This is a genomic window from Streptomyces sp. MA5143a (genome assembly GCF_900290235.1).
Taxonomy (GTDB): domain Bacteria; phylum Actinomycetota; class Actinomycetes; order Streptomycetales; family Streptomycetaceae; genus Streptomyces.
Genome location: NZ_OLMK01000017.1, coordinates 57,672 through 112,244, shown reverse-complemented (window position 1 = coordinate 112,244; position 54,573 = coordinate 57,672). Strand labels below are relative to the sequence as shown.

Sequence of the window (54,573 nt, the reverse complement as noted above, 5' to 3'; positions counted from 1 at the left end):
GAGTCTTCTAGGCGCCCCAACGCCACAGCCCGCCGACTGGGGGAAGATCGGCGGGCTGCTCCGTACCGCAGTGGCTGTAGGGCCACCAGGCCGACGGCCTAGTGGACCGAGTGCTCCTCCAGCGGGAACGTCCCGCCGACCACGTCCTCCGCGAACGCCTTCGCCGCGTCGGTCATGACGCCCCGCAGGTCCGCGTACTGCTTCACGAACTTCGGCATCCGCCCGCCGGTCAGCCCGAGCATGTCGGTCCACACCAGCACCTGCGCGTCGGTCTCCGCCCCCGCACCGATCCCCACGGTCGGGATGTGCAGTACGCGCGTGACCTCAGCGGCGAGCTCCGCCGGGACCAGCTCCAGGACCACCGCGAACGCGCCGGCGTCCTGCACGGCCTTCGCGTCGCGCAGCAGCTGCGCCGCCGCCTCCTCGCCCCGGCCCTGCACCCGGTAGCCCATCGCGTTGACGGACTGCGGGGTGAGACCGATGTGGGCCATGACGGGGATGCCGGACTCCACCAGCAGCCGGATCTGTTCGTGCGACCGCTCGCCGCCCTCCAGCTTCACCGCGCCCACCCCGGCCTCCTTCACCAGCCGGGTCGCCGAGCGCAGCGCCTGCACCGGGCCCTCCTGGTAGGAGCCGAAGGGCAGGTCGCCGACGATCAGGGCACGGCTGGTGCCCCGGACGACGGCCGCCGACAGCATGGTCATCTCGTCGAGGGTGACGGGCACGGTCGTGTCGTACCCCAGGTGACAGTTGCCCGCCGAGTCTCCGACGAGCATGACCGGGATCCCGGCCTCGTCGAAGACGGACGCGGTCATCGCGTCGTACGCGGTGAGCATCGGCCACTTCTCGCCGCGTTCCTTGGCGAGGGCGATGTCGCGGACGGTGATGCGGCGTGTGCCCTTGCCCCCGTACAGCGCCTTGCTGCCGTCGGAGGGCTTCGTCTGGGCAGCCGAAAGCTGCGTCATTGCCACGGCTCCTTCATGTCATCTCGAGGCGCCCTGACGGCGTCCCCGGACCGACTCCATGGTGGCACCTCGACCCGGCGAGGGCCAGAGCGGGTGCGTGTGACCGTTCAGGCACCCGCACGTAAGACCTCGGTAAAAGAATTTCGATACGAGACGGTCCCGTATCGAAAATGGCCTACTCTCGAAGGCATGACTTCCGCAGCCCCTGAATCCCGGATACCGGAAGCGGTGCACCGGCGCCGCTGGGCGATCCTCGGCGTGCTGATGCTGAGCCTGCTGATCGTGGTGCTCGACAACTCGATCCTCAATGTCGCCATCAAGACGATCTCCACCCCAGAGCCGACCGGTCTCGGCGCCACGCAGAGCGAGCTGGAGTGGGCGATCAACGCCTACACGCTCGTCTTCGCGGGACTGCTGTTCACCGCGGGCCTGCTCGGCGACCGGCTCGGCCGCAAGAAGGTGCTGCTCGGCGGTCTGGTCGTCTTCGGCGTCGGCTCGGCGCTGGCGGCCGGCTCCGGCTCGCCGGTGGAGCTCATCGCGTTCCGCGCGGTCATGGGTCTCGGCGCCGCCTTCGTGATGCCCGCGACCCTCGCCGTCCTGATGAACGTCTTCGAGCGCGAGGAGCAGCCGAAGGCCATCGGCATCTGGGCGGGCGGCGTCGGCCTCGCCATCGCCATCGGCCCCATCACCGGCGGTGTCCTGCTGGACCACTTCTGGTGGGGCTCGGTCTTCCTGATCAACGTGCCGATCGTCGTCCTCGCGCTCGGCCTGATGCTCTGGCTGGTCCCCGACTCCCGCGACCCGAACCCGGGCCGGATCGACCCCGTCGGTGTGCTGCTCTCCGTCGTCGGTCTGGTGCTGCTCGTCTACGGCATCATCCGGGGCGGCCAGCTCGCCGACTTCTCCGACGCCACGGTTCTCGGCGCCATCGCCGCCGGTCTCGCGGTCCTCGCCGCGTTCGTCGTGTTCGAGAAGCGCAGCGACCATCCGTCCATCGACATCTCGTTCTTCCGGAACAAGGTCTTCTCCGCGGCCATCGGTGTGATCGGCCTGGTCTTCTTCGCCCTGATGGGCGTGACCTTCTTCTCGGTCTTCTACACCCAGACCGTCCGCGGCTACTCGCCCCTTCAGACCGGTCTGCTGATGCTGCCGCTGGCCGTCGCCCAGCTGGTGTTCGCGCCGCGCGCCCGACTCGTCGTCGACCGCTTCGGCAACAGCGCCGTGTGCACGGCGGGCATGCTGCTGATCGCCGGGATGCTGGCCGCGTTCGCCGTCCTGGATGGGGACACACCGATCTGGCTCCTGGAAGTGATCTTCTTCCTCATGGGTGTCGGCATGGCCCACGTCATGACCCCGCTGAGCGTCGTCATCATGCAGGCCCTGCCCCGGGAGAAGGCGGGCTCCGCGTCCGCGCTCAGCAACACCTTCCGCCAGGTCGGTGGCGCCCTCGGCATCGCCGTCCTCGGCTCCGTGCTGTCCACCGCGTACCGCTCCGGGATCGAGGACAAGCTCCCGGCCGGCGCCCCGCACGCCGCCGCCGAGTCCATCGAGGCCACCCTCGGTCTCGCCGCCCGTCTCGGCGACCGGGGCGCGTCCCTGGTCGGCCCGGCCCACGACGCCTTCCTGCACGCCATGCACGTGACGGCGCTGTGCGGGACCGCCGTGGCCGTCCTCGGCGCGGTCGCCATGGCCGTCTTCCTTCCGGGCCGGCCGACGGGCGGCCAACCGGACGAGAAGGAGGCCGAGTTGGTGGCCCAGGAACACTGAGGTTCGGCCAACGGGGCGCAGGGGGGCGGCATTCGGGGGCGCGGCCGGGGGAGAATCAGCCCGGTGCGACGACAGAGACGGAGTGGACCGTGAGCCTCGCCGGAAGCTGGGCCCAGGACGGACGGGCCCGGGAAGTGAGCCCCGTGCGGGGGCGGCCCCGCAGTGAGGCCGTGGAGCGCTCCATCATCGAGGGCGTGATGAAGCTCCTGGAGGACGGTGTGCCCCTCTCGGAGCTGTCCATAGAACGGGTGGCCCGCACCGCCGGTGTCGGCAAGGCCACCATCTACCGCCGCTGGCGCGGCAAGGAGGAGCTGTTCGTCGACGTCCTGCGCGCCGCCGAACCGCCCGATCCGGTGCTGCCCGGCACCTCCATGCGGGACGACCTGGTCGTCCTGCTGGAGGCCGTCCGCCGACGCGGACTCGTCAACCGCTCCTCGGCGATCCTGCACAACGTCTTCGCCCAGATGAAGTCCAGCCCCAAGATCTGGGACGCCTACGACGCGAACGTCGTCACCCCGCGCCGCCGGATCCTCGCCGACGTCCTGCGGCGCGGACAGGGCAACGGTGAACTCCGCGCCGACGTCGACATAGACCTCATCGGCGACCTCGTCTTCGGCCCGATGCTCGTGCGCACCGTCATGCGTCCCGACTCGCCGCTCCCCGACGACCTCGCGGAGGTCATGGTCGACACGGTGCTCGAAGGGCTGCGTCCGCCTGCGAGCTGAGTCACAGCGAATGTTCGCATTCCGTTACAGAGCTCACCCGTTCACCGCTGTTCGGAACTCCGAACAGCGGGTTGTTCGTCCTCGTGCCCGTACGGCCGCCACGCGGCGGCAGGATCGACGGCGATCATCCCCTAGGGTCTAGGGGGTGCCGCGAAGTCCCGCACCACACCCCGGTGTCGTGGACTTGCCGGCACTCCCCGGGCGCGGGGGACGATGTGCACGGCAGGTTGTGAGGCGACGGTATGGCGCAGGCGTACATGACGGAGACGGGCGGCGGCGGCACGGGCGAGGGCCGCGAAGGAACCCGGCTCCGGCGCCTGCTCGGCCGGTGGTTCGGCGGCTGGAGAGGCGACCGCGGGATCTGGCGGCGCGGTGTCGTCGTCGCGGTCCTCGCCCTGCTCGTCGCGCTCGGGATGGTGCTGCACGCCCAGGTCCCCAACAGCGTGGGCAACCTGGGCAGTCTGACCGAGACGTTCCTGCCCTGGCTGGGCATCGCGATCCCGCTGCTGCTGGTCCTGGCGATCGTCCGTAAATCGGTGGTCGCGCTGATCGCGGTGCTGGTCCCCACGATCGTCTGGCTGAACCTCTTCGGCGGACTCGTCACCAGCAAGACCGGCGGCGGTGGCGACCTCATGGTCGTCACCCACAACGTCAACGCGGACAACGCCGACCCCTCCGGCACCGCCGGGGACGTCGCCGCCTCCGGAGCGGACGTCGTGGCCCTGGAGGAGCTGACGGAGAACGCGGTGCCGGTGTACGAGAAGGCGCTCGCGGCGACGTACCCGTACCACGAGGTCGTCGGCACCGTCGGGCTGTGGAGCAAGTACCCGATGAGCGCCACCGAGCCCGTCGACATCAAGCTCGGCTGGGAGCGCGCCATGCGCTCCACCGTGACCACCCCCGAGGGCCCGGTGGCCGTGTACGTCGCCCATCTGCCCTCGGTGCGGGTGAAGCTGGAGGCCGGGTTCACCGCCCGCCAGCGCGACAAGAGCGCCAACGCGCTGGGCGAGGCCATCGCCGACGAACCCATCCAGAACGTGGTCCTCCTCGGTGACCTCAACGGCACCATGAACGACCGCGCCCTGAACGCCGTCACCGCCCAGATGCGCTCCACCCAGGGCGCGGCCGGCGACGGCTTCGGCTTCAGCTGGCCGGCGTCGTTCCCGATGGCCCGCATCGACCAGATCATGGTCCGGGGCCTGGAGCCGATGGCGTCCTGGACCCTCCCGGCGACGGGCAGCGACCACCTGCCGGTGGCGGCACGGGTGACGATCACCACGTCAGGTCGCTGATCTCGCAGGTCAGCGGGGTGGGAATGGAGAGCCCGGAGAGTTTGTTCCGTCAGTGAACATATAGTGGGGGAGGAATCCCGAGGGATCCGTCCTTCCCCTGCTCTCCTCCTCCCGAAAGGTCTCCCCATGCCCTTGGCCCTGCTCGCCCTCGCCGTAGGAGCCTTCGGTATCGGGACGACCGAGTTCGTCATGATGGGCCTGCTGCCCGACGTCGCGGCCGACCTCGGTGTCTCGATCCCCGCCGCCGGCCACCTCGTCTCCGCGTACGCGCTCGGCGTCGTCGTCGGGGCCCCGCTGCTCGCGGCGGCCACGGCCCGGATGCCCCGCCGCACGGTCCTCATCGGCCTGATGGCCCTGTTCGTGGCCGGCAACGCGCTCTCCGCGCTCGCCCCCGACGAGCACTGGCTGCTCGCCGCCCGCTTCCTCAGCGGCCTGCCGCACGGCGCCTTCTTCGGTGTCGGCGCGGTCGTCGCCACGGGCCTCGTCGCACCGGAGCGCAAGGCCCGCTCGGTCTCGCTGATGTTCCTCGGGCTGACGGTCGCGAACATCGCCGGTGTCCCCGTGGCGACGCTGATGGGCCAGGAGTTCGGCTGGCGGGTCACGTTCCTCGGTGTGAGCGTGATCGGTCTCGCCGCGATCGGCTCGCTGGCCGCGCTGCTCCCGCACGACCACGCCACGGCGCCGGCGACCGGCCTGCGCGGCGAACTGGGCGCCCTGCGCTCCCTGCCCGTCTGGCTCGCCCTCGGTACGACCGTCGCCGGTTTCGCCGCGCTGTTCTCCGCCTACAGCTACATCACCCCGATGCTCACCGGCCCCGCCGGGTACACCGACAGCGACGTCACCCTGCTGCTGGCCCTGTTCGGCGTGGGAGCGACCATCGGCAACCTGGCCGGCGGCCGTCTCGCGGACCACTCGATGCGGGGCACCCTCTTCGGCGGCCTGACCTCCCTGGTCGCGGTCCTCACGTTGTTCCCGGTGCTCATGTCCGCCCAGTGGAGCGCGGCCCTGGCGGTGGTCCTCCTCGGCGTCGCCGCGTTCGTCACCGGCTCGCCGCTTCAACTGATGGTCATGGAGAAGGCCGCCTCCGCCCCGTCCCTCGCGTCCTCCGCCAACCAGGCCGCCTTCAACCTCGCGAACGCCGGCGGCGCCTGGATCGGCGGCCTCGCCCTCTCCCTGGGCCTCGGCACCACGTCCCCCGCGGTCGTCGGAGCGGGCCTCGCCGTCCTCGGCCTCGGGGTCGCCGCGGTCGCCCACGTGGTGGACGCCCGCCGCGCGACCGCGACACGCTCCGCACAGCCGGCCGTGGGCCGCCTGGTGGCCTCGCACGTCCCTGGGCGTGAGTCGGAGCCGGTACGGGGCTGAGGGCGCCCGCCCCGCCCCGCCGGGGGTGAGTCGCGCACCCCGGGATCGTCCCCGTATCGCCCCGATCCGGTGGCGCCCGGCGTGGATTTCCGCTTCGGTGAGGGAAAACCGTTCAGTCGGACGCGCCGGCAGTTCGCGTGAGGTGCGCGCCGGAGGCGTACGCCCCGGCGTGCGGCGCTTCCGCGCTCCTGTCGACGGCGACCTGGAGGACCAGATGGACATCTCGCTCGAAGTGCTCCCGCTGCCCGTGACCGACATCGACCGGGCCCGGGACTTCTACCGGGACAAGGTCGGCTTCCACGTCGACATCGACCAGGAGGTCATGCCCGGTATGCGCATCGTCCAGCTGACGCCGCCGGGATCCGGCTGCTCGATCGCGCTGGGCGACATGATCTGGGAGATGGCCCCCGGCCCCAAGCCGGCCCCCGGCTCCTACCAGGGCCTCCAGCTCTGCGTCGCCGACATCAAGGCCGCCCGCGCCGAACTCGTCGAACGGGGGCTCGACGTCTCCGAGCCCGTCCAGTACGCCCCCGACGACGGCGCCACGTTCATGTACTTCACCGACCCCGACGGGAACGGCTGGGCCATCCAGGAGTACCGCCGCCGCGCCACCGAGCCGCTGCACCGCGTGCTCGCGGACCTGGCCGCGCGGGAGCGCTGAGGCCGGCCCTCGCGCGCGGGGGCCAACGACACGGCGAGACCGCGGCGCCTGCGCACCGCGGTCTCGCCTCCTGATCACTTCTCGAAGCGGGTGAGGGCACCCCGGCGCGCTTCGCTCACCTCATCGGACGTACGACTCCACGTAGCCCCGCGCGGGCGATCCCACGCCCGTCACGTCGTCGTAGCCGCGTACCGCCGTCAGGGAGCTGTCCCGGCCGAGCGTGCGCACGGATGTGACCAGCCCCTCGGAGGCGTCGTAGGTGTTGGCGTAGTCGACGCGGGCCACGGCCAGCCCCGTGCCGCTGACGGGGGTGTCGGTCACGTCGTGGTACGCCTTCGTGCCGTAGCGGGCGTAGATGGCCGGGTTGGCGAAGCCGAGCGGCCGGCCGCCGCGGGCCTGCTGGGCGAGGGACTGGACGGCCGCGACGACCGGCGCGGCGAGGGAGGTGCCGCCGATCCGGTACTCGCTGTACCGCTGCGACCCGTCCGGGAAGGACTGCGTCTGCCCGACCAGGAAACCGGTGTTGGGGTCGGCGATCGCCGCGATGTCCGGGACGACGCGGTTGCCGGCCGCGCTGTTGGCCGTGGCGAGGGCGTGCGGGACGACACCCCGCTGGTAGAACGGCTCGGCGACCGTCCTGCTGGTGCCGCCGCCCGCGCCGGAGGTGAAGGCGCCGGGGAAGTCCGTCCAGCTCCCGCCGTCGTCGGCGAGCGTCGACTTGAGCGTGCCCCAGCCGGTCTCCCACAGATACGTGTCGTTCCTGCCGACGGCCAGGGACGTACCGCCGACCGCCGTCACCCACGCCGAGTTCGCCGGGGTGTCGACCTGCTTCGTCCCGGTGTTGGCGACCTCGTCCCCGTCGTCGCCGGAGGAGAAGTAGAAGCCGACGCCCTCGACCGCGCCCAGCTGGAACACCTGGTCGTAGGCGGCCGCGAGGGCCGGCGTCTGATGGGCCTCGATGTCGCCCCAGGAGTTGGAGACGATGTCGGCCAGATGGCCGTCGACGATGCGGCCGAGCGCGTCGAGCAGGTCGTCGTCCTGGCAGGACGAGGCGCCCACATAGGTGATCCTCGCGTCCGGAGCGACCGCGTGCACGGCCTCGACGTCGAGGGTCTCCTCGCCGTACCAGCCGGATGCCTGGCAGTCCTCGGTGTGGGTGTAGTTCTTCGGCAGGACCTGCCGCAACTGGCCCGCGCCGTACGGCGCGTCGCCGTGCCCGCCCGCGTAGGCGGCCGCGTCCGCGGCGATCGTCGGGGAGGCGTACGCGTCGGTGATGGCGACGCGCACCCCCTTGCCGGTGTACCGGCCCGCGCCGTACGCGGCCCGCAGCTGCCGGCCGGTGTAGCCCTTCACCGCGTACGGGATCTTCTTGCCGTACGCGTCCGGCAGGGTGCTCGCGATGTTCGAGCCGTAGTACGAGGAGAACGGCCCGGCGTTGCGGAACACGGCGCCCGGCGGCGGCAGTTGGTCGTCGTGGGTGGCCCGGTGGGGTGCCGTGTCCAGGCCGGTGACGGTGAGGACGGCGCCGTTCAGGGCGGCCGGTGCGGAGGCCGTCGCGGTGGGCGCGCGATAGGTGTGGCCGTCCTTGCGGTAGTTGTGCAGCTGGGTGCCGAAGGCCCGCTCCGCGGCGGCCACGTCACCGGTGACCGTGACATAGCGCCGGGTCGTGCCGGTGATCCGCAGTCCGGCCCCCGTGAGCCAGGACTTCACGGCCGACACCTGCGCGGGGGTCGCGCCGAAGCGTGCCCGCGCCCGCGCGGCGCTCAGATACCTGCCGTACGACGCCGACGACGGGTCGGAGACGGCCCTGGCGTAGGCGGCCAGCCCGTCGGCGTCCCGGCCGGCCAGATAGACGCGGAGGGAGAGGGAGGAGCTGTCGGCGGCGGCTCCCCGGTCGGCCTGGGCGGTGGCCCACGCGGGCCTCGTCCCCCGCAGGGTGTCCCGTCCGGGGTGGGGCGCGGCCTGCGCCGTGGGCGCGCCCAGCGTCAGCGCGCCGACGAGCAGGGGCAGTGCGGTGGCCAGGCTCGCGCCGGCGCGCAGCGCGGCACGCCGTGACCTCGTGGATCTCATGGATGAACCCCCTGGGATGCGGTTCGTCGCGAGTGGGTGGGGTGGGCTGAGCGGATCCGGTGGATGCGTGTGGATCACTCGGCCTCGGCCACTCTCGCGATGAACCGTTCATGCCAGGGAATGGCTCGGGGCACGGCTGGGCCAAGAAGCCCCCAAGCGAACGTATCGACACCCCAAGGAACCGTATGTGCAAGGGATTTGCGGCATACGTCCCCGGGGCGTCATGGCCCCCGATGCATCGAGGGCCCGCCGTGTCACAGCCGTCGGCCCGCTCGACGAGGTGTCGGGCGGGCCGGTGGGGGCGCGGGCGGGTGTCGTCCTACGGGCGGGGGGCGGCCCCGCGGGCCTTCAGCAGGTCCGTCATCAGCGCGATCTCGGACTCCTGGGCGTTGACCATGCCCTGGGCCAGCTTCTTCTCCACGCCGACCGTGCACTTGGCGACGCAGCCCTCCGCCATGTGGATGCCGCCCTTGTGGTGGTCGGTCATCAGCTGGAGGAAGAAGATCTCGGCCTGCTTGCCGTTGAGCTTGCCGAGTTTCGCCATCTCCGCGTCGGTCGCCATGCCGGGCATCAGGGAGCCGTCCTCGCCGGAGGACATGTCACCCATGCCCATCCAGGCCATCGGCTTCTGCGACGACACCTTCGGCAGCCCCCACAGGTCGAGCCAGCCGATCATCATGCCGCGCTGGTTGGCCTGGGTCTGCGCGATGTCGTACGCGAGCCGCCGGATCTCCTCGTCGTCCGTGCGGTCACGGACGATGTACGACATCTCGACGGCCTGCTGGTGGTGGACCGCCATGTCCCGGGCGAACCCCGCGTCCGCGGAGTCCGTGGCGGGGGCCTTCAGCCCGGAGTCGTCGCCGTCGGCGACCGCGTACGTGATCGCCCCGGCCGCGACGAGTACCGCCGCGGCGCCGGAGGCGATCCAACCGATGTGCTTCATCTGTCCCACTGTTCCAGATCGCGTTCGCCGGTCGTCAGGAAATGCCGTTGGTGCAGGCGGCACCCGGCTCGGGCGTCTGTTCCCCCTGGACGAACTTCTGGAAGAACTTGTCCACGTTCGGGTCGGTGGCGCTGGTCACCGTGCGCTGGTGCCCCCAGGCGCTGAGCATGATCGGGTCCTTCTGGTCCTCGACCGGGCTCATCAGCGTGTACGGGGTCTTCTTGACCTTCGCCGCGAGCGCCTTGACGTCCGCCTCGGAGGCCTTGTCGTTGTACGTCACCCAGACCGCGCCGTGCTCCAGGGAGTGCACGGCGTTCTCGTTCTTGACGGCCTTGTCGTAGACGTCGCCGTTGCAGTTCTGCCAGACAGGGTTGTGGTCGCCGCCGACCGGGGGCGTCATCGGGTAGGTCACCGACTTGGTGACGTGGTTCTGGGTGAGCTTGGTGCTCCACGTCTTGACGCCGTCCGCGTCCGTCGTGAACTTGCCCTTGCCCTTGGCGTCGCTCGCCGTGCTGCTGCTGTCGCTGTTGTTGTCCGCCTGCGAGCGGATCAGGACCGTGCCGCCGACGACGAGGCCGGCGACTATCACCACGCTGGCGCCGATCACGAGGATCCGGTTCCGGCGCTCACGGGAGCGCTCGGCACGGCGCATCTCCTCGATGCGCGCCTTGCGCGCCGCGCTGCTGGTGTTCTTGGCGGCCATGGGTTGAGTCCTTAGTGGGGGATGAGGCGGATGGGACAGTAGGACCAGCTGATCGTAATTTGATGGGCTCCCTCTCGTAAACGAGGGATCCCGCCTCCCCCATGGTCGCGCGCGGGGCGGGAGAGGCGCGCGGTGATGACCAGGGCGTTACGGACGGGTACGGCCGCGGCCGTATACCGGACGCCGTGGGCGTTACGCGGGGGCGCGCGAGCAGGCAAGATGGGCAGCGGAGCGGTTGAGCGGTGCCGCGCGCGGTACATCTGCCGTACGCCTGCCGTTCAGCCCGTGGTCGGTCCGCCGATCAAGGTGCGCAACACGCGTGAAATGGTGTTGTGGTGGGATGCTCAGACGCCCGACCGCATCCCGTCGCTCGGGAGCAGGACGGCCTGACCAGCAAGGAATGGGTGGAAGCGGAAGATGGACAAGCAGCAGGAGTTCGTGCTCCGTACCTTGGAGGAGCGCGACATCCGTTTCGTACGCCTGTGGTTCACGGACGTGCTGGGCTTCCTGAAGTCCGTGGCCGTGGCCCCTGCCGAGCTGGAACAGGCGTTTGACGAGGGCATCGGCTTCGACGGCTCCGCCATCGAGGGCTTCGCCCGGGTGTACGAGTCCGACATGATCGCCAAGCCGGACCCGTCGACGTTCCAGGTCCTGCCGTGGCGCGCGGAGGCCCCGGGTACGGCCCGGATGTTCTGCGACATCCTGATGCCGGACGGCTCCCCGTCCTTCGCCGACCCGCGCTACGTCCTCAAGCGCGCCCTGGCCAAGGCCTCCGACCTGGGGTTCACCTTCTACACGCACCCCGAGATCGAGTTCTTCCTGCTGAAGGACAAGCCGCTCGACGGCTCCCGCCCCACCCCGGCCGACAACTCGGGCTACTTCGACCACACCCCCCAGAACGTCGGCATGGACTTCCGCCGCCAGGCGATCACCATGCTGGAGTCGATGGGCATCTCGGTCGAGTTCTCCCACCACGAGGGCGCCCCCGGCCAGCAGGAGATCGACCTGCGCTACGCCGACGCGCTGTCGACGGCCGACAACATCATGACGTTCCGCCTGGTCATGAAGCAGGTGGCACTGGAGCAGGGCGTCCAGGCGACCTTCATGCCGAAGCCGTTCTCGGAGCACCCCGGCTCGGGCATGCACACGCACCTCTCCCTCTTCGAGGGCGACCGGAACGCGTTCTACGAGTCCGGCGCGGAGTACCAGCTGTCGAAGGTGGGCCGCTCCTTCATCGCGGGCCTGCTCAAGCACGCGGCCGAGATCTCCGCGGTGACGAACCAGTGGGTGAACTCCTACAAGCGCATCTGGGGCGGCACCGAGCGCACCGCGGGCGCCGGTGGCGAGGCCCCCTCGTACATCTGCTGGGGCCACAACAACCGCTCGGCCCTGGTCCGGGTCCCCATGTACAAGCCCGGCAAGACGGGCTCGGCACGCGTCGAGGTCCGCTCCCTGGACTCGGGCGCGAACCCGTATCTTGCGTACGCGCTCCTGCTGGCCGCCGGCCTCAAGGGCATCGAGGAGGGCTACGAGCTCCCGCCGGGCGCCGAGGACGACGTCTGGGCCCTCTCCGACGCGGAGCGCCGCGCGATGGGCATCGAGCCGCTCCCGCAGAACCTCGGCGAGGCCCTGGCCCTCATGGAGCGCAGCGACCTCGTCGCGGAAACCCTCGGCGAGCATGTCTTCGACTTCTTCCTGCGCAACAAGAAGCAGGAGTGGGAGGAGTACCGCTCCGAGGTCACCGCGTTCGAGCTGCGGAAGAACCTGCCGGTGCTGTAGGCGCAGGTCAGAGCGGTTTTCCGCCGTAGCGACGAGTGGGGCCGACGGTCGTGGACCGTCGGCCCCATGGCGTGCGTCACGTGCCATGTGCCGCGAGGTTGCGTCATGATGTGCTCATGACCGCGTACCTCGATGTGCCCACCGCCCACCGAAAGGCCGATGCCGCGTAACCGGCCCGGCGCACTGCGCGCGGCACGGCGCGTACGACACCGTCCGTTCAGGTGGGACACGCCTTCACCCGACCGCATCCACGGGCTCTCGGCCCGCACCAGCCTCGCCGTCCACCGGTTCGAGGCCCTGTCGAACCATTGCGACGTCTTCCCCGGCGTCACCGACCGCGCGCTCCGGCGCTACCGGGCGTTCCTCGCGCCTCCCGGCCGCCGGCCCCGCTATCCCTCCCTGGAGGAGTGCGGGTGCCGCGGCTGCTCGCTCAGGGACGTGCGGCACGCCCGTGACGTCCTCGGCGCCGTTCTGCGCGGCCTGCCGCTGCGGCCCCGCACCGAGCTGGGGCGCCTGGTCGCCGCCCTCGACGCGGGCTACCTGGACCGCACCCTCCCCGACCCCTTCGCCGACGTACGCCGGCAGTGGCGCCCCGACGTGTGGTGGTACCGCCGCCTCGAAGGCTGCCGGTACGCCGCGACGGGGGCCGTCTGATGCACGCGGCCGCGACCGTCCTACCGGGCAGGCCCGGCGTCAGCCCTCCGGTACTCCGGTTAGGCTCGGGCCGTACGACCTTGATCCTTGATCGGGCTCGATCGATACGGGAGGCCGGGGATGACGGCGCCGGGGCGCAGGAGCAGCACGTTCTCGCGACTGCTGCGGCACGGTTTCACGGATCCCTCGGCGGCCGAGCGGCTGCTGGAGGGTACGGAGCTGGCGGCCGTACGCAGTGATCCGGTGCTGCTGGACGCGCTGGGGGCGACCGCCGATCCGGACCTCGCGCTCGCGGGGCTCGTCCGGCTGCTGGAGGGGCAGCCGGACCACACGGACCGGCGCAAGGTGCTGGACACGCTGACCGCGGCGAAGCCCCTGCGGGACCGGCTGCTGGGTGTGCTCGGCGCGTCCGCCGCGCTGGGCGAGCACCTCGCACGGCACCCGCACGACTGGCAGGCGCTCGTCACCTACGAACCGCAGGACCTGCATCCGGGGGTCGAGGAGTTCGAACGCGGCCTCGCCGAGGCCACCGACCCCGTCTCCCTCCGGGTCGCCTACCGCCGCTGTCTGCTGTCGATCGCCGCCCGTGACGTGTGCGGCACCACCGATGTCGCCCAGGCCGCCGCCGAACTCGCCGACCTCGCCACCGCCACCCTCCGCGCGGCCCTCGCCATGGCGAGCGCGGCCGCGCCCGAGGACGCGGCGCTGTGCCGGCTCGCGGTGATCGCGATGGGCAAGTGCGGCGGCCACGAGCTGAACTACGTCTCCGACGTCGACGTCATCTTCGTCGGGGAGACCGCGGACGGCGCCGACGAGCAGGCAGCCGTCCGCGCGGCCACCCGGCTCGCCTCGCACATGATGCGGATCTGCTCCGAGACGACCGTCGAGGGCAGCATCTGGCCCGTCGACGCCAATCTGCGGCCGGAGGGCCGCAACGGCCCGCTCGTACGGACGCTCAGCAGCCACCTCGCCTACTACCAGCGGTGGGCGAAGACCTGGGAGTTCCAGGCCCTGCTGAAGGCCCGCCCGGTGGCGGGGGACCTCGACCTGGGGGAGCAGTACGTCGCCGCGCTCGAACCCCTCGTGTGGAAGGCCGCCGAGCGGGAGAACTTCGTCGCCGACGTACAGCGCATGCGTCGCCGGGTCGTCGAGAACATCCCGGCCGCCGAGATCGACCGCCAGCTGAAGCTGGGACCGGGCGGCCTGCGGGACGTCGAGTTCGCCGTGCAGCTGCTCCAGCTGGTCCACGGGCGCGCCGACACCTCGCTGCGCAGCGGCACCACCCTCGACGCGCTGGGCGCCCTCGCCGCCGGCGGATACGTGGGCCGCGTCGACGCCGCCCAGCTCGACGCCGCCTACCGCTTCCTGCGCTCCATGGAGCACCGCATCCAGCTCTACCGGCTGCGCCGCACCCATCTCGTCCCCGAGGGCGAGAACGACCTGCGGCGCATCGGGCGCTCGCTGGGCCTGCGCACCGAGCCGGTCGCCGACCTGAACCGCGAGTGGCGGCGCCACGCGGCCGTCGTACGGCGACTGCACGAGAAGCTGTTCTACCGCCCGCTCCTCGACGCCGTCGCCCAACTCGCGCCCGGCGAGGCCCGGCTGAGCGCCGACGCGGCCCGCGAACGGCTCGTCGCCCTCGGCTACGCCGACCCGGCCTCCGCCCTGCGCCACCTGGAGGCCCTGGCCTCCGGCGTCACCCGCAAGGCCGCCATCCAACGCACCCTCCTGCCCGTCCTGCTGGGCTGGTTCGCCGACTCCGCCGACCCGGACGCCGGACTCCTCAACTTCCGCAAGGTCTCCGACGCCCTCGGCAAGACCCCCTGGTATCTGCGGTTGTTGCGCGACGAGGGCGCCGCCGCCGAGAACCTCGCCCGGGTCCTGTCCGCCGGGCGCCTCGCCCCCGACCTCCTCATGCGCGCCCCCGAGGCCGTCGCCCTCCTCGGCGACGGGGACGGCGGCGCCGGCGGCCTCGAACCCCGCGGCCGCGCCCACCTCGAACAGGAGATCCTCGCCGCCGTCCGCCGCGCCGACGGCGCCGCCCAGGGCGTCACGGCCGCACGCGGCGTACGGCGCCGCGAACTCTTCCGTACGGCCGCCGCGGACATCGTCGGCTCCTACGGCACCGAGGCGTCCCCGGCCACCGCCGACCAGGGCGCGCTGGTCGACCTGGTCGGCGGCGCGATCTCCGACCTCACCGCGGCGACCCTCGCGGGCACCCTGCGCGCCGTCGTTCGCGAGGGCTGGGGCGACACCCTGCCCACCCGGTTCGCCGTCATCGGCATGGGCCGCTTCGGCGGCCACGAACTGGGCTACGGCTCCGACGCCGACGTCCTGTTCGTCCACGAGCCGAGGGAGGGCGCCGACGAGCAGGAGGCGGCCCGCGCCGCGAACACGGTCGTCGCCGAGATGCGCCGCCTGCTCCAGCTCCCCAGCGCCGACCCGCCGCTCCTCATCGACGCCGACCTGCGCCCCGAGGGCAAGTCGGGGCCCCTCGTACGGACCCTGAAGTCCTACGAGGCGTACTACCGCCGGTGGTCCCTGGTCTGGGAGTCCCACGCCCTGCTGCGGGCCGAGCCGGTCGCCGGGGACGAGGACCTCGGCCGCCGCTTCGGCGACCTGGTCGACCCGCTCCGCTACCCGGCGGACGGACTCGCGGAGGACGCGGTCCGCGAGATCCGCCGGCTCAAGGCCCGGATGGAGTCGGAGCGGCTGCCGCGCGGCGCCGACCCGACCCTCCACACCAAGCTCGGCCGCGGCGGTCTCTCCGACGTCGAGTGGACCGTCCAGCTCCTCCAGCTCCGCCACGGGCGGCGCGAGGCGGGCCTGCGCACGACCCGTACGCGGGCCGCGCTGGGCGCGGCGCGGGAGGCCGGCCTCGTCACGGACGAGGAGGCGGCGACCCTCGACGAGGCGTGGGTCCTCGCGACGCGGGTCCGCAACGCGGTCATGCTGGTGCGGGGGAGGGCCGGCGACACGTTCCCCTCCGACAGCCGTGAGGTGGCCGCGGTGGGGCGTTACCTGGGCTATGGGCCGGGTCATGTGGGGGACATGCTCGACGACTACCGGAGGACCACGCGGCGGGCTCGGGCAGTCGTGGAGGACTTGTTCTACGGGACGTGACCGGCCGGGAGTAACAAGTATCACCGGTGGCCGCAACCGGGACTGAGAAGGGCTTCGGAACGCCTCGCGGGGGCGCGAGCGTCGCGCGCTACGCCTTCACCGGCGCCATCATGCGGCCCCCGTCGCCCGCGGTCACCTGGCGCGGCAGCGCGTACGGCATCGATCCGTACCAGAGCCGTGCCACCGCGTAGCCGAAGGCCAGGCAGAGCATCCCGCCGACCGCGTCCAGCCAGAAGTGGTTGGCGGTCGCGACGATGACCACGAGCGTCAGCGTGGGGTACAGCAGGCCCAGCACCCGAACCCACGGCACCGAGGCCAGCGCGAAGATCGTCAGGCCGCACCACAGGGACCAGCCGATGTGCATGGAGGGCATGGCCGCGTACTGGTTGGACATGTTCTTCAGGTCGCCGGACGCCATGGAGCCCCAGGTCTGGTGCACCACGACCGTGTCGATGAAGTTCTCGCCGGTCATCAGGCGCGGCGGGGCCAGCGGGTAGAAGTAGTAGCCGACCAGGGCCACCGCCGTCGTCGCGAACAGCACCAGACGCGTCGCCGCGTACCGACCGGGATGACTACGGTAGAGCCACACCAGGACACCGAGCGTGACCACGAAGTGCAGCGTCGCGTAGTAGTAGTTCATGCCGACGATCAGCCATGTGACCGAGTTCACCGCATGGTTGATCGTCTGCTCGACGGCGATCCCCAGGTGATGCTCGACCGACCAGATCCAGTCGGCGTTGGTGAGGGCCTGGGCCTTCTGCTCCGGGACCGCGTTGCGGATCAGCGAGTACGTCCAGTAGCTCACCGCGATCAGCAGGATCTCGAACCAGACACGCGGGCGGCGCGGAGCCCTCAGTCGGTGCAGACGCCCTTGCTCCGGCGCGTCCGTGACGGACCGCGGAGCGGCCTGCTCCCGGCCTTCCTCCAGTGTCGTCACGGTCGTTTCACCCATGGGCACAGAGTCTGCCAGATAAGCCATCCCCCACCGATCATCCTCTGGTCGGGTTCTCTCCGCACGTTCTCCGGGGTACCACCAGGGGTCGCCTCATACGCACGTATTGTCCCCACCCCCGTTCTCTCCGCCTTAAGTACGACTGCGATCCCCGGGCGCCGAAGCGGTCGACCCCCGCACCACCAGCTCCGGCATGAACACGAACTCACTGTGGGGCGCCGGAGTCCCGCCGATCTCCTCCAGCAACGTGCGCACCGCCGCCTGCCCCATCGCGGGGACCGGCTTGCGGATCGTCGTCAGCGGCGGGTCGGTGAAGGCGATCAGCGGGGAGTCGTCGAAGCCGACCACCGAGACGTCCCGGGGGACCTCCAGGCCCCGCTGCCGGGCCGCCCGGATCGCGCCCAGCGCCATCATGTCGCTCGCGCACACCACCGCCGTGCAGTCCCGGTCGATCAGCGCCGTCGCCGCCGCCTGACCGCCCTCCAGCGTGTAGAGGGAGTGCTGGACCAGCTCGGTCTCGATGGCCGCGGCGTCCAGGCCCAACTGCTCCTGCATCGTGCGGACGAACCCCTCGATCTTGCGCTGCACGGGCACGAACCGCTTGGGGCCCAGGGCCAGCCCGATACGGGTGTGGCCCAGCGACGCCAGATGCGTCACCGCGAGACTCATCGCCGCACGGTCGTCCGGTGAGATGAAAGGCGCCTGCACCTTGGGGGAGAACCCGTCGACGAGCACGAACGGCACACCCTGCGCCCGCAGTTGCTCATAGCGCTGCATGTCCGCGGAGGTGTCCGCGTGCAGCCCGGAGACGAAGATGATGCCGGCGACACCGCGGTCGACGAGCATCTCCGTCAGCTCGTCCTCCGTGGATCCGCCGGGAGTCTGGGTGGCGAGGACCGGGGTGTAACCCTGCCGGGTCAGTGCCTGCCCGATGACCTGGGCCAGCGCCGGGAATATCGGATTCTCCAGCTCCGGGGTTATGAGGCCCACCAGACCCGCGCTGCGCTGCCGCAGCCGTACCGGCCGCTCGTAGCCCAGGACGTCGAGGGCGGCCAGGACGGACTGGCGAGTGGTCGCGGCGACGCCCGGCTTCCCGTTCAGGACGCGGCTGACAGTCGCCTCGCTGACCCCCGCCTGGGTTGCGATGTCGGCAAGCCGTGTGGTCACAGGACCGGACTGTACCGGCCGGGCATCCGCTTGCCCACCGGCCCGGCGTCGGGTGCGGGCGGGGGTGCGGCCCACTGCGGGCTGCTGCGTCATCGCGGTCCCTCGTGATTCTGGTCGGTGTCCGTGGGGGCGCCCCTGCGCGTAGAGATGGATTTCGCAAGAGCTGACGGGCTGATGATTCCCGTCCCTGCCCCGGTGTGGCAAGAGCTTGCAGAGTCTTTCACGACCACCCACACCCTCCTTGATCGGCCCCGATGCCGGGTAGCGGGGCAGTTGAGCGCAGGTCACGACGGAGTAACCATCACCGCTTCTTGCATCTTTTTGCAGCAAGGTCTTTCGTCCGGCTTACATCGCTGTTACGTTCGGCCACGCCCGGCGGCGGCAACGGCGTGCCGGCACTCGGAGGAAGCGGCGGACGGGGCCCTTCTCCCAGCACACGGGCTTAACCCTCAAGGAGATCTCATGCGGCGTGGCATAGCGGCCACCGCGCTGGTGGCGTCCCTCGCCCTCGCGGCGACGGCCTGCGGCGGAAGTGACAGCGGCGACTCGGCCGGCGGTCCGGTCACCATCACCTGGTGGGACACGTCCAACGCCACCAATGAGGCACCGACGTACAAGGCCTTGGTCAAGGAGTTCGAGGCCGCCAACAAGGACATCAAGGTCAAGTACGTCAACGTGCCCTTCGACCAGGCGCAGAACAAGTTCGACACCGCCGCCGGTTCCAAGGGCGCCCCGGACATCCTGCGCTCCGAGGTCGGCTGGACGCCCGCCTTCGCCAAGAAGGGCTTCTTCCTGCCCCTGGACGGCACCGAGGCCCTCGCGGACCAGGACAAGTTCCAGCCCAACCTGATCAAGCAGGCCCAGTACGACGGCAAGACCTACGGCGTCCCGTTCGTCACCGACACCCTCGCGCTGGTCTACAACAAGGAGCTCTACGAGAAGGCCGGCATCAAGGAGGCCCCCAAGAGCTGGGCCGACCTGAAGAAGGCCGCCGCCACCATCAAGAGCAAGACCGGCGTCGACGGCTACTGGGGCTCCACCCAGGCGTACTACGCCCAGTCCTTCCTCTACGGCGAGGGCGCCGACACCGTCGACGTCGCCGCCAAGAAGATCACGGTCAAGTCCCCCGCGGCCGTGAAGGGCTACGAGACCTGGCTGAGCCTGTTCGACGGCAAGGGCCTGCACAAGGCGGACACCACCGCCGACGCCTACGCCCACATCCAGGACGCCTTCGTCAACGGCAAGGTCGCCTCGATCATCCAGGGCCCGTGGGAGATCACGAACTTCTACAAGGGCGCCGCGTTCAAGGACAAGGCCAACCTGGGCATCGCCACCGTCCCGGCCGGCTCCAGCGGCAAGGCCGGCGCCCCGACCGGCGGCCACAACCTCTCGGTCTACGCCGGTTCCGACAAGGCGCACCAGGAGGCCTCGCTGAAGTTCGTGAAGTTCATGACCTCGGCGAAGTCCCAGGAGACCATCGCCCTGAAGAACTCCACGCTGCCCACGCGTGACGACGCCTACACCACCGAGGTCAAGGCCGACCCGGGCATCGCCGGCTACCAGACGGTCCTCGCCGCCGCCCAGCCGCGTCCCGAGCTGCCCGAGTACAGCTCGCTGTGGGGCCCGCTCGACACCGAGCTGCTCGCCATCGCCGGGGGCAAGAAGTCCCTGGACAAGGGTCTGAGCAGCGCGGAGACCTCGATCGCCAAGCTGGTCCCGGACTACAGCAAGTGACCCCGTGTGGCCGCCGCGTCCGACCGACCTGTCGGGGGACGGACGCGGCGGCCACCCGGCCCGCGTACCAGCCGGAACCGGCCCGTGTACCGGCCGGCCCGATCTTCCAGTGATCTTCCAGAAGGTGTCGAACGATGACAGTCGCCATCGACCGAGCGACCGGCAAGCGCCGCGGTGAGCAGGGCGGGCGCCCGGGTCCGCTGTCGCGTCTGAAGCACGCCTACCAGCGCCACTGGTACGCCTACGCGATGATCGCCCCGGTGGTCGTCGTGCTCGGTGTCCTCGTGGTGTATCCGCTGGTCCGCGGCTTCTACCTCACGCTCACCAACGCCAACAGCCTCAATTCGGCGCGCACGATCGGCGTCAACCACATCGAGGCGACCTACGAGTTCATCGGCTTCGACAACTACGCCGACATCCTGTGGGGCCCGACCGCGTACGACCGCTTCTGGTCGCACTTCATCTGGACGATCGTCTGGACGGCGCTCTGCGTCACCCTGCACTACGTCATCGGCCTCGGTCTCGCGCTGCTGCTCAACCAGAAGCTGCGCGGCCGCACCTTCTACCGGCTGATCCTGGTCCTGCCCTGGGCGGTGCCCACCTTCGTCACCGTGTTCGGCTGGCGGTTCATGCTCGCCGACGGCGGCATCATCAACGCCGCCCTCGAAGCCCTGCACCTGCCGGCCCCGCTGTGGCTGGAGGACACCTTCTGGCAGCGGTTCGCCGCGATCATGGTGAACACCTGGTGCGGTGTGCCGTTCATGATGGTCTCGCTGCTCGGCGGCCTCCAGTCCATCGACGCCTCCCTGTACGAGGCCGCCGAGATGGACGGCGCGAGCGCCTGGCAGCGCTTCCGGTACGTCACCCTGCCGGGTCTGCGCTCGGTCAGCTCCACCGTCGTCCTGCTCGGGGTGATCTGGACCTTCAACCAGTTCGCCGTCATCTTCCTGCTGTTCGGCGACACCGCGCCCGAGGCGCAGATCCTCGTGACCTGGGCGTACTACCTCGGCTTCGGACAGCAGCCGCGTGACTTCGCGCAGTCGGCGGCCTACGGCATCCTGCTGCTGGCCATCCTGATCGTCTTCACCTCCGTCTACCGCCGCTGGCTGAACCGCGATGAGCAGCAGCTCGCGATCTGAGGCAGGAGCCCCCATGAGCACCACGACCGTCAAGACCACGGCTGCGGCGGACCCCTCGCCCGCGCCGACCGCCACCCCGCGCCCCCCGCGCGGGCGTGGTGAGCGCGGCCTCGCCGGCTCCCTCACCTCGCACGCCGTCCTCATCGTGGCGAGCCTGGTCGCGCTCTTCCCGATCGCCTGGCTGGTCTTCCTCTCCCTCGGCCCGGACAAGGACGACTATCTGCACCCCGGTCGCATCCCGGGCAAGATGACGTTCGACAACTACACGTTCGTGCTCCAGAAGACGGGGTTCTTCGACTGGCTGGTCAGCACCCTCGTCGTGTCGCTCGGCACGACCGTCATCGGTGTGCTGATCTCCGCGACCACCGGCTACGCGGTCTCCCGCATGCGGTTCCCGGGTTACCGCAAGTTCATGTGGGTGCTCCTGGTGACCCAGATGTTCCCGGTTGCCGTACTGATGGTGCCGATGTACGAGATCCTGTCGGAACTCCAGCTCATCGACAGCTACCTTGGTCTCATCCTCGTCTACTGCTCGACGGCCGTGCCGTACTGCGCCTGGCTGCTGAAGGGGTACTTCGACACGATCCCGTTCGAGATCGACGAGGCCGGACGCGTCGACGGGCTGACCCCCTTCGGCACGTTCGCGCGGCTCATCCTGCCGCTCGCCAAGCCCGGGCTGGCGGTGGCCGCGTTCTACAGCTTCATCACCGCGTTCGGGGAGGTCGCCTTTGCCTCGACGTTCATGCTGTCGGACACGAAGTACACCTTCGCGGTCGGCCTGCAGAGCTTCGTCAGTGAGCACGACGCCCAGCAGAACCTCATGTTCGCCACGGCGGTCCTCGTCGCGCTCCCCGTCTCCGCGTTCTTCTACCTCGTGCAGAAGAACCTGGTCACGGGTCTGACCGCCGGTGGCACCAAGGGCTGAGCCCGCCACCTCGAAGACTCCCGTACGCCTTGCCGTACGGGTGGCGGCCGCGGTGCCCTCCCCCAAGCTCTCCGAGCAGGGGGGACCCCCAGACCCCGCTGTCACCGCGGCCGCCTCGTCGACCGATCCGAGACTCCGATGCCCCGCACTCCCTTACGTACCAAGGACGTCATGAGCCAGCACTCCGCCATCGACCCGGCCGACAACTCCGCGCTCGCCACGGTCGCCTCCCGCCGCGACTGGTGGCGGGACGCGGTGATCTACCAGGTCTACCCGCGCAGCTTCGCCGACAGCAACGGCGACGGCATGGGCGACCTGGAGGGCGTGCGCTCCCGCCTGCCCTACCTGCGTGACCTCGGTGTGGACGCCGTCTGGCTGTCCCCCTTCTACGCCTCCCCGCAGGCCGACGCCGGGTACGACGTCGCCGACTACCGCGCCGTCGACCCCATGTTCGGCAATCTGCTGGACGCCGACGCGCTCATCCGCGGCGCCCACGACCTGGGCCTGCGGGTCATCGTCGACCTCGTCCCCAACCACTCCTCCGACCAGCACGAATGGTTCAAGCGTGCGGTGGCGGAGGGCCCCGGCTCGCCGCTGCGCGACCGCTACCACTTCCGCCCCGGCAAGGGCGAGAACGGCGAGCTCCCGCCGAACGACTGGGAGTCGATCTTCGGCGGTCCGGCCTGGACGCGGGTGACGGAGCCCGACGGCACGCCGGGGGAGTGGTACCTGCACCTGTTCGCGCCCGAGCAGCCCGACTTCAACTGGGAGCACCCGGCCGTCGGCGACGAGTTCCGCTCCATCCTGCGCTTCTGGCTCGACATGGGCGTCGACGGCTTCCGCATCGACGTGGCGCACGGCCTGGTGAAGGCCGAGGGCCTGCCCGACCTCGGCTCCCACGAGCAGCTGAAACTGCTGGGCAACGATGTCATGCCGTTCTTCGACCAGGACGGTGTGCACGCCGTCTACCGCGAGTGGCGTCTGGTGCTCGACGAGTACGCCGGGGAGCGAATCTTCGTCGCCGAAGCCTGGACGCCTACCGTCGAGCGCACGGCGAACTACGTCCGCCCGGACGAGCTGCACCAGGCGTTCAACTTCCAGTACCTGTCGACGGAATGGGACGCGGCCGAGCTGAAGGTCGTCATCGACCGCACCCTGGACGCGATGCGCCCGGTGGGCGCGCCCGCCACCTGGGTGCTGTCCAACCACGACGTGACCCGCCACGCCACCCGCTTCGCCAACGCGCCGGGCCTCGGCACGCAGATCCGCCTCGCCGGCGACCGCGAGCTGGGCCTCAGGCGCGCCCGGGCGGCGACGCTGCTGATGCTGGCGCTGCCCGGCTCGGCCTACGTCTACCAGGGCGAGGAGCTGGGCCTGCCGGACGTCGTCGACCTGCCCGACGAGGTGCGCCAGGACCCCGCCTACTTCCGTGGCGCCGGCCAGGACGGCTTCCGTGACGGCTGCCGGGTGCCGATCCCGTGGACCCGCACCGGGTCCTCGTACGGCTTCGGCGCGGGCGGCTCGTGGCTGCCGCAGCCCGCCGAGTGGGGCGACCTGAGCGTCGAGGCGCAGACGGGCGTCGAGGGTTCCACCCTGGAGCTGTACCGCACCGCGCTCGCCGTCCGCCGTGAGCAGCCCCACCTCGGCGCGGGCGACTCCGTCGAGTGGCTGAAGGCCCCCGAGGGCGTCCTCGCCTTCCGCCGGGGCGACTTCGTGTGCGTCGCCAACACCACGGGCGAGTCGGTCACGATCCCCGCGTACGGTCGGGTCCTGGTCGCCAGTGGCGAGCCGACCGTCGCCGGGGACGAGGCGAAGCTGCCGGCGGACACCACCGTGTGGTGGACGACGGCCTGACCGGTACGACCACCGCGGTCCACACGCGCGACGGCTGAGGCCCGCCGCCCCGGAAGGGGGCGGCGGGCCTCAGCCGTCGTCCGCGGGCGCCGCCGTCACGCCATGACCCGGCCGCCGCCCCCCTTCGCGGCGGCGATCAGCGCCGAGGCGGTGGCCGTCGCGGCGAGGCTTCCCAGCATGACCATGCCCACGCCGATGACGAAGAGGCCGCTCGCGTCGTCCGACCAGTCGTAGAACGCGGCGACGGTCAGCCCCGCCGTGGTCCCGGCCACCGCGCCCACGAAGTACCGGTGCGACGCCGCCCAGTACACCGCCGCGAACAGGGTCAGCACCAGCCCGATCACCTGCCACGCCGCATAGGGTCCGGTCGTCGAACCGTCGGGGTGCACATCGGGCTGCTGGTCCCAGCCCAGCCAGGCGGCCCACATCGCCGATGACGCCACCGCCAGCACGAGAACCATCAACGGCTGGGCGGCGAAGTTGCTCTGTCGTCGAGTCATGCCGTCAGCGTCCCGGCCGCGCGGCACCGCCCGACAGAGCGCACCTACTCAGTTCGCCCCGAGTACCTGTGCTGAGCGCCCCCGCCCTTCCTCAACCCCGGTGCCTGTGAAGACATTTCGCGGCGGTGAAGAACGTGTGTCGGGAGGGTTGACCGTTCCGTGAACTGGCTCGTACCTTCTGGGCGGTTGAAAGTTTTCAGCCATCTTGCAGCAAGAATCGGCAACGGATCTTGCGCGCACCGGCTCCCTGACTCCCCTTCGGAGCCCCCAGGACCCCTTCAACGGAGAAGGACCCCACATGGCCAGCAGAACCCTCTCCGGCGTACTCGCCCTCGTGGCGGGCGCGTCCCTCGCGCTGACCGTCCCCACGGGCGGCGCGTACGCCTCCCCTCCCGGCGCGAAGGACGTCACCGCCGTCCTCTTCGAGTGGACATTCGCCTCGGTGGCCAAGGAGTGCACCACCACTCTCGGCCCCAACGGCTATGGATACGTCCAGGTCTCGCCGCCCGCCGAGCACATACAGGGCTCGCAGTGGTGGACGTCGTACCAGCCCGTGAGCTACCGCATCGCGGGCCGCCTCGGTGACGCCACCGCCTTCAGGAACATGGTCGACACGTGTCATGCGGCCGGTGTGAAGGTCGTCGTCGACACGGTCGTCAACCACATGGCGGCGGGCAGCGGCACCGGCACCGGCGGCTCGTCGTACACGAAGTACACCTACCCCGGTCTGTACTCCTCGTTCGACTTCGACAACTGCACCGCGCAGATCACGAACTACCAGGACCGCGCCAACGTCCAGAACTGCGAACTCGTCGGCCTCGCCGACCTGGACACCGGCGAGGACTACGTCCGCTCGGCCATCGCCGGCTACATGAACACCCTGCTCGGCTACGGCGTCGACGGCTTCCGCGTCGACGCGGCCAAGCACATCCCGGCCGCCGACCTGGCCGCCATCAAGTCACGGCTGACCAACCCGTCGGTCTACTGGAAGCAGGAGGCCATCTACGGCGCCGGCGAGGCCGTCCAGCCGACCGAGTACACCGGCAACGGCGACGTCCAGGAGTTCCGCTACGCGTTCGACCTCAAGCGGGTCTTCAACAACGAGAACCTCGCCTACCTCAAGAACTACGGCGAGGGCTGGGGCTATATGAACAGCTCCGTCGCCGGTGTCTTCGTCGACAACCACGACACCGAGCGCAACGGCTCCACGCTCAGCTACAAGGACAACGCCACCTACACCCTGGCCAACGTCTTCATGCTGGCGTACCCGTACGGGGCCCCGGACATCCACTCCGGCTACGAGTTCTCCTCCACGGACGCCGGACCGCCCAACGGAGGCACCGTCAACGCCTGCTGGCAGGACGGCTGGAAGTGCCAGCACGCCTGGCCGGAGATCATGCGCATGGTGCCCTTCCGGAACGCCACGCGCGGCGAGTCCGTCACCGACTGGTGGGACAACGGGGGCGACGCGATCGCCTTCGGGCGCGGCAGCAAGGGCTTCGTGGCCATCAACCACGAGTCGGGCAGCCTGACCCGGACGTACCAGACCTCGCTCCCGGCCGGCACGTACTGCAACGTCCAGAACAACACGACGGTGTCCGTGAACGGCTCCGGTCAGTTCACCGCCACCCTCGGCTCGAACACCGCACTGGCGATCCATGCCGGTAAGTCCGGCTGTTGACCCTCTCGTGCCGAACTGAAAGCACTTACCGGTGCTTTCAAGCCTCTTGCTGAAAACCTTTCGGCGGCGATACGGTCGCGCGGGGTCGGACCCACCAGAGGGTGTTGTGCGGGACTTTCACAACGCCCCCAGAGCCGTCATCGCTAGGAGTCCCTCTGTGATACCCAGATGGCCGACGCCGTCGAGGCGCCGTACCGCCCGTGCCGAACGGGCCGCCGTGGTCGGCGCGGTCACCGTGACCGCGCTGACCGCAGCGCTCGTCCAGCCGCTCGCGGCGGGGGCCGCGGCACCGCCCCCGCCGCCGTCCGACGCGAAGCTGGCCGCCGAGCCCGCCCGCCACGACCTGACCCGCGAACAGTTCTACTTCGTCCTGCCGGATCGTTTCGCCAATGGGGACAAGTCGAACGACAAGGGCGGGCTGACCGGCTCCCGCCTCGCCACCGGGTACGACCCCACCGACAAGGGCTTCTACCAGGGCGGCGACCTCAAGGGCCTCACCCGGCGGCTCGACTACATCAAGGGCCTCGGCACCACCGCCATCTGGCTGGCCCCGATCTTCAAGAACCAGCCCGTGCAGGGCACGGGCGCCAACGCCTCGGCCGGCTACCACGGCTACTGGATCACCGACTTCACCAAGGTCGACCCGCACTTCGGCACCAACAAGGACCTGGAGACCCTCATCTCCAAGGCCCACGCCAAGGGCATGAAGGTCTTCTTCGACGTCATCACCAACCACACGGCGGACGTCGTCGACTACGAGCAGAAGTCCTACGACTACCTCTCCAAGGGCGCCTTCCCCTACCTCACCAAGGACGGGAGGCCCTTCGACGACGCCGACTACGCGGACGGCGCCAAGGCGTTCCCGAAGGTCGACCGGAAGTCCTTCCCCCGGACGCCCGTCGTGCCGCCGTCGAAGAAGGACCTCAAGGTCCCGGCCTGGCTCAACGACCCGACGATGTACCACAACCGGGGCGACTCCACCTGGGCCGGCGAGTCCGCCACCTACGGCGACTTCGTCGGGCTCGACGACCTGTGGACCGAGCGTCCCGAGGTCGTCGAGGGCATGGAGAAGATCTACGAGAAGTGGGTCAGGGACTTCCGCATCGACGGCTTCCGCATCGACACCGTCAAGCACGTCAACACCGAGTTCTGGACCCGGTGGGCGACCGCGCTCGACGCGTACGCGGCGAAGAAGGGCCGGGACGACTTCTTCATGTTCGGCGAGGTCTACTCCGCCGACACCTCCGTGACCTCCCCGTACGTCACCCAGGGCCGCCTCGACTCCACCCTCGACTTCCCCTTCCAGGACGCGGCCCGCTCGTACGCCTCCCAAGGCGGCAGCGCCCGCAAGCTGGCCGCCGTGTTCGGTGACGACTACAAGTACACGACCGACAAGGCCAACGCGTACGAGCAGGTCACCTTCCTCGGCAACCACGACATGGGCCGCATCGGGACCTTCCTCAAGCAGGACGACCCGAAGGCCGGCGACGCCGAGCTGCTCGCCAAGGACCGGCTCGCCAACGAGCTGATGTTCCTCAGCCGCGGCAACCCGGTCGTCTACTACGGCGACGAACAGGGCTTCACCGGCGCCGGCGGCGACAAGGACGCCCGCCAGACCCTCTTCGCCTCCAAGGTCGCCGACTACCTGGACGACGACCAGCTGGGCACCGACCGCACCCACGCCACGGACGCCTACGACACGAAGGCGCCGCTCTACCGGCGGATCAGCGCGCTCGCGGGGCTCCGCAAGGCTCACCCGGCCCTCGCCGACGGCGTCCAGACCGAGCGTTACGCGGCCGACGGCGCCGGCGTCTACGCCTTCTCCCGTACCGACGCCCGCACCGGCGTCGAGTACGTCGTTGCCTTCAACAACGCGGACGACGCCAAGTCGGCGACCTTCGCGACCGGTTCGGCGGGCATGACCTTCAAGGGCATCTACGGGACGAAGGAGCAGGTCAAGAGCGACTCCGACCGCAAGGTCACCGTCACCGTCCCGGCCGGCTCCTCCGTCGTCCTCAAGGCCGCAGGCCCGCTCGCCAAGCCCGCCGCCAAGCCGTCCCTCACGCTCAAGGCCCCGGCCGCCGGCGCCACCGGCACCGTCGAGATCGGCGCGGATGTCGACGGTGGTCAGCTCAACCGTGTCGTCTTCGCCGCCCAGACCGGCAACGGCAAGTGGAGGACGCTGGGCTCCGCCGACCACGCCCCCTACAAGGTCACCCACACCGTGGGCAAGGACGTCCCCGCCGGAACCGCCCTGCGCTACAAGGCCGTCGTGATCGACTCGGCCGGCCGCACCGCGAGCGCCACGGCGACCTCCACCACCGGCACCCCGCCCGCTCCCGAGATCCCGACCGCCTCCTCCCGCGACTACGCGATCGTCCACTACAAGCGCGCCGACGGCGACTACACCGACTGGCGGCTGTACGCCTGGGGCGACATCGCCGACGGTGAGGGCACCACCTGGCCGGAGGGGCACGACTTCGTCGGACGGGACGCCTACGGCGCCTTCGCCTACGTCAGGCTGAAGCCCGGCGCCTCGAACGTCGGCTACCTCGTCATCGACAAGGACGGCACCAAGGACGTCTCCGCCGACCGCTCCATCGACGTCACCAGGACCGGGGAGATCTGGGTCGAGCAGGGCAAGGAGGCCGTCCGCACGGAGAAGCCGGCCGGCGAGTACCCGGAGCAGGACACGTCCAAGGCCGTCCTGCACTACCACCGTGCCGACGGCACGTACGACGGCTGGGGCCTGCACGTCTGGGCCGGGGCCGCCAACCCCACCGACTGGTCCAAGCCGCTGGAGCCGGTGCGGACCGACGCGTACGGCGCCGTATTCGAGGTGCCCCTCGCCGAGGGCGCCACCAGCCTCAGCTACATCCTCCACAAGGGCGACGAGAAGGACCTCCCCTCCGACCAGTCCCTCGATCTCAAGGCGAACGGTCACGAGGTGTGGCTCCTCAGCGGCCAGGAGAAGTACCTGCTCCCGCAGCCCGCCGGGTCCGCCGCCGCCCTCGACCTGACGACCTCCAAGGCGATCTGGATCGACCGGAACACCCTCGCCTGGAACGGCGACGAGGCCGCCGCCTCCACCCAGCTGCTGTACTCCCGCACCGGCTCGATCAAGGTGAAGGACGGCGCGCTCACCAGCACCGACGAGCGCTGGCTCCGCCTCACCAAGTCGTCCCTCACCGACGCCCAGAAGGCGAAGTACCCGCACCTGAAGGCGTACACCGCCTGGACCGTCGACCCTCGTGACCGCGACCGGGTCCGCGAGGCCCTGCGCGGCCAGCTCGTCGCCTCCCAGCGGGCCGCGAACGGCGCCGTGCTCGCGGCGACGGGCGTGCAGATCGCCGGTGTGCTCGACGACCTCTACGACGGATCCGACGCCGACCTCGGCCCGACCTTCCGCGACGGCCGCCCCACCCTCGCCGTCTGGGCGCCCACCGCCCAGCAGGTCTCCCTCGACCTCGACGGCACGAAGGTGGCCATGAAGCGGAACGGCGCCACCGGCGTCTGGTCCGTCACCGGCCCGAAGTCCTGGAAGGGCAAGCCCTACCGGTACACCGTCAAGGTGTGGGCGCCCAGCGTCGGCAAGGTCGTCACCAACAAGGTCACCGACCCGTACTCCGTCGCCCTCACCACCGACTCGGAGCGCAGCCTCGTCGTCGACCTCGCCGACCGCTCCCTCGCCCCGCGCGGCTGGACGTCGTACGACAAGCCGAAGGCGGTACCGCTGAAGGACGCGCAGATCCAGGAGCTGCACATCCGCGACTTCTCGATCGCCGACAGGACGGTCCCCGCCAAGGACCAGGGCACCTACCTCGCCTTCACCGACCAGGACAGCGCCGGCTCCAGGCACCTGCGGCGGCTGGCGAAGGCCGGCACGTCGTACGTGCACCTGCTGCCCGCCTTCGACATCGCCACCATCCCCGAGAGGAAGGCCGACCAGGCGACCCCCGACTGCGACCTCGGCTCCTACGCCGCCGACTCCGAGCAGCAGCAGGAGTGCGTGACGAAGGCCGCCGCGAAGGACGCCTTCAACTGGGGCTACGACCCGTACCACTACACGGTCCCCGAGGGCTCGTACGCGACCGACCCGAACGGCACCCGGCGCACGGTCGAGTTCCGCACGATGGTGAAGTCGCTCAACGACGACGGGCTGCGGGTCGTGATGGACGTGGTCTACAACCACACCACCGCGAGCGGCCAGGCCAAGACCAGCGTCCTCGACAAGGTCGTCCCCGGCTACTACCAGCGGCTCCTCGCCGACGGCTCCGTCGCGACCAGCACCTGCTGCGCCAACACCGCGCCCGAGAACACGATGATGGGCAAGCTCGTCGTCGACTCGATCGTCACCTGGGCCAAGGAGTACAAGGTCGACGGCTTCCGCTTCGACCTCATGGGCCACCACCCCAAGGCCAACATCCTCGCCGTCCGCAAGGCCCTCGACGCGCTGACCCCCGCCAAGGACGGCGTCGACGGCAAGAAGATCATCCTGTACGGGGAGGGCTGGAACTTCGGCGAGGTCGCCGACGACGCCCGCTTCACCCAGGCCACGCAGAAGAACATGGCCGGCACCGGCATCGCCACCTTCTCCGACCGCGCCCGTGACGCCGTCCGCGGCGGCGGCCCCTTCGACGAGGACCCCGGCGTCCAGGGCTTCGCCTCCGGCCTCTACACCGAGCCCAACTCCTCCGCGGGCAACGGCACCCCGGCCGAGCAGAAGTCCCGGCTGCTGCACTACCAGGACCTCGTCAAGGTCGGCCTGAGCGGCAACCTCGCCGACTACCGGTTCACCGACACCAGCGGCAAGGAGGTCAAGGGCTCCGAGGTCGACTACAACGGCAGCGCCGCCGGCTACGCGAAGGCCCCCGGCGACGCCCTCGCCTACGTCGACGCCCACGACAACGAGTCACTGTTCGACGCGCTGGCCTTCAAACTGCCGAAGTCGACGAGCGCCGCCGACCGGTCGCGCATGCAGGTCCTCGCCATGGCCACGGCCGCCCTCTCCCAGGGCCCCTCCCTCTCCCAGGCGGGCACCGACCTGCTGCGCTCCAAGTCCCTCGACCGCAACTCCTACGACAGCGGCGACTGGTTCAACGCGATCCACTGGGACTGCCGCGACGGCAACGGCTTCGGCCGCGGCCTGCCCCCGGCCACCGACAACAAGGCCAAGTGGTCGTACGCCAAGCCCCTGCTGACCACGGTCTCCGTCGGCTGTGACCAGATCGAGGGCGCCTCGGCGGCCTACCGGGACCTGCTGCGGATCCGCTCGACGGAGGGCGACTTCTCCCTCGACACCACCGGACAGGTCCAGTCGAAGCTCTCCTTCCCGCTGTCGGGCAAGGACGAGACCCCCGGCGTGATCACCATGGAGCTCGGCGACCTCGTCGTCGTCTTCAACGCCACCCCCGAGAAGGCGAAGCAGACGGTGACGGACCTCGCCGGAACGGCCTACGCCCTGCACCCGGTGCAGGCGGAGGGCGCGGACTCTACCGTCAAGTCCGCGTCGTACGAGGCGGAATCCGGCACGTTCGCCGTTCCGGGGCGGACCGTGGCGGTATTCGCCCGCTCGGACCGGTAGGACGCTAGCTTGGGTGGTGCAGGCGGAGAGGGCCTGCACCACCCGAGCCTCAGGGACGAGCAACCGTATGAGTCTCCTGGCCGACGAAGGACGCACCACCGTTCTGGTGGTGGACGACGCGGCCGCCGGCCGTTACGCCATGGGCGCCGTGCTGCGCAGAGCCGGACACAGTGTCGTCCCCGTCGCCAGCGCCGGCGAGGCCCTCGCCGAACTCGACGAACGCCTCCGCTCGGGCGCCCTGCCCGACCTGGCCCTCGTCGACGTCGGCCTCCCCGACATGAGCGGCTTCGAACTCTGCCGCCGGCTCAAGGCACAGCCCCCGACGGCGGCCCTCCCCGTCGTCCACTTCTCCGCCGCCGCCATCGCCCCCGGCGACCGCTGCCGGGGCCTCGACGCCGGCGGCGAGGCCTATCTGACGGTGCCCGCCGAACCCGAGGAGATCCAGGCCGTCGTCCGCGCCGCCGTACGCGGCGCCCGTATGCGCAACGGCGCCGAGGCCCTCGTCCGCCGGCTCACCCTGCTCTCCGAGACCATCGTCGACGTCCAGGCCGCCCGCACCCTCGGGGAACTCGCGGCGGCCGCCGCCGAGGGCGCCGCCCGGCTCACCCGGTCGCCCGCCGCCGTGTTCGTGCTCGGCGAGGACGGCGAGCTCTACAGCGGCACCTCCCACGCCCGCGCCCGCACCACGCTCCCCGACGCCGGCGCCCACGAGGCCGTCGGCCGCCTCATCCGGCGCCTCACCGCCGCCGACCCGCGGGCGCACGACACCGTCGTCCCCGCCCCGCTGTGGCCCGCCGGTTTCTTCCGGCCCGGCGTCTGCGAGGACGCCCGTCTGGTGCTGGCCCGCACCGAGGGCGGAACCCCCGTCTGCGTCGCCCTGCCCCTGAGCGGCACCCACGCCACGCCCACCGACACCACCGGCCTCGTCTCCCGGCTCGCCCAGGCGACCGCGCTCGCCGCGCAGCCACTGCTCATGTACCAGGTCGAACGGCATGTCGCCCTCACCCTCCAGCACAGCTTCCTGCCCAAACAGGTGCCCGAGTTCCCCGGCCTGGAAGTCGTCGTCCGCTATGTGCCGGCGTCCCGCCAGACCGAGATCGGCGGCGACTTCTACGCCGCCGTCTCCACCCGCGGCGGCGTCCTCACCGCCGTCGGCGACGTCGTCGGGCACTCCCTGGAGGCGGCCACCGTGATGGTCGAGATCCGCCATGCCCTGCGGGCCTTCGCGGTGGAGGAGGCCGACCCCGGAGTGCTGGCCGCCCGGCTCGACCAGATGCTCCAGCACTACCACCCCGACGTCACCGCGACCGTCTGCCTCGCCCTCGTCGAGCCCCGCAGCGGACGCCTCCGTGTCGCCAACGCCGGCCACATCCCGCCGCTGGTCGTCCACGAGGCGGGCAGCGCCGAGTACGTGAAGGCGTCCGGGCCGCTCCTCGGGCTCGGCCTCGACCGGCCCGAGCCCACGGAGACGACGCTCTGGCCCACGGACCGGCTCCTCATGGTCACCGACGGACTCATCGAGACCCGCGGCATCGACCTGTCGGTGTCCATGGAGCATCTGCGGACCGCCGCGGCGGACGCCCCGCTCGGCACGGTCGCCCTGTGCGACACCCTGCTGCACTGCTTCGGGCGGGACCGGGACGACGACATCGCGATGCTGGCGCTCCGCCTCCGGCTAGGGTGAGCTGATTTTCCACACCCGCTGGACCACCTTGCCGAGGAGCGCATCGATGCCGCAGATCACCGTGGACTACTCCGCCGTACTCTCCGATGGTTTCGACCGGCCCGCGTTCGCGAAGGCCCTGCACGAGGAGGTCGTACGGACCGCCGTGGCCAAGCCGGAGGCCTGCAAGACCCAGTTCCGGCGGACCGAGGACACCACGGTCGGACCCGACACCGAGGGGCATGGCGTCGTGCACGTCACGCTGGGCCTGCTCGCCGGCCGCACCGACGAGACGAAGGCGACACTGACGGAGAACGTGCTGGGCCTGCTCCGCGAGCACGTGAAGGTGGCGGAGGGCCTGGCCTTCCACGCCTCGGCGGAGGTGCGCGACCTCGACCCCTCCTACGCCAAGTACGAGGTCTAGAGGAGCCAGGCCCGCGCGCCCGTCACGGCTGCGCCAGGAGCACCAGGCGCCCCATCAGATCGCCGAACGGGCCGTCCTCCGGCTCGTCGGCGATCACCTGGCGCAAAATCGCCGCCATGTCCTCGTCCGACGCCGCGCTCACCGCCATGAGCGCGGCGAAGTCGTGCACGAGCTGGATCTCCAGTTCCCGCCGCGGGATCTCGCGGCCGTCCAGCCAGATGAGAGCGGTGGACTCGGCCAGGGAGATCCAGGAACGGACGAGCAGTTCGAGGCGCGCGGGCGGGTCCTTGATGTCGAGGTGCGACAGGATCTGGACATAGGCCGCCTGGCGCACCCCGTCGATGAGGGCGTTCGTCCGGGAGGAGCCGAAGGACGGGCCGCCGCGCATCAGCGCGGAGAAACCGGGGCCGTGCTCGTCGACGAAGTCGAAGAAACGGCGCATCACCCGCAGCAGGCGAGCCCCGAGCGGGCCCTCGCGGGGCTCCACGAAACGGTCCGCGAGATCCTCCGAAGCCCGCTTCAACGCGGCCTCGTACAGGCTGAGTTTGCCGGGGAAGTAGTGGTAGACGAGCGGCCGGGAGATACCGGCCGCCGTCGCTATCTCGTCGATGGAGACCTCTTCGGGCGAGCGTCGGCTGAAGAGGTCGAGAGCGACGCCGATCAACTGCTGCCGCCGCTCCTCCACACCCATCCTGCGGCGCACACCGGTTCTCATACGAACACTTTACCGATCGATTCCGGCCTTTGAGCGGCTGGATCAGGGAGATCGGTGAGGCGGTTGGGCGGTGGTGCGGTGGGGCGGTGGGAGAGGGGCGCGCTGGGGGCGTTGCCCGCGCGGCTCGACGCACCTCCGCCGCTCAGCCCCTCCGCGTGGGCCCCTTCACCGGGCGGCCGGCTGAAGCCCGTTGATCGTCCGCCCGTTGGCCAGCGTGCCCTTCAGTTGCGTCCGGGCGCCGGCCTTCGCCGGTACGGCGAGGACGTTTCCCGGTGCCGAGCCCGTCACCCCGCCGCTGACCTCGACGGAGACGGTGTCCTTCGCGCCGGCGGCGAGGAGGTACGACTCGCCCGCCGCGGACTTCCAGGGGGCGGCGGCCAGGACATGCGGGTCGGCGGGGCCGCAGGCGGGGACCTCGTCGACGGCCGCGGTGACGAAGGCACCGCCGGGGGTGCCGAACTGGGCCAGCACCCGGGCGCCCGCGCCCCGCCAGGTCTCGGCGCGGGTGCACACCCAGTCGGCGGTGCCGCTGCCGTCGGGCAACGGCTGCCGGGCGAACGGCCAGGCGTTCACGGCCCGTACGCCCTGCGACCGTACGGCGGCCAGCGAGCAGGCGAAGGGCGCCCACGCCTCCGGCGCCCGCGTGGCCTCCCGGGCCGGGGCCGACGAGGGGCGTCCCACGGTGAGGTGGGCGGGGACCACCTCGGCCAGGTCGGTCAGCAGCCGGGTCCGCCCCGACGCCTCGGTCAGTTGCAGCACGTCCCAGGACGCGCACCGGCCGGTCCGCACCGCCGGGCTGGCGAACGGCCCCGTCCCCCCGTCCTTCGACAGCGTGAGCGGCGCCACCTCCTCCGAGGGCCGCGCCAGATCCCGTACGGCCGCCTTCCGCACCCAAGGGGCCGTCAGATAGCGGACGTTGCCGTCGGCCCGGCCCAGGAGCAGCGCGCCGGCCCCGCCGCCGGTCGCCCCGTCGACCCGGGAGAGGTCGAGGGCGGCGACGCCCGGGTCGTCGAGCGGCTCGGCGTAGCGGGCGACGCGCAGGCCGTCGTACAGGAGCACCACCCGCAGGGTGTCGACCTCGCCCGCGTACAGCAGTTGCGGCGGACCGGGCGGCGGTCCCGCCTGGGTGCCGGGGGTCACCGAGGTCTGCACGGACTCGCCGGGGCGGGCCCACACGGCGAGGGCGCGCCGCAGCAGGTCCTTGTCGCCGGTGAGGTCACCGCGCGCCGGCCAGGTGGAGAAGTCCCTGCGGCCCGTCGCCTCCCAGACGGTGGCTGCCGCCCTCGTCAACCGGCCCGGATCGAGGGCGGCCTGGGCGGCGGGGTTCCGGGCGTACGGGGGAGCCGCCGCGCCGTCCGGCCCCCACGCGTCGCCCGGCAGGCCGAGCAGCGCCCCGCACACCAGCACCGCGCCGGTCGCGGCCAGCGCGGCCCGCACATGGTGCCGGCGCCGCATGAGATCGGTCGGCCGGGCGTGCAGCGAGCAGGGGTCGAACTCGGGAGAGGCCAGCAGGTCGTACCGCTCGGCAGGTACGGAGGCGGCCTCCGCCAGCGCGGCCGCCGGGTCCTCGACGCCCGCCTGCTCCAAGAGGGTCCGGACGGCGGGGTCGGGGAGCCGCTCCAGCCCGCGCAGCACGTACGCGGCACGGGCCGCGGCCGACAGGGCCGACAGCCGCTGGTCCAGGGCGAGCTCGTCGGCGCCGCCCGGCCGGGGGAACAGGCGCAGCCCCCACACCCGGGGCAGCAACGGCGGCAGCTGCGACCGCTTGGGCCAGGAGGCGCCGCGGAACGGGGACAGCCCCGCCTCCAGCGCGGAGCGCACGACCTGGAGGCGGACGTAGGTGTACCCCGGATCACGGTCCCGCCCCGTCGCCCGCGCCGGGATCGACGAGGTCGAGCGGCGGCCCCTCGGCAGGGCCCGCTGCGTCAACGAGTGTGCCGTCAGCACCCGCCGGTTCCGGCCCAGCGCCGGGGGCAGCGTGAGGTAGGCGAGCCGTACCAGACGCGGGTAGTGCTCGACGAGGGCGGCCTCCGCCTGGCCGACATCCACCACCGCCTCTCGGTCGCGGGAACGTGCGGGGCGCGGGGCGACATCCTGTGACTGCACGTTCAGCAGAACGAGCGAATGATGAGATGGTCACCTTGCCGCTCCGCTTGGGTGGGGCCGGGCGCCAGGGGGTTGGGAGTGCGCTGTCCGTCGGCGGGTGCGGGTGGGTGGGGGTTCCTCGCGCAGTTCCCCGCGCCCCTGAAGGGTCGGGCCTGCGGCCCGCCCTTCATCGGAAAAGCACAGGGGCCGCAGCACCCCGCTTTTCCAGGGGCGCGCCGATTGAGCGCCGAGCGCGCGGGAGCCGTATCGAAGACGGGGCCCCCACCGGGGCTCTCCGCGGCGTGGGCCGGGGCCGACCGTTCCAGGAAGGCTCCGAGGCCGATGGCACCGGCCGAGCCCAGCACCGCGCGTCGCGACGGACTGTTCATGTCTGTGTGCCCCTGTGTCGACAGTGGCGGCACGCTGCACCCGGAGGTACGTACGAATGAGTGTGACGAGGAAGAGGCTCGCGGGGAGCGCGATCGGCGCGGCCCTGGCCCTGCTGGCGCTGACCGGCTGCGGCTCGGACGACGAGAAGGCCGCGGCGGTTCCCAAGACGGCCACCGGGACCTTGGAGCACATCGCCGGCGAGGTGGGCTGCAAGCCGGACATGCAGACGGACGCCGACACGATCCGCCAGGCCCTGTGCACCAACAAGGACGGCGACTTCGACGGCAAGTTCGTCCTCGCGACCTTCGCCACCGACCGCGGCCAGGCGGAATGGCTCGCCGGCGCCAAGGACTACGGCGGCTACTACCTCGTCGGCCGCAAGTGGGTCGCCGTCGGCGAGAAGAAGACGGTCGCCGGGCTCCAGGGCTCCCTCGGCGGGGATGTCCAGGAGGGCTCGGAGCACATGAACCCCGGCGGCAGCCACAACGACAGCGGCAGCCACAGCGGCGGCGGCCACAGCGGATAGCCGGGCGCCGCGCCCGCCGTCCTCGACCGCGCGGGCCCGGCACACGGCACACACGAAAGCCGGCGGTGGGAATTCCCACCGCCGGCTTCGGTCGTTCAGGACCGCTTCGGTACTACGTGCAGTTCTGACCGTTGTTGATGCAGTTGACCATCTTGTTCATCGTGTTCTGGTTGAAGAAGTTGATGAAGTCGTTGTGGTCGGTGATCGGCTTGTGCAGGTTCTCCGGGAAGGAGTCGACCGCGTACGCGTTCTTCACCTGCCCGTTCTGGATCTGCGGGGCCGGAACGTTGTAGACCAGGCGGACCTGGAGCTGGGGGATCGCCTTGAAGCCGTTGGCGCAGCTGCCGTCACCCTTGACGAAGCTCACGTGGGTGCGGTGGTTGGCGCTGTCGATGTTCTTGCCGTCCCAGCAGCTCTGGAAGAAGGACGTCCGCACCACGGAGCTGCCCTGCGGGCAGACCGGGTACTTGTCCGTCACCACACGGTTCTCGAAGCCCGTGCAGCTCCAGTTGGTGTTGGCGTTGCCCAGGCCGTTCACGAAGGCCTTGGCGTCACCGGTGATGATGCGCAGGGCCTGCGGCATCGCGACGACGGGGCCGCGCTTGTTGCCGACGAACTTCAGCTGGACCTGGTTCGGCTCGACGATCTTGCCGACGTTCTTGTCGACGCCACCACCGGGCTTGCCCTGGTCGATGTCCTGCGTGCCGTCCTGGATGCGGATGACCGGCCAGAAGTAGGACGACTTGTCGCCCTGGTTCTGGCAGGACGTCTGCGCGTTGGCCAGCTGCTGGTCGCTCGCGAAGGCGTTGTTGCTCTGGTTGCCGACGTAGTCGTGCTGGTGCTGGGCACCGTTGCTGACGCCGGGGGCCACGATCACGTTGTCCGAGTTGCGGATCTCGTTCTTGTTGTTTCCGCAGTTCGTGGTGAAGGAGCCGCGCGAACCACCGTTGCCGTTCGCGGCGAGACCGTTGCCGTTCACGCCCTTGGGGCCGCCGTTGGGCTGGACCTGGTTGATGTTGATGAAGTCCCCGGCCACCGGGCCGTTGCCGCCCTGGCCCTGACCCTGGCCGTTGTTGCCCTGCTGGCCGCCTTGCTGGCCGCCCTGCTGGCCACCCTGGTTCTGGCCGCCCTGCTGACCACCCTGGTTCTGGCCGCCACCGGCGTTGGTCTGCGCCTGGTCGGTCTTGCTCTGGCAGGTGGCGAGCTGCGCCATGCCCTGCGGAACCTGGCCGCCCACACGCCGGATGTTGATGCCGATCCGGTCGATGGTGGCCGACCGCTTGGACTTCAGCGGGCCGAGAATGGCGTTGTTGACGAAGTTGGCGTCACGGGACTGGGCCTGACGGGTCTCCGCCAGACGCTTGTAGGCCTCGGTGATCTGCCGGTCCAGCAGTGCCAGCTCCTTGGCGACTCCCGCGCGCGCCTGGCGGGGAACGTTCGTCAGCTTCTGGCCGACGTCCGGGCAGGCGATGGTGGCCACCTGGGCAGCGGCGAACGTGGTATTCGGCTTGGACTTCGACTCGCCTGCTGAGGCGTAGAAATTCGCCCAGACCAGACCGCCGCCCGCTACCGCGAGCGCCGCGGATGCGGCAATGGCCCGAACGGCCAGCGGCGAACGTCGTTTCCGTGTGTTGCGTCCCATGGAACTCCTCTGACTTCCTTGCGGGGCATCGAGGCGCCCGACAGGAGTGAAGCGGCTCCCTCAGATACGCGGTGAGTCCCAGGAGTGTTCAGCCGACTCACAAATTGATGAGAGATTCGTGTGGAGACCGGGTTTCAACACCCCTCGCACGACTTGGAGTTGTCGAGCGCTCACGGCGTGTGGAGCATCGGGGCGCGACGTTCGCGCAGGCAGGCAGGCAGGCAGGCAGGCAGGCAGGCAGGCAGGCGGACGGCGGCCGGCTCCCCGGCCGCGCCCCGCACACCCCCTACACGCCCAGCACCTTGGCCTCAACCTCCGGGTCGAGCCCCACCGCGGGCCGGTCGGGCCGCTGCGGCGCGACCCCGCCGAGGCCCAGCAACCACTCCCAGGTGTCCCGCACGGTCTCCTCGACACCCCGGCACCGCAGTCCTTCCCGTACGGCACGGGAGACGTCCCTCCCGTGCAGCGCCCCATGGAGGTCGCTGCCCTCCGGCACCCACACGGGCAACTGCGTCCACGGCTCGATCCCCGCCCCGAGCACCGCCTCGGCCGGGGTCCACCGCAGGTCCGCCGGTCCGCCCGTCACCCGCACACACGCGTCGAGGAGTTCCCCCATCGTCGTCGTCCCCGGCGGCCCGACGACGTCGTACGCCCCGCTCGCCCCCCGCTCCACGGCGTCGAGGACCCAGCCCGCGAGATCGCGGACGTCTATGTACTGCAGGGGGAGGTCACGCGGTCCGGGCGCCAGCACCGGCCCGCCCCGGGCGACCCGGCCCAGCCACCACGGCAGACGCCCGACGTTCTCGTACGGCCCGAGGATCAGTCCGGCCCGGACCAGGAGCGACCGGTTCGCGCCGAACGCCTCGACGGCGGCCAGCTCCCCGCCCCGTTTGTCGCGGGCGTAGTCCGTCTGCCCGGCGTCCGCCGCCGCGCCCCGCACCACCGGCGCGCTCTCGTCGGACCCGGCGGCCGGCGGCCAGGCGTACACGGAGCAACTCGACACATACACATACCGTCCGGCCGTACCGGCCAGCAGGCGGGCCGTGTCCCGGACGGCTCGCGGCGCCGCCGACCAGGTGTCGACGACGACATCCCACCCGCCCTCGCCGGAGGCGGCGACGGCGGCGGAGGCGTCGACGAGCGCCGCGAGCCCGTCCGGAGCGGTGCGGTCGCCCAGCAACGACCGCACCCCGGCGGGGGGTTCGTGCCGTCCCCGGTGGAAGACGGTCACCTCCCAGCCGCGGGCCAGCGCCGACTCCACGACGGCGCGACCCGCGAACTCCGTACCACCCAGCATCAGAAGTCTCATACCGCCGACTCTGCCCGCCGGGCGCCCCGTACGGAACGGTGCTCTGCTCTCAGAAGATCCGCCCGCCGGCCGGCACCGTCGACGGGCCGGGCGGAGCCGAGGTCAACGGGCCAGCGGCGGCGCGTACTTGTAGCCGACCCGCCGTACGGTCTGGATCGCCTGACGGAACTCGGCGCCCAGCTTGCGGCGCAGCCGGGCGATGTGGACGTCGACGGTCCGCCCGTCGCCCACATGCCCGTAGCCCCACACCGTGGTGACCAACTGGTCGCGGGTGTGGACCCGGTGGGGATGCGCCACGAGATGCGCGAGGAGTTCGAACTCCAGGTAGGTCAGATCGAGGGGCCGCCCGTTCACCTGGGCGGTGCGCCGCACGGTGTCGACACGGACCAGTTCGTCGCCGGATCCGTCGCCCGGCACGGCGGCCTCGGGGCCCGCGCTGTCGGCCGGCCCCGCCCCCGCGACGGCGAACGGCAGCAACGGCGGCTGCCGGTCGGCCGGTACGAGGACCAGATAGCCGACCATCGGCGGCTGACCCGGAAGCGTGGGCAGGGTGTGCTGGGGCGCGGGCAGCCAGGTGGTGCCCGGCGGCAGGAAGTCCGCGACGTCGACCACCTCGTCCCGGCCCACGGCACGCAGCCGGTGGCGGGACGAACCGGTGGCGGAGGGGGCGGCGGCCGGGGCGGGTCCCGGTGCGGCGGTGAGGGTGGCAGCGGTCGAGAGAGAACGGGTGTTCGCCATGAGAGGTCAGCTCTTTCGCGCGAGAGGTTCGTCCGGGAAACCTCGGCGACCGAGTTCGTGGTCGGCTCCGCCGAGGGACGTACGTCGTGTCGCGCCGACCGAAGGCCGGGGTGTGCGGCTTTAGAGGGCCGGCGCGTTCATCGCGCGGCAACACACCCGGTCGAAGTCGTGGTGCTGACGGGAAGGCCAGAAGGGCTCGAGGTCGTGGCGACCCGTCGCGCGGCTGTTCTGGAAGCTGGCCATGGCCCCATTGAAGCAGACACCGCCCCGCGAGAGGACCCCGCTCTCACTCCTCGGACGCTTCCCCAAACCAGCGCGGACGGGTCACCACCTCATCCCACCAGGTGTTTCCGCCAATCCAAGGGCCTGACGGTGATGGCCTTGGAGGGATCTCCGTCCCACTGGGCGGACAGTCCCTGCGCCGCGAGGGCCGCCACGACCTCGTGCCCGACGGACGTCGTCGTGGCGGCCGACCCGTCGAACCCGCCGTACAGCAGCATCAATCCGTGTCCGGCGGCGGCGCCTTCGGTGCACTGGGTGTGGAAGAACACGAAGCCCCGGTCGCCGTCGGTGCTCTCGCCGCCCATCTCACCGATACCGCAGGTGCGGCAGCAGGTGAAGTTCTCCCGGGCGGTGATCCCGGCGGCCCCGAGTGCCGTGAACGCGCGGGTGATCCGCTCGGGATCGGTGGTGCCCTCCCAGGTCTCCTGCTCCGCGAGCCGCTCCGTCCACAGCCGGTCCACGAGCCGGCGGGCCTGCGCGGGGGAGACGGGCCGGTCGTCGCCCTCGACCAGGTAGTCCTCGGCGGCCTCGGTGAGCCGCGCCCGGTCGTCGTACCCGCAGGCCAGCAGGACCCGCACCCGCTCCTCGACCTGTTCCCGTACCGCGTCCGGGAGTTCCGGCACGTCCGTGGGCGGGTCGTGGTCGAGCGGGGTCCAGTCGATGCCGCTGTCCCAGCCGTCCGCCCGCCGTGCCCACCCGGTCATCGCCTCGGCGACCCGCTCCCGGTCGGCGAGGACCGTCCCGAAGAACCGGTCGCGGCCCTCCCGGTGCTCCAGCTGGTACTCCCCGCTGCCGTGCTCGTGCCACACCTGGACGAAGACGTCCGGCACGTCCGGGATCCGCTGCACGACGAGGAACCGGTCGTCCGCGCCGCCGATCCGGCCCACCAGCTCCCGCAGCTCCCCGGCCGTGATCCGGGCGTGCTCCTGCCAGTTCTCCGTCTTCACCTTGATGGCCAGGCCGTCCGTCACCAAGCCGTCCGAGGCCAGGCCGTCCGCGGCCGTGCCGCCCCCGTCGATCGTCATGCGCTCACCCTCGCACGCCCCACCGACAACGCCGGAGGGCGCCCACCGTGAACGGTGGACGCCCTCCGGGACGCTTCGCGCGAGGCGCGGCCGATCAGACCTGGCCGGCCTTCTCCAGCGCCGAGCAGCAGGTGTCGACGATGAGCCGCGTCACGACGTACGGGTCGACGTTGGCGTTCGGGCGGCGGTCCTCGATGTAGCCCTTGCCGTCCTTCTCGACCTGCCACGGGATACGCACCGAGGCGCCACGGTTGGAGACACCGTAGGAGTACTCGTTCCACGGGGCGGTCTCGTGCAGACCCGTCAGACGGTCGTCGATGCCCGCGCCGTAGTTCTTGACGTGGTCGAGCGGCTTCGAGCCCTCACCGAGCGACTCGCACGCGGTGATGATCGCGTCGTAGCCCTCGCGCATCGCCTTGGTGGAGAAGTTGGTGTGCGCGCCGGCGCCGTTCCAGTCGCCCTTGACCGGCTTGGGGTCGAGGGTGGCGGAGACACCGAAGTCCTCGGCGGTGCGGTAGAGCAGCCAGCGGGCCACCCACAGCTGGTCCGAGACCTCGAGCGGGGAGAGCGGGCCGACCTGGAACTCCCACTGGCCGGGCATGACCTCGGCGTTGATGCCGGACAGACCCAGACCCGCCTCCAGGCAGTTCTCCAGGTGCGCCTCGACGACCTCACGGCCGAAGATCTCGTCGGCGCCGACACCGCAGTAGTAGCCGCCCTGCGGGGCCGGGAAGCCGCCCTTGGGGAAGCCGAGCGGGTAGCCGTCCTGGAAGAAGGTGTACTCCTGCTCGATACCGAAGATCGGCTCCTGAGCGGCGAACTTCTCGGCGACCTCACGCAGCGCGGCACGGGTGTTGGACTCGTGCGGGGTGAAGTCGATGTTCAGGACCTCGCACAGGACGAGGATGTCGTCGCCGCCGCGGATCGGGTCGGGGCAGGTGAAGACCGGCTTGAGCACACGGTCCGAGGAGTGGCCCTCGGCCTGGTTCGTGGAGGACCCGTCGAAGCCCCAGATCGGCAGCGCGTCCAGACCGGCGGGCTCACCCGCGATGATCTTGGTCTTGGAGCGGAGCTTGGCCGTCGGCTCGGTGCCGTCGATCCAGATGTACTCAGCCTTGAAGGTCACGGGACACATCCTTCGGGGTGGGTCACTAGGCGCATGTGCGGGTGCTGCGGCGCTGCGGCACTGAAACGCCGCGCTGATGCCGGGCAGCCTGTCAACATGCGATTTCCCGATCATTGCTCGCATGTGAACCCCGTGTTACCGGGCATCGCTGTGGTGCGGTTCACGCCCCGGAGCTCCGACGGCCTTTCCTGAGAGTGTTCGCACCAGCGACGGGTCGGCCGCCGGTCGTGGGTGCCCCGCCCACCCGCCGGACCGGTCTGATCCGCTCCACCCGGTCGAGCAGCGCGCGGACGCCGGTCGGACGCGGCAGTCACCACCCGCGCGTCCGGTTCCGATTCGCGAATCGGGCACGGTGCGGACCGAGTTCGAACCGGAGTCGCGAGGCCGGCCACCCCCTCCGTACGGTGGCCGACCCCCGACCCGGCTCGGCCGGACCCGCGACGGGGCCGGCCCCGCTGCTCCCCGGCGGGAACAGCGGGGCCGGCCGTCGTCGTTCTAGCCGACCTTCTCGATCAGCGCCCGGCGGATCAGGAACTTGCCGGGCTCCCTGACCTGCTCGAACGCGGAGTTGTTCAGCAGGACACAGCTGCCGGAGACCGAGGTGACCTCCACGGTCGTGGACTTGTTGTTGTCCAGGTTGGTCACCTTCAGCTTCGTTCCGGCCGGGAACTGGTTGCTGGACGCGGCCGGGGCGCCGCCCTCACCGGAGAGCGTGACGGTGGACCCGTTGCAGACCTGCTGGCCGCCCCCGGCACCGCCGTCGCCGCCCGCGTCGCCGGCACCGTCGGCGTTACCCGCGTTCCCGGCGCCGCCCGCGTTCCCTGCGGCCTCGTCGCCCTGGGGGTCCTGAGCCGACCCCCCGGTCTCCGCGCCGCCGGGCTGCGCGGGCTGTGCCGCCTGGGAGCCCTGAGCCGACTCCCCGACCACACAGCCGGACGCTTCCTGCTGCACCTTGATCTGCTTGATGACGGCCTCGCGGTTGGCGATCCGTGCCTCGGACTGCGCGTCCGGGGCGGCCCGCTGGCCGTCGATGAACTTCTGGTTGTTGCCGAGCGCGGTGGCGAGACCCTGGCAGACGCTGGAATCCGCCGCGGTCTGCGCCGCGTTCGAGGTGGCCGCCATGGTGAAGGCCCCGCCACCCGCCACCGCCGCCGCACTGACGAACAGCGCGATCTTCTTCTTCGTACTGAGAGTTCTCCTGCGCGACATTCGCGCCTCCTGAGAGGTAGGGGAGCGTACGCCGCTATGTACGAGATACCGAACGAGGTTACTCAACGGTTACGCCAGTCTCCGAAGTAACCTGCGTCACACATGAGTCGGGGGCGGTCGGGGGTGGGGCGGTCGAGGCTGCGCCTACCGCGACAGCGCGTCCCGTACCGCCTCCTCCGTGCGGGCCACCACCGCCGTACCGTCCTCCGCGGTGATGATGGGCCGCTGGATCAGCTTCGGGTGCTCGGCGAGGGCCGCGATCCACCGGTCGCGCGTGGCGGCGTCCCGCGCCCACTCCTTGAGGCCGAGCTCCTTCGCGGCGGCCTCCTGGGTGCGGGTGATGTCCCACGGTTCGAGCCCGAGCCGGTCGAGGACCCCACGGATCTCGTCCTCGCTCGGGACGTCCTCCAGATAGCGGCGGACGGTGTAGTCGGCACCCTCCGCGTCGAGCAGGCTGATGGCGCTGCGGCACTTGGAACAGGCCGGGTTGATCCAGATCTCCATGGCCCCACCGTAGCCAACTGCTCCCGGCCTGCCGGAGGGCGTCCCGGGGCCCTCGAAAACCCGTGTTCCACCCCTGTCACAGAACGACTCAAACGCCTTCTGGCCAGGGGCGATTGTCAGTGGGGGGTAGTAAAATAGAAGCAGTGTTCGAGGGTGGCCGACGGGGGATTTCCGGCGGCGCCCAGACCGCGACAGGAGGATGTCCGTGCCCGCTGCCGCATTGAAGTCGAAGCCGCTGCCCACCCAGTCAACCGTCAAGCATCCCGTCCTGCTCGACCTGCCGTACGAGCCCGTCGTGAAGCACACACTGCCGCCGGGCCGTCCGCGGGAGTGGTACATCACGCACAACCGGCGTCTGAAGGCGATGCGTCTGGCCATCGCCCTGCTGGACTCCGGTGTCTACATGCCGAACCAGGCGCGCAACGAGACGATCCGGACCACCGCCGAGGTGATCGGTGTGCACCCGCCGTCGGACACCACGTGCCACATGGTCCGGGCGCTGATGCGGTACTGCCGCTGACGCCGGCCCGCTGACTCGGCCTTCCGGTGCCGTCCGCCCCTCGGGGTGGGCGGCACCGGTGCGTTGGGACCGTGGATCGCCGCGGGGCGCGGGGGATCGCCGGGGTGGAAACGGCGCGTCGGCGGTGCTGGGGGCGGGGGTCTTGGAAAAGGGCGATCTCCGGCCGCCAGGGTTGGCCGGAGATCGCTCTAGCCGTGCCCGCCAGGGGTCCATACGATGCGGTCGCCCCGCAGCCTTCACAGCTCTTTCACAGGTGTGCGGGGACGTCGCGCATGTCTATTGACATGTGCATGCCTATGATGGGAGAACCCCCCATGGTTCGTGGTCTCCTCCTGGGTGGCGCCGTGGCCGCCCTGTTCGCCGGAGCGCTTCCCGCGCACGCGACGGATCCCTTCGACAACCCGCCGCCGGACAAGATCATCATCAAGGTCGCCACGGTGAACGGCTCCGGCTGTCCCCAGGGCACGACGGCGGTCGCCGTCTCCCCGGACAACACCGCGTTCACCGTGACCTACAGCGACTACCTCGCCCAGGTCGGCGGCGGCGCGCCCTCCACGGCGTTCCGCAAGAACTGCCAGCTCAACCTGAGGGTTCATGTGCCGGGCGGCTTCACGTACGCCATCGCGAGCGTCGACTACCGAGGCTTCGCCTCACTCCAACGCGGCGCCAGCGGCACGCAGAAGGCCTCGTATTACTTCCAGGGCTCCCCGGACACGGCCGCCCGCACCCACGTCTTCAACGGCCCGCGCGAGGACAACTGGCAGGCCACGGACGAGACCGACTGGGGCCAGCTGGTGTGGGCGCCGTGCGGTGTCGAACGCAACTTCAACATCAACACGGAGCTGCGTGTCAGCCGGGGTTCGTCGCCGGCGAGCAGCACGAGCTTCATGACGATGGACTCGACGGACGGCGACATCAGCACGATCTACCACCTGGCGTGGAAGGAGTGCCCGCCCAAGTGAGCCGGGGGTGCCGGGCGCCGCTTCTTTTGGGGCGCCCGGCACCGCGGTCCGGTGTGCGGGTGGGTTCGGCGGGTGCGGGTCGGTGGGGGCTGGTCGCGCAGTTCCCCGCGCCCCTGAAACGCGACCGGGGCTGGGCCCCGTGCTTTTCGGGCTGAAGGCCGGGCCGCAGGCCCGAAGCCTTCAGGGGCGCGGGGAACTGCGCGAGAAACCACAAGGCACCCGCACCCGCCGAACCCACCCGCACCCCCGAGCTACTAGGCGCCCAACTCCTTCTCCACCGGCGTCCGAAAGCGCGGCGTGACCCGCGTCTCGCCCACCCACGCCCGCAACCGCTCGGCCTCCTCGGCGATCCCCCGGCGGGCCTCCGTACCGATCCCCTCCGTCGTGAGCAGGCGCCACACGATCTCGCCGTCCGCCCGCTGGGCCCAGCCGCCGACCACGCGGCCGTTCCACCACACCGTCGGACCCACGTTGCCGCTGCGGTCGAACAGGGCGGGGAGCATGTCCGGCGCCAGATACCAGTCGCGTTCCCGCCAGCCCATCGCGGTCGGGTCGAGGGCCGGCAGCAGGGCGGCCCACGGCTCGGCCGGGGCGGCGACCGGTTCCTCGCCCCCGGCGACCACGTACCCCGTGCCCTCGTCCAGCGTCACGGCCCGCGCCCCGATCGCCGTGAGCGCCCGGCGGACCTCGGTGACCCGCCAGCCCGTCCACCACTTCAGGTCGGCCTCGGTCGCCGGACCGCACGCCGCCAGCCACCGCCCGAGGAGCGACGCCTGCGCCTCCGCCACATCCAGCTCGGGGTGCGCGGGGGCCACGGCCCAGCGGAACTGGCTCGACGTCCACGAACCGAGCGGCCGGCCCCGCACCACCCGGCCCTCCACGCCCAGCACCCTCAGCAGCCGCGTCGAGACGGTGTGCATCCCCTCGTAGGGCTTTCCGGCCGCGTACACGAACCGTTCCCTCAACCGGGGCTCGTCCTCGGCCAGTTCCGCCGCCGTCGCCTGACCGCGCCGGGCCAGCGCGGTGAGCGCCGACTCCTCGACCTCCTTCAGCCAGGCCGCGTCCGGGGCCCCGGCCGCCGCCATGTCCTTCAGCAGCGCGGCCCGTTCCCTCGCGGCGACCGTGATGCCGGTCGAGGCGTGCACCACGGCCGTCAGACCGGCGGGGAACACGAACACGGTGTGCCGCATGCCGTGCATCCGCACCAGGGTCCGGTCCGTGTACAGCGCCCGCTCGGTGTCGGCCACGGTCCGCGCCGGCTCGGCGAGCCGCGCGCCCACCGCCAGGTACACCGTCGCCGGGTCCGAGCCATGCAGCGCCACCAGCGAGTCGGCGACCTCCTCCGGCCCCGCCGCCCGCACGGATCCGGCCAATCGCTGCCCCACCCCGAGCCGCGCCCGCCGCTCGGCCACTCCGACATACCGCCGCGCTTCCCCCATGCCGCCGCCTCCACCCGAACACCAGTCGTCCCGTCCGCCCATCCTCCCGGACACCACTGACAATCACCCCTCCACCACCGACCACCACCCCTCCGACGGCCTCCGGACGCCCCACCGTCCGCGATATTCGGATGCGGGCGGATCAGCCCGCCCAGCATCCTGGACGGGCGCAGCCGAGCGTCCGGCACCGGACCGTGCGGGACGGGCATCGCTGCCACCATCCACGCCCACCCAAGGAGGCCCGCCATGGGCACCTTGATCCTTTCGGCGACCGCGGTCCTGGTCGTCCTCGGTTTCTCGAACGAACTGCTCTGGCTCGCCGCGGTCGGGCTGCTCTACCTGTACATCCGCCACGGCCGCACCACCCGCGGCGGCTCGACGTCGTCGCCGTCGTCGTCGAGCGGCGGCGCACAGCCCGCCTCCTACCGGGCCTACCGCGAGCGCCGCGACCAGCAGGCGAAGTGGGAGCGCCGCTACCGCCGTGAGCGGCCCTTCGAGGCCCGTCGGCAGGAGCGGCAGAAGAGCGGCAAGTAGGTAGCGGCCCGTGCCCCGGGGCGGTCACAGCCCCGGGGCACCCCAGAGGGGGAACCATCGGCGCAGGTCGGGCTCGATCCGCAGGTCCTCCGCGAGGACCGCCCTGACCCGCAGCTCCAGCGCGTTGTCCCGCCGGTCCGCCTCGCCCGGCAGCGGCGCGAACGGATAGAACGTGCCGCGTTTGTAGAGGTAGACGAGCCCCAGCCGCCGCTCCCTGTCGTCACCGCCCCGGAACCCGACCATCGAACACAGCAGCTGCGGCCCGAACCCGCCGCCTTCCAGGGCGCTGTTGACCGTGTGCAGATCACCCACCAGGTCCGGCAGTTCCTGCGGCCGCCGCCGGCAGACGAGCCAGGAGTACCCGTACTCGTCCCGCACGGCCTCGACACCCGCCGCGTCCCGCTCCTCGCCCCCGGCGGCGTCGGTGTCGGCCTTGAGCAGCGCCCGCACCTCCCGCCGTACGTCGTCGAAGGCAGCGCCCTCCACCGACGCGAAGCACACCGCGCCGGTCCCGGTCGGGGTGAGGGAGGCCGCGGCCTCCAGTGTCACCGCGGCGGAGGGAAGGGCGAACAGCCGGTCCAGGTCCGGCGGCACCGGCTTCGTACGGCCGAGGAGCACGTCCAGCAGCCCCATGGCGGTTCAGCCCGCCTTCCCCGGCCCGGACGCGGGGGCCTGACCCAGCTCCACGGAGATCCTGCCGAGCTGGTCGAGCCGCTGCTCCAGAGGCGGGTGGGTGGCGAAGAAGCGGGCCAGGTGCGGGTGGTCGCCCAGGGCGGGGGTGAAGTAGAAGGCGTTGAACGCCTGCGAAATCCTGAGGTCCCGGGTCGGGATCCGCGCCATGTCGCCGGTGACCTTGGTCAGCGCGGAGGCGAGCGCCGAGGGACGCCCGGTGAGCAGCGCGCCCGCCCGGTCGGCGGCCAGCTCCCGGTACCGGGACAGGACACGGATCAGCAGGAAGCTCAGCACGTACACGGCGGCCGCGACCCCCATCACCACGCTGAACACGACGGCGGTGTTCTGGTCCCTGCGCCCGCCGAACATGTGCGAGTAGAACGCGAACCGCACGACCAGTCCCGCCAGCACCCCGAGGAACGAGGCGATCGTCATCACGGCGACATCGCGGTGCGCCACATGCGACAGCTCGTGCGCGAGCACACCCTCCAGCTCGTCCGGCTCCAGCCTTCTGAGCAGCCCGGTCGTCACGCACACCACCGCGTGATCGGCGTTCCGCCCGGTCGCGAACGCGTTCGGCATGTCCATGTCCGCCACCGCGACCCGGGGCTTCGGGACGTCCGCGACCGCGCACAGCCGGTCCACCGCCCCGTGCAGCCGCAGATACTCCTCGGCCTCCACGACCCGCCCGCGCATGGCGTACAGGGCGACCCGGTCGGAGTACCAGTACTGCGCCCCCAGGAGCAGGGCCGCGGCCGCCACGACCAGCACCCACGACTTCAGCAACGCGATCAACGCGGCCGCGAACAGCACGTACAACAACCCGAGCAGGAACAACGTGATCGTCATCCGCGCGGTCAGCCGGGGATCACTCCGGAACCGGTTCGACATCCGTACCACCCCGCACTCAGGCAGGCACCCGTCCCGCCCTCCATTGTGCGCTCGGGCGGCGGCCACGGCTCCAGGGGCCGGCGGCGGGGGACGGGTTCAGTACGAGGACCGGTAGTTGAGGTAGCCGATCAACGCGATCAGCCCGGCCACACAGCCGAACACCACGAGCGTCGACACCCACGACGACCGGCGCGGTGCGCGCGGGCCGGGATCGGCGCGGAAGGGCTGCGGCGCGGGCGGATTCTCCTTCCAGCGCGCGGCCAGCATCCGGGCCCGCGCGGAGGGCTCCTTGTGCTCGGCGTTGTCCGCCCACCGAAGGTCGAACTCCCGCTCGCTGTCGTCCTGTTCGGTCATCCCCGTGTCTCCCCGTTGTCCATCGAACAGTCGTGCAGGAAACCATACGACGGCGCCCCCGCCCTGGAAAGCCAGGACGGGGGCGCCGACCGAACGTACGCGCTCAGGCGCCGATCACACGTCGAAGTACAGCTCGAACTCGTGCGGGTGCGGACGCAGCTGGAGCGGCGCGATCTCGTTGGCGCGCTTGTAGTCGATCCACGTCTCGATCAGGTCCGGCGTGAAGACGTCGCCCTGGAGGAGGAACTCGTGGTCGCGCTCGAGGGAGTCGAGGACGGCCGGGAGGGAGGTCGGGACCTGCGGGACGCCCGCGTGCTCCTCGGGGGCGAGCTCGTAGAGGTCCTTGTCGATCGGCTCGGCCGGCTCGATCTTGTTCTTGATGCCGTCGAGGCCCGCGAGCAGCAGGGCCGAGAAGGCCAGGTACGGGTTGCCGGAGGAGTCGGGCGCGCGGAACTCGACACGCTTGGCCTTCGGGTTCGAACCCGTGATCGGGATACGCATGGCCGCGGAGCGGTTGCGCTGCGAGTACACCAGGTTGACCGGGGCCTCGAAGCCCGGCACCAGACGGTGGTACGAGTTCACCGTCGGGTTGGTGAAGGCCAGCAGCGACGGGGCGTGCTTGAGGATGCCGCCGATGTAGTAGCGGGCGGTGTCCGACAGGCCCGCGTAACCGGCCTCGTCGTAGAAGAGCGGGGAGCCGCCCGACCACAGCGACTGGTGGACGTGCATGCCCGAGCCGTTGTCACCGAAGATCGGCTTCGGCATGAAGGTCGCGGTCTTGCCGTTGCGCCAGGCCACGTTCTTCACGATGTACTTGAAGAGCTGGAGGTCGTCGGCCGCGGCGAGCAGCGTGTTGAACTTGTAGTTGATCTCGGCCTGGCCGGCGGTGCCCACCTCGTGGTGCTGGCGCTCGACCTGGAGACCGGACTTGGCCAGCTCCAGCGAGATCTCCGCACGCAGGTCGGCGAAGTGGTCGACCGGCGGGGTCGGGAAGTAGCCGCCCTTGTAGCGGACCTTGTAACCGCGGTTGTCCTCCAGCGCACCGGTGTTCCAGGCGCCCGCCTCGGAGTCGATGTGGTAGAAGGACTCGTTCTCCGAGGTCTTGAAGCGCACGCTGTCGAACACGTAGAACTCGGCCTCGGGGCCGAAGTACGCGGTGTCGGCGATGCCGGTGGACGCGAGGTACGCCTCGGCCTTCTTCGCCACGTTGCGCGGGTCACGGGAGTACTGCTCGCCCGTGATCGGGTCGTGGATGAAGAAGTTGACGTTGACCGTCTTGTCGCGGCGGAACGGGTCGACGCGCGCGGTGGACAGGTCGGCACGGAGCGCCATGTCGGACTCGTGGATGGCCTGGAAGCCGCGGATCGAGGAGCCGTCGAAGGCCAGCTCCTCGGCCGGGTCGAAGGCCTCGGCCGGGATCGTGAAGTGCTGCATCACGCCCGGCAGGTCGCAGAAGCGGACGTCGATGAACTTGACGTCCTCGTCCGCGATGAACTTCTTGGCCTCGTCGGCGTTCTGGAACATCCAGCTCCTCCTACTCCCGACCATCCCGCCGGGGTGGTAGTTCGTTCGTGCGGCCAGTGCGGTGGCACACGCTGCTCTCGACCCTAGGGACGGGTGATTTCTCGTACGTGACCCATTTGTTTCGCACAAGTTAACCGGACATCCCGTACGTGACCCCACCTGTCCGAATGGCAGAACGGTCGCAGTACGGTGTTCGGGTGGACAAGAGGCAAGCAATCGGATCGTGGCTCTCCGGCCCCCGCGCGGCCGCCGAGGACGCGGGTGTCGACTTCGGTTACCGGGGCGAGCAGCTCGGTCTGCCGGAGCAGGGGCCGGGCTCCATCGCCCGCCCGGGCCGCCGTCTCGGGGCGCTGGCCGTCGACTGGGGGCTGTGCCTCTTGATCGCATACGGCCTGATCACCGACGGCTACGACCAGGCCACCAGCAACTGGGCCCTGCTCATCTTCCTCCTGCTCCACGTCCTCACCCTGGGCACGGTGGGCTTCACCCCCGGCAAGCGTCTCTTCGGCCTGCGGGTGATCGCCCAGGAGACCGGCACGGTGAACCCCTGGCGCGCCGTCGTCCGCAGCGTCCTGCTCTGCCTCGCCCTCCCCGCCCTCGTCTGGGACCGCGACGGCCGCGGCCTCCACGACCGCCTGGCGCGGACGGTGGAGGTGCGGATCTAGCGTCGCCGCGTGCGACACGTCCGCTACGCGCGCGAGAAGGGGGCGCCCGGGGATTCCGGGCGCCCCCTTCGTCGTACGAGGAGTGGTGTCAGTCGGGGGAGGTCAGCGCATCTTCCCGCCGCGCGGCATGCGCATGCCCTTGGGCATCGGACCCTTGGGGAGCGGCATGTTGCTCATCAGGTCGCCCATGGCGCGGAGCCGGTCGTTGGTGGCGGTCACCTGGGGGCCGGACAGGACGCGGGGCAGCTTCAGCATGGTCGTGCGGAGCTTCTTCAGCTCGACCTGGCCCTCGCCGGTGCCCACGATCAGGTCGTGCACCGGCACGTCCACCACGATCCGGGCCATCTTCTTCTTCTCGGCGGCCAGCAGGCTCTTCACCCGGTTCGGGTTGCCCTCGGCGACCAGGACGATGCCGGCCTTGCCGACGGCCCGGTGGACCACGTCCTGGTTGCGGTTCATCGCGACCGCCGGGGTGGTCGTCCAGCCTCGGCCCACGTTGTCCAGCACCGCCGCGGCGGCACCCGGCTGGCCCTCCATCTGCCCGAACGCGGCCCGCTCGGCCCGCCGTCCGAAGACGATCGCCGTCGCGAGGAAGGCGAGCAGGAGGCCGAGGATGCCGAGATAGATGGGGTGACCGATCAAGAAACCGATCGCGAGGAAGACACCGAAGGTGATGATTCCGACAGCCGCGAGTACAAGACCGATCTTCTTGTCGGCCCTGCGGGTCATCTTGTACGTCAGAGCGATCTGCTTGAGTCGCCCGGGGTTCGCAGCGTCCGCTGCGGGTTCCTTCCTCGCCATGGCACGAAGTCTACGTGTCCGGGGAAGCGAGGACGACGGCGGTGCCGGTGGGGTCCGGTGACCGGCGACGACGCGGGGGGAGCGGCGCCGGGCGGCGGCGGTGTGCCTCGGTGGTGCGGGGTCGTGCCTGAGCGGCCACGGTGTGCGGCCTCGGTGGCCACGGTGCGACACCTGAGCGGCGGTCGCTGTGCGGCGCCTGAGCGGCCGCGGTGCGGATCGCGGTCGAGCCTTCGGGCGGTCGGCTCGTCCCCCGCTCACGGGGCCGTGGGTGGCCGGGGTGGGGCGTCAGCCGTGGTGCGTCACGAGGTGCGCGTGGAGACGGCGGCCTCGAGGACGCGCTCGGTCTCGACGCGGTCCTTGGCGCGGCGTCGGTCCTCCAGGACGGAGGTCCAGGCGTTGCGGCGGGCGGTGCGCTGGCCGCTGCTGAGGAGCAGCGACTCGACGGCACGGAGTGCATCGGTGAACGACGGGATCGCCGTGGCGCGGACGGGTGCGGCCTGCATGATGAGGTCCCCCCTAGGGATCGGGTGAGCGGGGCGGGTCTGTACCGGGTGTGAAACCAGGGTCACTGATTGGTGTTACCAGGGCGTGACCGACCGGTCAAACGCCCATGAAGCCTGGATTGGCGGCGCTCAAACGTCGACGCGGCCCTGACAGTGCCCCCATCTGGGAGAACGGTCAGGGCCGCGGACAATTGGCCATTACTGGCCAGTAGGTTCTTGTGCTCAGATTCACACGTTTGCCTGGCACTCCGTGCCACTCGACTGGCCGTACGGCGTGTCGGCGCATCGCCGCCGGGAGACGGCCTGCGGGGGCTCGGAAGTGAGCTCCCACAGGCCGAGGGGGACGGTCAGACGGCCTGCGACGCGACGTAGGTGCCGCGCTTCTCGACCGCCATCTGGTACAGCCGGCCGGCGCGGTACGAGGAGCGGACCAGCGGGCCGGACATCACACCGGAGAAGCCGATCTCCTCGGCCTCCTCCTTCAGCTCCA

Annotated in this window: 45 protein-coding genes (1 of these 45 cut by a window edge); 21 read left to right on the top strand and 24 right to left on the bottom strand. The window is 70.9% G+C overall.

The features are described 5' to 3' along the window. Positions 1–98: 98 nt before the first annotated feature. Complete coding sequence (panB, locus tag SMA5143A_RS09000; RefSeq protein WP_099963994.1) at positions 99–965, bottom strand: 3-methyl-2-oxobutanoate hydroxymethyltransferase; 867 nt, start codon at positions 963–965, stop codon at positions 99–101. Positions 966–1,154: 189 nt separating this feature from the next. On the opposite strand from panB, the gene SMA5143A_RS08995 reads away from it, so the two are divergent. From SMA5143A_RS08995 to SMA5143A_RS08975, 5 genes are all read left to right on the top strand, one after another. After that, positions 1,155–2,732 (top strand): MFS transporter, encoded by a 1,578-nt coding sequence (locus tag SMA5143A_RS08995; protein ID WP_107462371.1) that lies wholly within the window; start codon positions 1,155–1,157, stop codon positions 2,730–2,732. Positions 2,733–2,821: 89 nt separating this feature from the next. Next, positions 2,822–3,457, top strand: a complete 636-nt coding sequence (locus SMA5143A_RS08990) for a TetR/AcrR family transcriptional regulator (RefSeq protein ID WP_258193451.1) — start codon at positions 2,822–2,824, stop codon at positions 3,455–3,457. Between the two features lie 242 nt (positions 3,458–3,699). After that, the gene (locus tag SMA5143A_RS08985) at positions 3,700–4,749 is read left to right on the top strand and encodes an endonuclease/exonuclease/phosphatase family protein (protein ID WP_107462370.1); all 1,050 of its coding nucleotides are present in this window, start codon (positions 3,700–3,702) and stop codon (positions 4,747–4,749) included. A gap of 126 nt (positions 4,750–4,875) precedes the next feature. Beyond that, positions 4,876–6,111, top strand: a complete 1,236-nt coding sequence (locus SMA5143A_RS08980) for an MFS transporter (protein ID WP_107462369.1) — start codon at positions 4,876–4,878, stop codon at positions 6,109–6,111. 214 nt (positions 6,112–6,325) lie between these two features. Then, positions 6,326–6,772, top strand: coding sequence for a VOC family protein (locus SMA5143A_RS08975; RefSeq protein WP_107462379.1), 447 nt, complete (start codon positions 6,326–6,328; stop codon positions 6,770–6,772). Positions 6,773–6,892: 120 nt separating this feature from the next. On the opposite strand, the gene SMA5143A_RS08970 is transcribed toward SMA5143A_RS08975, so the two are convergent. The 3 genes from SMA5143A_RS08970 to SMA5143A_RS08960 all read right to left on the bottom strand — a co-directional run bounded on the left by SMA5143A_RS08970 (position 6,893) and on the right by SMA5143A_RS08960 (position 10,488). Beyond that, positions 6,893–8,842 (bottom strand): S53 family peptidase, encoded by a 1,950-nt coding sequence (locus SMA5143A_RS08970; protein WP_107462368.1) that lies wholly within the window; start codon positions 8,840–8,842, stop codon positions 6,893–6,895. A gap of 319 nt (positions 8,843–9,161) precedes the next feature. Further along, positions 9,162–9,785 (bottom strand): DUF305 domain-containing protein, encoded by a 624-nt coding sequence (locus tag SMA5143A_RS08965; RefSeq protein ID WP_107462367.1) that lies wholly within the window; start codon positions 9,783–9,785, stop codon positions 9,162–9,164. Between the two features lie 34 nt (positions 9,786–9,819). Beyond that, a complete protein-coding gene (locus SMA5143A_RS08960) occupies positions 9,820–10,488 on the bottom strand; it encodes a DUF3105 domain-containing protein (protein WP_107462366.1) in 669 nt (222 codons plus the stop codon). A 417-nt stretch (positions 10,489–10,905) separates the two neighbouring features. Here SMA5143A_RS08960 and SMA5143A_RS08955 point away from each other — a divergent pair, with 417 nt between their 5' ends. From SMA5143A_RS08955 to SMA5143A_RS08945, 3 genes are all read left to right on the top strand, one after another. Continuing rightward, on the top strand, positions 10,906–12,267 hold the full coding sequence (locus tag SMA5143A_RS08955; protein WP_099963987.1) for a glutamine synthetase family protein: 1,362 nt from the start codon (positions 10,906–10,908) through the stop codon (positions 12,265–12,267). 159 nt (positions 12,268–12,426) lie between these two features. Further along, positions 12,427–12,921, top strand: a complete 495-nt coding sequence (locus SMA5143A_RS08950; RefSeq protein ID WP_107462365.1) for a hypothetical protein — start codon at positions 12,427–12,429, stop codon at positions 12,919–12,921. Between the two features lie 120 nt (positions 12,922–13,041). After that, a complete protein-coding gene (locus SMA5143A_RS08945) occupies positions 13,042–16,044 on the top strand; it encodes a bifunctional [glutamine synthetase] adenylyltransferase/[glutamine synthetase]-adenylyl-L-tyrosine phosphorylase (RefSeq protein ID WP_107462364.1) in 3,003 nt (1,000 codons plus the stop codon). A gap of 88 nt (positions 16,045–16,132) precedes the next feature. Here SMA5143A_RS08945 and SMA5143A_RS08940 read toward each other — a convergent pair whose 3' ends face one another. Then, positions 16,133–16,996 (bottom strand): phosphatase PAP2 family protein, encoded by an 864-nt coding sequence (locus SMA5143A_RS08940; RefSeq protein ID WP_107462363.1) that lies wholly within the window; start codon positions 16,994–16,996, stop codon positions 16,133–16,135. Between the two features lie 132 nt (positions 16,997–17,128). After that, positions 17,129–18,163, bottom strand: a complete 1,035-nt coding sequence (locus tag SMA5143A_RS08935; RefSeq protein WP_306790882.1) for a LacI family DNA-binding transcriptional regulator — start codon at positions 18,161–18,163, stop codon at positions 17,129–17,131. A gap of 462 nt (positions 18,164–18,625) precedes the next feature. Between SMA5143A_RS08935 and SMA5143A_RS08930 the strand changes: the two genes are divergently transcribed. The 4 genes from SMA5143A_RS08930 (at position 18,626) to SMA5143A_RS08915 (ending at position 23,815) form a co-directional block, all read left to right on the top strand. After that, entirely contained in the window at positions 18,626–19,897 is a 1,272-nt protein-coding gene (locus SMA5143A_RS08930; RefSeq protein ID WP_107462362.1) for an extracellular solute-binding protein, read from the top strand. 134 nt (positions 19,898–20,031) lie between these two features. Next, a complete protein-coding gene (locus tag SMA5143A_RS08925; RefSeq protein WP_107462361.1) occupies positions 20,032–21,036 on the top strand; it encodes a carbohydrate ABC transporter permease in 1,005 nt (334 codons plus the stop codon). Positions 21,037–21,049: 13 nt separating this feature from the next. Further along, the gene (locus tag SMA5143A_RS08920) at positions 21,050–21,961 is read left to right on the top strand and encodes a sugar ABC transporter permease (protein WP_107462360.1); all 912 of its coding nucleotides are present in this window, start codon (positions 21,050–21,052) and stop codon (positions 21,959–21,961) included. A 171-nt stretch (positions 21,962–22,132) separates the two neighbouring features. Continuing rightward, positions 22,133–23,815, top strand: a complete 1,683-nt coding sequence (locus SMA5143A_RS08915) for a glycoside hydrolase family 13 protein (protein ID WP_181361794.1) — start codon at positions 22,133–22,135, stop codon at positions 23,813–23,815. A gap of 95 nt (positions 23,816–23,910) precedes the next feature. On the opposite strand, the gene SMA5143A_RS08910 is transcribed toward SMA5143A_RS08915, so the two are convergent. Beyond that, positions 23,911–24,315, bottom strand: coding sequence for a hypothetical protein (locus tag SMA5143A_RS08910; RefSeq protein ID WP_107462359.1), 405 nt, complete (start codon positions 24,313–24,315; stop codon positions 23,911–23,913). A 298-nt stretch (positions 24,316–24,613) separates the two neighbouring features. Between SMA5143A_RS08910 and SMA5143A_RS08905 the strand changes: the two genes are divergently transcribed. The 4 genes from SMA5143A_RS08905 (at position 24,614) to SMA5143A_RS08890 (ending at position 33,667) form a co-directional block, all read left to right on the top strand. Then, positions 24,614–25,996, top strand: coding sequence for an alpha-amylase (locus SMA5143A_RS08905; protein ID WP_107462358.1), 1,383 nt, complete (start codon positions 24,614–24,616; stop codon positions 25,994–25,996). Positions 25,997–26,153: 157 nt separating this feature from the next. Beyond that, entirely contained in the window at positions 26,154–31,580 is a 5,427-nt protein-coding gene (pulA, locus tag SMA5143A_RS08900) for a pullulanase-type alpha-1,6-glucosidase (RefSeq protein WP_107462357.1), read from the top strand. 67 nt (positions 31,581–31,647) lie between these two features. Further along, positions 31,648–33,264, top strand: coding sequence for a fused response regulator/phosphatase (locus SMA5143A_RS08895; RefSeq protein ID WP_107462356.1), 1,617 nt, complete (start codon positions 31,648–31,650; stop codon positions 33,262–33,264). 46 nt (positions 33,265–33,310) lie between these two features. Next, on the top strand, positions 33,311–33,667 hold the full coding sequence (locus SMA5143A_RS08890; RefSeq protein WP_107462355.1) for a 5-carboxymethyl-2-hydroxymuconate Delta-isomerase: 357 nt from the start codon (positions 33,311–33,313) through the stop codon (positions 33,665–33,667). Between the two features lie 22 nt (positions 33,668–33,689). On the opposite strand, the gene SMA5143A_RS08885 is transcribed toward SMA5143A_RS08890, so the two are convergent. Together SMA5143A_RS08885 and SMA5143A_RS08880 are read right to left on the bottom strand one after the other, a co-directional pair. Continuing rightward, the gene (locus tag SMA5143A_RS08885) at positions 33,690–34,382 is read right to left on the bottom strand and encodes a TetR/AcrR family transcriptional regulator (protein WP_107462354.1); all 693 of its coding nucleotides are present in this window, start codon (positions 34,380–34,382) and stop codon (positions 33,690–33,692) included. Positions 34,383–34,547: 165 nt separating this feature from the next. Next, positions 34,548–36,488, bottom strand: coding sequence for a hypothetical protein (locus tag SMA5143A_RS08880; RefSeq protein ID WP_107462353.1), 1,941 nt, complete (start codon positions 36,486–36,488; stop codon positions 34,548–34,550). A gap of 424 nt (positions 36,489–36,912) precedes the next feature. Here SMA5143A_RS08880 and SMA5143A_RS08870 point away from each other — a divergent pair, with 424 nt between their 5' ends. Beyond that, positions 36,913–37,383 carry a hypothetical protein gene (locus tag SMA5143A_RS08870; protein ID WP_181361793.1) on the top strand — a complete coding sequence of 157 codons (471 nt, stop codon included), beginning with the start codon at positions 36,913–36,915 and terminating at the stop codon, positions 37,381–37,383. A 112-nt stretch (positions 37,384–37,495) separates the two neighbouring features. On the opposite strand, the gene SMA5143A_RS08865 is transcribed toward SMA5143A_RS08870, so the two are convergent. The 7 genes from SMA5143A_RS08865 to SMA5143A_RS08830 all read right to left on the bottom strand — a co-directional run bounded on the left by SMA5143A_RS08865 (position 37,496) and on the right by SMA5143A_RS08830 (position 45,218). Then, positions 37,496–39,025 carry a DUF1996 domain-containing protein gene (locus SMA5143A_RS08865; protein WP_107462351.1) on the bottom strand — a complete coding sequence of 510 codons (1,530 nt, stop codon included), beginning with the start codon at positions 39,023–39,025 and terminating at the stop codon, positions 37,496–37,498. Positions 39,026–39,311: 286 nt separating this feature from the next. Next, the gene (locus SMA5143A_RS08860; protein WP_107462350.1) at positions 39,312–40,322 is read right to left on the bottom strand and encodes an NAD-dependent epimerase/dehydratase family protein; all 1,011 of its coding nucleotides are present in this window, start codon (positions 40,320–40,322) and stop codon (positions 39,312–39,314) included. 114 nt (positions 40,323–40,436) lie between these two features. After that, positions 40,437–41,072, bottom strand: a complete 636-nt coding sequence (locus tag SMA5143A_RS08855) for a winged helix-turn-helix domain-containing protein (RefSeq protein WP_107462349.1) — start codon at positions 41,070–41,072, stop codon at positions 40,437–40,439. A gap of 332 nt (positions 41,073–41,404) precedes the next feature. After that, complete coding sequence (locus SMA5143A_RS08845; protein ID WP_107462376.1) at positions 41,405–42,328, bottom strand: DUF6891 domain-containing protein; 924 nt, start codon at positions 42,326–42,328, stop codon at positions 41,405–41,407. 145 nt (positions 42,329–42,473) lie between these two features. Continuing rightward, the gene (gene glnII, locus SMA5143A_RS08840; protein WP_107462347.1) at positions 42,474–43,505 is read right to left on the bottom strand and encodes a glutamine synthetase; all 1,032 of its coding nucleotides are present in this window, start codon (positions 43,503–43,505) and stop codon (positions 42,474–42,476) included. A gap of 495 nt (positions 43,506–44,000) precedes the next feature. After that, positions 44,001–44,714: a hypothetical protein gene (locus tag SMA5143A_RS08835; RefSeq protein ID WP_107462346.1), complete on the bottom strand. Its 714-nt coding sequence runs from the start codon at positions 44,712–44,714 to the stop codon at positions 44,001–44,003. 144 nt (positions 44,715–44,858) lie between these two features. After that, positions 44,859–45,218, bottom strand: a complete 360-nt coding sequence (locus tag SMA5143A_RS08830) for an arsenate reductase family protein (RefSeq protein WP_107462345.1) — start codon at positions 45,216–45,218, stop codon at positions 44,859–44,861. A 205-nt stretch (positions 45,219–45,423) separates the two neighbouring features. On the opposite strand from SMA5143A_RS08830, the gene SMA5143A_RS08825 reads away from it, so the two are divergent. Both SMA5143A_RS08825 and SMA5143A_RS08820 read left to right on the top strand, forming a co-directional pair. Beyond that, positions 45,424–45,738, top strand: coding sequence for a hypothetical protein (locus SMA5143A_RS08825; RefSeq protein WP_099964905.1), 315 nt, complete (start codon positions 45,424–45,426; stop codon positions 45,736–45,738). Positions 45,739–46,052: 314 nt separating this feature from the next. Continuing rightward, positions 46,053–46,700: a DUF4360 domain-containing protein gene (locus SMA5143A_RS08820; RefSeq protein ID WP_107462344.1), complete on the top strand. Its 648-nt coding sequence runs from the start codon at positions 46,053–46,055 to the stop codon at positions 46,698–46,700. Between the two features lie 254 nt (positions 46,701–46,954). Here the strand turns inward: SMA5143A_RS08820 and SMA5143A_RS08810 are convergent, their stop codons facing one another. Then, positions 46,955–48,139, bottom strand: a complete 1,185-nt coding sequence (locus tag SMA5143A_RS08810) for a winged helix DNA-binding domain-containing protein (protein WP_107462342.1) — start codon at positions 48,137–48,139, stop codon at positions 46,955–46,957. A gap of 246 nt (positions 48,140–48,385) precedes the next feature. Between SMA5143A_RS08810 and SMA5143A_RS08805 the strand changes: the two genes are divergently transcribed. Continuing rightward, on the top strand, positions 48,386–48,673 hold the full coding sequence (locus SMA5143A_RS08805) for a hypothetical protein (protein ID WP_107462341.1): 288 nt from the start codon (positions 48,386–48,388) through the stop codon (positions 48,671–48,673). A gap of 24 nt (positions 48,674–48,697) precedes the next feature. Here SMA5143A_RS08805 and pspAB read toward each other — a convergent pair whose 3' ends face one another. The 4 genes from pspAB to glnA form a co-directional block, all read right to left on the bottom strand. Then, complete coding sequence (pspAB, locus tag SMA5143A_RS08800; protein ID WP_107462340.1) at positions 48,698–49,306, bottom strand: PspA-associated protein PspAB; 609 nt, start codon at positions 49,304–49,306, stop codon at positions 48,698–48,700. Positions 49,307–49,312: 6 nt separating this feature from the next. Continuing rightward, positions 49,313–50,236, bottom strand: a complete 924-nt coding sequence (gene htpX / locus SMA5143A_RS08795) for a zinc metalloprotease HtpX (RefSeq protein ID WP_107462375.1) — start codon at positions 50,234–50,236, stop codon at positions 49,313–49,315. Between the two features lie 96 nt (positions 50,237–50,332). Then, the gene (locus SMA5143A_RS08790) at positions 50,333–50,590 is read right to left on the bottom strand and encodes an SCO2583/SCO2584 N-terminal domain-containing protein (RefSeq protein ID WP_107462339.1); all 258 of its coding nucleotides are present in this window, start codon (positions 50,588–50,590) and stop codon (positions 50,333–50,335) included. 114 nt (positions 50,591–50,704) lie between these two features. Next, positions 50,705–52,114: a type I glutamate--ammonia ligase gene (gene glnA, locus SMA5143A_RS08785; RefSeq protein WP_055514748.1), complete on the bottom strand. Its 1,410-nt coding sequence runs from the start codon at positions 52,112–52,114 to the stop codon at positions 50,705–50,707. Between the two features lie 197 nt (positions 52,115–52,311). On the opposite strand from glnA, the gene SMA5143A_RS08780 reads away from it, so the two are divergent. Next, positions 52,312–52,779: an RDD family protein gene (locus SMA5143A_RS08780; RefSeq protein WP_107462338.1), complete on the top strand. Its 468-nt coding sequence runs from the start codon at positions 52,312–52,314 to the stop codon at positions 52,777–52,779. 102 nt (positions 52,780–52,881) lie between these two features. Here the strand turns inward: SMA5143A_RS08780 and SMA5143A_RS08775 are convergent, their stop codons facing one another. From SMA5143A_RS08775 to lipA, 3 genes are all read right to left on the bottom strand, one after another. Further along, positions 52,882–53,580, bottom strand: a complete 699-nt coding sequence (locus SMA5143A_RS08775; protein ID WP_055715441.1) for a DUF4191 domain-containing protein — start codon at positions 53,578–53,580, stop codon at positions 52,882–52,884. A gap of 299 nt (positions 53,581–53,879) precedes the next feature. Further along, the gene (locus SMA5143A_RS08770) at positions 53,880–54,083 is read right to left on the bottom strand and encodes an SCO2195 family GlnR-regulated protein (RefSeq protein WP_107462337.1); all 204 of its coding nucleotides are present in this window, start codon (positions 54,081–54,083) and stop codon (positions 53,880–53,882) included. A gap of 347 nt (positions 54,084–54,430) precedes the next feature. Next, on the bottom strand, positions 54,431–54,573 hold the final stretch of the coding sequence (lipA, locus tag SMA5143A_RS08765; protein ID WP_055537037.1) for a lipoyl synthase. It continues 823 nt past the right edge of the window; only the last 143 of its 966 coding nucleotides appear in the window; its start codon lies off the right edge, out of view; the stop codon is at positions 54,431–54,433.

What these genes read in the sequence shown, in the direction of transcription:
- SMA5143A_RS08870 (WP_181361793.1), top strand. Translation starts at nt 36,913, where the DNA reads ATGAGTGTGACGAGGAAGAGGCTCGCGGGGAGCGCGATCGGCGCGGCC.
- SMA5143A_RS08855 (WP_107462349.1), bottom strand. Translation starts at nt 41,072, where the DNA reads ATGGCGAACACCCGTTCTCTCTCGACCGCTGCCACCCTCACCGCCGCA.
- SMA5143A_RS08940 (WP_107462363.1), bottom strand. Translation starts at nt 16,996, where the DNA reads ATGGGTGAAACGACCGTGACGACACTGGAGGAAGGCCGGGAGCAGGCC.
- SMA5143A_RS08950 (WP_107462365.1), top strand. Translation starts at nt 12,427, where the DNA reads ATGCCGCGTAACCGGCCCGGCGCACTGCGCGCGGCACGGCGCGTACGA.
- SMA5143A_RS08995 (WP_107462371.1), top strand. Translation starts at nt 1,155, where the DNA reads ATGACTTCCGCAGCCCCTGAATCCCGGATACCGGAAGCGGTGCACCGG.
- pspAB (WP_107462340.1), bottom strand. Translation starts at nt 49,306, where the DNA reads ATGGGGCTGCTGGACGTGCTCCTCGGCCGTACGAAGCCGGTGCCGCCG.
- SMA5143A_RS08930 (WP_107462362.1), top strand. Translation starts at nt 18,626, where the DNA reads ATGCGGCGTGGCATAGCGGCCACCGCGCTGGTGGCGTCCCTCGCCCTC.
- SMA5143A_RS08770 (WP_107462337.1), bottom strand. Translation starts at nt 54,083, where the DNA reads ATGCAGGCCGCACCCGTCCGCGCCACGGCGATCCCGTCGTTCACCGAT.
- SMA5143A_RS08955 (WP_099963987.1), top strand. Translation starts at nt 10,906, where the DNA reads ATGGACAAGCAGCAGGAGTTCGTGCTCCGTACCTTGGAGGAGCGCGAC.
- SMA5143A_RS08965 (WP_107462367.1), bottom strand. Translation starts at nt 9,785, where the DNA reads ATGAAGCACATCGGTTGGATCGCCTCCGGCGCCGCGGCGGTACTCGTC.
- SMA5143A_RS08975 (WP_107462379.1), top strand. Translation starts at nt 6,326, where the DNA reads ATGGACATCTCGCTCGAAGTGCTCCCGCTGCCCGTGACCGACATCGAC.
- SMA5143A_RS08860 (WP_107462350.1), bottom strand. Translation starts at nt 40,322, where the DNA reads ATGCTGGGTGGTACGGAGTTCGCGGGTCGCGCCGTCGTGGAGTCGGCG.
- htpX (WP_107462375.1), bottom strand. Translation starts at nt 50,236, where the DNA reads ATGTCGAACCGGTTCCGGAGTGATCCCCGGCTGACCGCGCGGATGACG.
- SMA5143A_RS08905 (WP_107462358.1), top strand. Translation starts at nt 24,614, where the DNA reads ATGGCCAGCAGAACCCTCTCCGGCGTACTCGCCCTCGTGGCGGGCGCG.
- SMA5143A_RS08970 (WP_107462368.1), bottom strand. Translation starts at nt 8,842, where the DNA reads ATGAGATCCACGAGGTCACGGCGTGCCGCGCTGCGCGCCGGCGCGAGC.
- SMA5143A_RS08790 (WP_107462339.1), bottom strand. Translation starts at nt 50,590, where the DNA reads ATGACCGAACAGGACGACAGCGAGCGGGAGTTCGACCTTCGGTGGGCG.
- SMA5143A_RS08960 (WP_107462366.1), bottom strand. Translation starts at nt 10,488, where the DNA reads ATGGCCGCCAAGAACACCAGCAGCGCGGCGCGCAAGGCGCGCATCGAG.
- SMA5143A_RS08820 (WP_107462344.1), top strand. Translation starts at nt 46,053, where the DNA reads ATGGTTCGTGGTCTCCTCCTGGGTGGCGCCGTGGCCGCCCTGTTCGCC.
- glnA (WP_055514748.1), bottom strand. Translation starts at nt 52,114, where the DNA reads ATGTTCCAGAACGCCGACGAGGCCAAGAAGTTCATCGCGGACGAGGAC.
- SMA5143A_RS08945 (WP_107462364.1), top strand. Translation starts at nt 13,042, where the DNA reads ATGACGGCGCCGGGGCGCAGGAGCAGCACGTTCTCGCGACTGCTGCGG.
- SMA5143A_RS08810 (WP_107462342.1), bottom strand. Translation starts at nt 48,139, where the DNA reads ATGGGGGAAGCGCGGCGGTATGTCGGAGTGGCCGAGCGGCGGGCGCGG.
- SMA5143A_RS08910 (WP_107462359.1), bottom strand. Translation starts at nt 24,315, where the DNA reads ATGACTCGACGACAGAGCAACTTCGCCGCCCAGCCGTTGATGGTTCTC.
- SMA5143A_RS08830 (WP_107462345.1), bottom strand. Translation starts at nt 45,218, where the DNA reads ATGGAGATCTGGATCAACCCGGCCTGTTCCAAGTGCCGCAGCGCCATC.
- SMA5143A_RS08890 (WP_107462355.1), top strand. Translation starts at nt 33,311, where the DNA reads ATGCCGCAGATCACCGTGGACTACTCCGCCGTACTCTCCGATGGTTTC.
- SMA5143A_RS08865 (WP_107462351.1), bottom strand. Translation starts at nt 39,025, where the DNA reads ATGGGACGCAACACACGGAAACGACGTTCGCCGCTGGCCGTTCGGGCC.
- SMA5143A_RS08915 (WP_181361794.1), top strand. Translation starts at nt 22,133, where the DNA reads ATGAGCCAGCACTCCGCCATCGACCCGGCCGACAACTCCGCGCTCGCC.
- SMA5143A_RS08835 (WP_107462346.1), bottom strand. Translation starts at nt 44,714, where the DNA reads ATGTCGCGCAGGAGAACTCTCAGTACGAAGAAGAAGATCGCGCTGTTC.
- panB (WP_099963994.1), bottom strand. Translation starts at nt 965, where the DNA reads ATGACGCAGCTTTCGGCTGCCCAGACGAAGCCCTCCGACGGCAGCAAG.
- SMA5143A_RS08885 (WP_107462354.1), bottom strand. Translation starts at nt 34,382, where the DNA reads ATGAGAACCGGTGTGCGCCGCAGGATGGGTGTGGAGGAGCGGCGGCAG.
- SMA5143A_RS08925 (WP_107462361.1), top strand. Translation starts at nt 20,032, where the DNA reads ATGACAGTCGCCATCGACCGAGCGACCGGCAAGCGCCGCGGTGAGCAG.
- SMA5143A_RS08775 (WP_055715441.1), bottom strand. Translation starts at nt 53,580, where the DNA reads ATGGCGAGGAAGGAACCCGCAGCGGACGCTGCGAACCCCGGGCGACTC.
- SMA5143A_RS08895 (WP_107462356.1), top strand. Translation starts at nt 31,648, where the DNA reads ATGAGTCTCCTGGCCGACGAAGGACGCACCACCGTTCTGGTGGTGGAC.
- SMA5143A_RS08805 (WP_107462341.1), top strand. Translation starts at nt 48,386, where the DNA reads ATGGGCACCTTGATCCTTTCGGCGACCGCGGTCCTGGTCGTCCTCGGT.
- SMA5143A_RS08985 (WP_107462370.1), top strand. Translation starts at nt 3,700, where the DNA reads ATGGCGCAGGCGTACATGACGGAGACGGGCGGCGGCGGCACGGGCGAG.
- SMA5143A_RS08920 (WP_107462360.1), top strand. Translation starts at nt 21,050, where the DNA reads ATGAGCACCACGACCGTCAAGACCACGGCTGCGGCGGACCCCTCGCCC.
- SMA5143A_RS08980 (WP_107462369.1), top strand. Translation starts at nt 4,876, where the DNA reads ATGCCCTTGGCCCTGCTCGCCCTCGCCGTAGGAGCCTTCGGTATCGGG.